This is a genomic window from Ruegeria sp. CDSA021, assembly GCF_059612325.1.
Genome location: NZ_JBXWQJ010000001.1, coordinates 1 through 56672 on the forward strand (window position 1 = coordinate 1; position 56672 = coordinate 56672).

General features: G+C 56.7%; 53 protein-coding genes and 1 tRNA gene (1 of these 54 running past the window's edge). 33 read left to right on the forward strand and 21 right to left on the reverse strand.

Features of this window, described 5'->3' with window-relative positions; all coding sequences use genetic code 11:
- Both AC2FLD_RS00005 and uvrA read left to right on the forward strand, forming a co-directional pair.
- Positions 1-77 (forward strand) — tRNA-Asp (locus AC2FLD_RS00005).
- Positions 78-254: 177 nt separating this feature from the next.
- Positions 255-3113 (forward strand): excinuclease ABC subunit UvrA, encoded by a 2859-nt coding sequence (gene uvrA / locus AC2FLD_RS00010; protein ID WP_496671409.1) that lies wholly within the window; start codon positions 255-257, stop codon positions 3111-3113.
- A gap of 16 nt (positions 3114-3129) precedes the next feature.
- Here the strand turns inward: uvrA and AC2FLD_RS00015 are convergent, their stop codons facing one another.
- The 5 genes from AC2FLD_RS00015 to AC2FLD_RS00035 all read right to left on the reverse strand — a co-directional run bounded on the left by AC2FLD_RS00015 (position 3130) and on the right by AC2FLD_RS00035 (position 7843).
- A complete protein-coding gene (locus tag AC2FLD_RS00015) occupies positions 3130-3453 on the reverse strand; it encodes a hypothetical protein (RefSeq protein ID WP_083445230.1) in 324 nt (107 codons plus the stop codon).
- A gap of 105 nt (positions 3454-3558) precedes the next feature.
- Entirely contained in the window at positions 3559-4431 is an 873-nt protein-coding gene (gene mmsB / locus AC2FLD_RS00020) for a 3-hydroxyisobutyrate dehydrogenase (protein ID WP_496671407.1), read from the reverse strand.
- 3 nt (positions 4432-4434) lie between these two features.
- Positions 4435-5475 (reverse strand): enoyl-CoA hydratase/isomerase family protein, encoded by a 1041-nt coding sequence (locus tag AC2FLD_RS00025; protein ID WP_496671404.1) that lies wholly within the window; start codon positions 5473-5475, stop codon positions 4435-4437.
- A 7-nt stretch (positions 5476-5482) separates the two neighbouring features.
- Positions 5483-6625: an acyl-CoA dehydrogenase family protein gene (locus AC2FLD_RS00030; protein ID WP_496671401.1), complete on the reverse strand. Its 1143-nt coding sequence runs from the start codon at positions 6623-6625 to the stop codon at positions 5483-5485.
- Positions 6626-6727: 102 nt separating this feature from the next.
- Positions 6728-7843: a carboxylate-amine ligase gene (locus AC2FLD_RS00035; RefSeq protein WP_050603488.1), complete on the reverse strand. Its 1116-nt coding sequence runs from the start codon at positions 7841-7843 to the stop codon at positions 6728-6730.
- Between the two features lie 137 nt (positions 7844-7980).
- Here AC2FLD_RS00035 and AC2FLD_RS00040 point away from each other — a divergent pair, with 137 nt between their 5' ends.
- Positions 7981-8832, forward strand: a complete 852-nt coding sequence (locus tag AC2FLD_RS00040; protein WP_496671398.1) for a class I SAM-dependent methyltransferase — start codon at positions 7981-7983, stop codon at positions 8830-8832.
- Between the two features lie 71 nt (positions 8833-8903).
- On the forward strand, positions 8904-9380 hold the full coding sequence (locus tag AC2FLD_RS00045) for a fasciclin domain-containing protein (RefSeq protein WP_496671395.1): 477 nt from the start codon (positions 8904-8906) through the stop codon (positions 9378-9380).
- Between the two features lie 65 nt (positions 9381-9445).
- Here AC2FLD_RS00045 and AC2FLD_RS00050 read toward each other — a convergent pair whose 3' ends face one another.
- A complete protein-coding gene (locus AC2FLD_RS00050; protein WP_172677875.1) occupies positions 9446-10030 on the reverse strand; it encodes a L,D-transpeptidase in 585 nt (194 codons plus the stop codon).
- A gap of 201 nt (positions 10031-10231) precedes the next feature.
- Positions 10232-11731, reverse strand: coding sequence for a CoA-acylating methylmalonate-semialdehyde dehydrogenase (locus AC2FLD_RS00055; RefSeq protein ID WP_050603484.1), 1500 nt, complete (start codon positions 11729-11731; stop codon positions 10232-10234).
- A 103-nt stretch (positions 11732-11834) separates the two neighbouring features.
- Between AC2FLD_RS00055 and AC2FLD_RS00060 the strand changes: the two genes are divergently transcribed.
- The 3 genes from AC2FLD_RS00060 to coaD all read left to right on the forward strand — a co-directional run bounded on the left by AC2FLD_RS00060 (position 11835) and on the right by coaD (position 13813).
- Positions 11835-12737: a LysR family transcriptional regulator gene (locus AC2FLD_RS00060; RefSeq protein ID WP_496671392.1), complete on the forward strand. Its 903-nt coding sequence runs from the start codon at positions 11835-11837 to the stop codon at positions 12735-12737.
- Positions 12738-12798: 61 nt separating this feature from the next.
- Positions 12799-13236 carry a CBS domain-containing protein gene (locus AC2FLD_RS00065; RefSeq protein WP_050603482.1) on the forward strand — a complete coding sequence of 146 codons (438 nt, stop codon included), beginning with the start codon at positions 12799-12801 and terminating at the stop codon, positions 13234-13236.
- Positions 13237-13321: 85 nt separating this feature from the next.
- Positions 13322-13813: a pantetheine-phosphate adenylyltransferase gene (gene coaD / locus AC2FLD_RS00070; protein WP_050603665.1), complete on the forward strand. Its 492-nt coding sequence runs from the start codon at positions 13322-13324 to the stop codon at positions 13811-13813.
- Here coaD and gap (AC2FLD_RS00075) read toward each other — a convergent pair.
- The 3 genes from gap (AC2FLD_RS00075) to gap (AC2FLD_RS00085) all read right to left on the reverse strand — a co-directional run bounded on the left by gap (AC2FLD_RS00075) (position 13805) and on the right by gap (AC2FLD_RS00085) (position 16108).
- Positions 13805-14809: a type I glyceraldehyde-3-phosphate dehydrogenase gene (gene gap, locus AC2FLD_RS00075; protein ID WP_496671389.1), complete on the reverse strand. Its 1005-nt coding sequence runs from the start codon at positions 14807-14809 to the stop codon at positions 13805-13807. The genes coaD and gap (AC2FLD_RS00075) overlap by 9 nt on opposite strands.
- 82 nt (positions 14810-14891) lie before the next feature.
- The gene (locus AC2FLD_RS00080) at positions 14892-15035 is read right to left on the reverse strand and encodes a hypothetical protein (protein ID WP_496671386.1); all 144 of its coding nucleotides are present in this window, start codon (positions 15033-15035) and stop codon (positions 14892-14894) included.
- A 71-nt stretch (positions 15036-15106) separates the two neighbouring features.
- Positions 15107-16108, reverse strand: coding sequence for a type I glyceraldehyde-3-phosphate dehydrogenase (gene gap / locus AC2FLD_RS00085; RefSeq protein WP_496671383.1), 1002 nt, complete (start codon positions 16106-16108; stop codon positions 15107-15109).
- 181 nt (positions 16109-16289) lie between these two features.
- Here gap (AC2FLD_RS00085) and AC2FLD_RS00090 point away from each other — a divergent pair, with 181 nt between their 5' ends.
- The gene (locus AC2FLD_RS00090) at positions 16290-17252 is read left to right on the forward strand and encodes a DUF808 domain-containing protein (protein WP_496671381.1); all 963 of its coding nucleotides are present in this window, start codon (positions 16290-16292) and stop codon (positions 17250-17252) included.
- Between the two features lie 56 nt (positions 17253-17308).
- On the opposite strand, the gene tkt is transcribed toward AC2FLD_RS00090, so the two are convergent.
- Positions 17309-19333: a transketolase gene (gene tkt, locus AC2FLD_RS00095; protein ID WP_496671378.1), complete on the reverse strand. Its 2025-nt coding sequence runs from the start codon at positions 19331-19333 to the stop codon at positions 17309-17311.
- Positions 19334-19569: 236 nt separating this feature from the next.
- Between tkt and AC2FLD_RS00100 the strand changes: the two genes are divergently transcribed.
- Genes AC2FLD_RS00100 through AC2FLD_RS00110 form a run of 3 tightly spaced genes read left to right on the forward strand, consistent with a single transcriptional unit; the run spans position 19570 to position 21163 of the window.
- Positions 19570-20424 carry a hypothetical protein gene (locus AC2FLD_RS00100; protein ID WP_496671376.1) on the forward strand — a complete coding sequence of 285 codons (855 nt, stop codon included), beginning with the start codon at positions 19570-19572 and terminating at the stop codon, positions 20422-20424.
- Entirely contained in the window at positions 20424-20816 is a 393-nt protein-coding gene (locus AC2FLD_RS00105) for a cell division protein ZapA (protein ID WP_496671373.1), read from the forward strand. The genes AC2FLD_RS00100 and AC2FLD_RS00105 overlap by 1 nt, the downstream gene beginning before the upstream one ends.
- Before the next feature lie 5 nt (positions 20817-20821).
- Entirely contained in the window at positions 20822-21163 is a 342-nt protein-coding gene (locus AC2FLD_RS00110) for an MliC family protein (RefSeq protein WP_496671371.1), read from the forward strand.
- A 6-nt stretch (positions 21164-21169) separates the two neighbouring features.
- Here AC2FLD_RS00110 and grxD read toward each other — a convergent pair whose 3' ends face one another.
- The 6 genes from grxD to AC2FLD_RS00140 form a co-directional block, all read right to left on the reverse strand.
- On the reverse strand, positions 21170-21532 hold the full coding sequence (gene grxD / locus AC2FLD_RS00115; RefSeq protein WP_050603474.1) for a Grx4 family monothiol glutaredoxin: 363 nt from the start codon (positions 21530-21532) through the stop codon (positions 21170-21172).
- Positions 21519-21812: a hypothetical protein gene (locus tag AC2FLD_RS00120; protein ID WP_496671368.1), complete on the reverse strand. Its 294-nt coding sequence runs from the start codon at positions 21810-21812 to the stop codon at positions 21519-21521. The genes grxD and AC2FLD_RS00120 overlap by 14 nt, the downstream gene beginning before the upstream one ends.
- A 235-nt stretch (positions 21813-22047) precedes the next feature.
- Positions 22048-22284: a BolA/IbaG family iron-sulfur metabolism protein gene (locus AC2FLD_RS00125; RefSeq protein ID WP_050603471.1), complete on the reverse strand. Its 237-nt coding sequence runs from the start codon at positions 22282-22284 to the stop codon at positions 22048-22050.
- Positions 22285-22419: 135 nt separating this feature from the next.
- Entirely contained in the window at positions 22420-24579 is a 2160-nt protein-coding gene (gene purL, locus AC2FLD_RS00130; RefSeq protein WP_496671366.1) for a phosphoribosylformylglycinamidine synthase subunit PurL, read from the reverse strand.
- Between the two features lie 180 nt (positions 24580-24759).
- Positions 24760-27006 (reverse strand): mechanosensitive ion channel domain-containing protein, encoded by a 2247-nt coding sequence (locus AC2FLD_RS00135; RefSeq protein ID WP_496671364.1) that lies wholly within the window; start codon positions 27004-27006, stop codon positions 24760-24762.
- 270 nt (positions 27007-27276) lie between these two features.
- On the reverse strand, positions 27277-28185 hold the full coding sequence (locus AC2FLD_RS00140) for a LysR family transcriptional regulator (protein ID WP_050603469.1): 909 nt from the start codon (positions 28183-28185) through the stop codon (positions 27277-27279).
- 169 nt (positions 28186-28354) lie between these two features.
- On the opposite strand from AC2FLD_RS00140, the gene AC2FLD_RS00145 reads away from it, so the two are divergent.
- From AC2FLD_RS00145 to AC2FLD_RS00190, 10 genes are all read left to right on the forward strand, one after another.
- Entirely contained in the window at positions 28355-31774 is a 3420-nt protein-coding gene (locus AC2FLD_RS00145; protein ID WP_496671361.1) for an indolepyruvate ferredoxin oxidoreductase family protein, read from the forward strand.
- Between the two features lie 78 nt (positions 31775-31852).
- Positions 31853-32731 carry a lysophospholipid acyltransferase family protein gene (locus tag AC2FLD_RS00150; protein ID WP_496671358.1) on the forward strand — a complete coding sequence of 293 codons (879 nt, stop codon included), beginning with the start codon at positions 31853-31855 and terminating at the stop codon, positions 32729-32731.
- Between the two features lie 8 nt (positions 32732-32739).
- Positions 32740-33549: a glutamate racemase gene (locus AC2FLD_RS00155; protein ID WP_496671355.1), complete on the forward strand. Its 810-nt coding sequence runs from the start codon at positions 32740-32742 to the stop codon at positions 33547-33549.
- A gap of 94 nt (positions 33550-33643) precedes the next feature.
- Positions 33644-34672, forward strand: coding sequence for an N-acetyl-gamma-glutamyl-phosphate reductase (argC, locus tag AC2FLD_RS00160; protein ID WP_496671352.1), 1029 nt, complete (start codon positions 33644-33646; stop codon positions 34670-34672).
- A gap of 7 nt (positions 34673-34679) precedes the next feature.
- Positions 34680-35126, forward strand: a complete 447-nt coding sequence (ccmE, locus tag AC2FLD_RS00165; protein WP_496671350.1) for a cytochrome c maturation protein CcmE — start codon at positions 34680-34682, stop codon at positions 35124-35126.
- A gap of 150 nt (positions 35127-35276) precedes the next feature.
- A complete protein-coding gene (locus AC2FLD_RS00170) occupies positions 35277-35888 on the forward strand; it encodes a holin-associated N-acetylmuramidase (RefSeq protein ID WP_496671348.1) in 612 nt (203 codons plus the stop codon).
- Positions 35879-36457, forward strand: coding sequence for a holin family protein (locus AC2FLD_RS00175; RefSeq protein ID WP_496671345.1), 579 nt, complete (start codon positions 35879-35881; stop codon positions 36455-36457). Before AC2FLD_RS00170 ends, AC2FLD_RS00175 begins: the two co-directional genes overlap by 10 nt.
- Positions 36458-36532: 75 nt before the next feature.
- Positions 36533-38497, forward strand: a complete 1965-nt coding sequence (locus tag AC2FLD_RS00180; protein ID WP_496671342.1) for a heme lyase CcmF/NrfE family subunit — start codon at positions 36533-36535, stop codon at positions 38495-38497.
- On the forward strand, positions 38494-38949 hold the full coding sequence (locus AC2FLD_RS00185) for a cytochrome c-type biogenesis protein (RefSeq protein ID WP_050603460.1): 456 nt from the start codon (positions 38494-38496) through the stop codon (positions 38947-38949). Before AC2FLD_RS00180 ends, AC2FLD_RS00185 begins: the two co-directional genes overlap by 4 nt.
- A 75-nt stretch (positions 38950-39024) precedes the next feature.
- Positions 39025-39801, forward strand: a complete 777-nt coding sequence (locus tag AC2FLD_RS00190; protein ID WP_496671339.1) for an enoyl-CoA hydratase-related protein — start codon at positions 39025-39027, stop codon at positions 39799-39801.
- Positions 39802-39812: 11 nt separating this feature from the next.
- On the opposite strand, the gene bmt is transcribed toward AC2FLD_RS00190, so the two are convergent.
- Together bmt and AC2FLD_RS00200 are read right to left on the reverse strand one after the other, a co-directional pair.
- Positions 39813-40826 (reverse strand): betaine--homocysteine S-methyltransferase, encoded by a 1014-nt coding sequence (bmt, locus tag AC2FLD_RS00195; protein ID WP_496671336.1) that lies wholly within the window; start codon positions 40824-40826, stop codon positions 39813-39815.
- A 121-nt stretch (positions 40827-40947) separates the two neighbouring features.
- The gene (locus AC2FLD_RS00200) at positions 40948-41265 is read right to left on the reverse strand and encodes a DUF1476 domain-containing protein (protein ID WP_050603457.1); all 318 of its coding nucleotides are present in this window, start codon (positions 41263-41265) and stop codon (positions 40948-40950) included.
- A 188-nt stretch (positions 41266-41453) separates the two neighbouring features.
- On the opposite strand from AC2FLD_RS00200, the gene purC reads away from it, so the two are divergent.
- The 8 genes from purC (at position 41454) to AC2FLD_RS00240 (ending at position 51692) form a co-directional block, all read left to right on the forward strand.
- Complete coding sequence (gene purC, locus AC2FLD_RS00205) at positions 41454-42209, forward strand: phosphoribosylaminoimidazolesuccinocarboxamide synthase (protein WP_496671334.1); 756 nt, start codon at positions 41454-41456, stop codon at positions 42207-42209.
- Positions 42210-42351: 142 nt separating this feature from the next.
- On the forward strand, positions 42352-43017 hold the full coding sequence (locus tag AC2FLD_RS00210) for a MarC family protein (RefSeq protein WP_496671331.1): 666 nt from the start codon (positions 42352-42354) through the stop codon (positions 43015-43017).
- Positions 43018-43130: 113 nt separating this feature from the next.
- On the forward strand, positions 43131-43361 hold the full coding sequence (purS, locus tag AC2FLD_RS00215) for a phosphoribosylformylglycinamidine synthase subunit PurS (protein WP_050603662.1): 231 nt from the start codon (positions 43131-43133) through the stop codon (positions 43359-43361).
- Between the two features lie 3 nt (positions 43362-43364).
- Positions 43365-44408, forward strand: a complete 1044-nt coding sequence (locus AC2FLD_RS00220) for a zinc-dependent alcohol dehydrogenase family protein (RefSeq protein ID WP_496671328.1) — start codon at positions 43365-43367, stop codon at positions 44406-44408.
- An 11-nt stretch (positions 44409-44419) separates the two neighbouring features.
- On the forward strand, positions 44420-45088 hold the full coding sequence (gene purQ, locus AC2FLD_RS00225; protein ID WP_496671325.1) for a phosphoribosylformylglycinamidine synthase subunit PurQ: 669 nt from the start codon (positions 44420-44422) through the stop codon (positions 45086-45088).
- Between the two features lie 69 nt (positions 45089-45157).
- Positions 45158-46903 (forward strand): sensor histidine kinase, encoded by a 1746-nt coding sequence (locus AC2FLD_RS00230; RefSeq protein ID WP_050603661.1) that lies wholly within the window; start codon positions 45158-45160, stop codon positions 46901-46903.
- Positions 46904-46915: 12 nt separating this feature from the next.
- Positions 46916-48250, forward strand: a complete 1335-nt coding sequence (locus tag AC2FLD_RS00235) for a sigma-54-dependent transcriptional regulator (protein WP_496671412.1) — start codon at positions 46916-46918, stop codon at positions 48248-48250.
- A 505-nt stretch (positions 48251-48755) separates the two neighbouring features.
- Entirely contained in the window at positions 48756-51692 is a 2937-nt protein-coding gene (locus AC2FLD_RS00240) for an Rne/Rng family ribonuclease (RefSeq protein WP_496671323.1), read from the forward strand.
- Positions 51693-51740: 48 nt separating this feature from the next.
- Here the strand turns inward: AC2FLD_RS00240 and AC2FLD_RS00245 are convergent, their stop codons facing one another.
- Positions 51741-51974, reverse strand: coding sequence for a sulfurtransferase TusA family protein (locus AC2FLD_RS00245; RefSeq protein WP_496671320.1), 234 nt, complete (start codon positions 51972-51974; stop codon positions 51741-51743).
- A gap of 106 nt (positions 51975-52080) precedes the next feature.
- On the opposite strand from AC2FLD_RS00245, the gene AC2FLD_RS00250 reads away from it, so the two are divergent.
- From AC2FLD_RS00250 to AC2FLD_RS00265, 4 genes are all read left to right on the forward strand, one after another.
- Positions 52081-52833, forward strand: a complete 753-nt coding sequence (locus AC2FLD_RS00250) for a cytochrome c biogenesis CcdA family protein (protein ID WP_496671318.1) — start codon at positions 52081-52083, stop codon at positions 52831-52833.
- Positions 52834-52895: 62 nt separating this feature from the next.
- Positions 52896-54110 carry a hypothetical protein gene (locus tag AC2FLD_RS00255; protein WP_496671315.1) on the forward strand — a complete coding sequence of 405 codons (1215 nt, stop codon included), beginning with the start codon at positions 52896-52898 and terminating at the stop codon, positions 54108-54110.
- Positions 54107-55456 (forward strand): cytochrome P450, encoded by a 1350-nt coding sequence (locus AC2FLD_RS00260; RefSeq protein ID WP_496671313.1) that lies wholly within the window; start codon positions 54107-54109, stop codon positions 55454-55456. Before AC2FLD_RS00255 ends, AC2FLD_RS00260 begins: the two co-directional genes overlap by 4 nt.
- A 73-nt stretch (positions 55457-55529) precedes the next feature.
- Positions 55530-56411, forward strand: a complete 882-nt coding sequence (locus tag AC2FLD_RS00265; protein ID WP_496671310.1) for a fructose bisphosphate aldolase — start codon at positions 55530-55532, stop codon at positions 56409-56411.
- Between the two features lie 176 nt (positions 56412-56587).
- On the opposite strand, the gene AC2FLD_RS00270 is transcribed toward AC2FLD_RS00265, so the two are convergent.
- Positions 56588-56672 carry the 3' end of a hypothetical protein gene (locus AC2FLD_RS00270; RefSeq protein WP_496671307.1) on the reverse strand. 263 nt of this gene lie beyond the right edge of the window, so only the last 85 of its 348 coding nucleotides appear in the window; its start codon lies off the right edge, out of view; the stop codon is at positions 56588-56590.

Genomic DNA, 56672 nt, shown 5'->3' on the forward strand with positions numbered 1-56672 from the left:
GCGGTTGTAGCTCAGATGGTTAGAGTACCGGCCTGTCACGCCGGGGGTCGCGGGTTCGAGCCCCGTCAACCGCGCCATTTTTCTTTTAATTTCCCGATTTGGCCAAAAACGATCTCAACGGAATTGCCTATTGAGCAACCATGGTTTGATTTGGTCGGCGAAAACCTGTACGTTCACTAATTGTTCTAACTTTTCTGTTGGAGACTCAGGCAAGCTCGCCTATCTCTAAACCACTTGTTTGTTGGGGGCCGGAAATGGCTGAGCTGAAGAATATCGAGGTGCGTGGCGCGCGCGAGCATAACCTCAAAGGCATTGATGTCGATATCCCGCGGGATCAGCTGGTGGTGATCACCGGACTGTCCGGTTCGGGCAAGTCCTCGCTGGCGTTTGACACCATTTATGCCGAAGGTCAGCGCCGCTATGTTGAAAGCCTGTCAGCTTATGCGCGGCAGTTCCTAGACATGATGGAAAAACCCGATGTGGATCACATCAGCGGCCTGAGCCCGGCGATTTCCATCGAACAGAAAACGACGTCGAAAAACCCGCGTTCGACAGTTGGCACGGTTACAGAGATTTACGACTATTTGCGCCTGCTGTTCGCGCGCGCCGGAACCCCTTACAGCCCCGCCACCGGACAACCGATCGAAGCCCAACAGGTGCAGGACATGGTTGACCGGATCATGACGATGGAAGACGGCACGCGGGGTTATCTGTTGGCCCCCATCGTGCGCGACCGCAAGGGTGAATACAAAAAAGAGTTCCTGGAGCTGCGCAAGCAGGGGTTCCAGCGGGTCAAGGTGGACGGCTCATTCTATGAGCTGGATGAACCGCCGACACTGGACAAGAAATTCCGCCACGATATCGATGTGGTGGTTGATCGCCTGGTTGTGCGAGAGGGCTTGGAGACCCGCCTGGCCGACAGCCTGCGCACCGCATTGGATCTGGCGGACGGCATTGCAATTCTGGAAACCGCACCGCGTGAGGGCGACCCGGAGCGTATCACCTTCAGCGAGAATTTTGCCTGCCCGGTCAGCGGGTTTACCATCCCCGAGATTGAACCGCGCCTGTTTTCCTTCAATGCGCCATTTGGGGCTTGCCCGGATTGTGATGGGTTGGGGGTCGAGTTGTTCTTTGATGAGCGTCTCGTTGTGCCGGATCAGACGCTGAAGCTTTATGACGGGGCCTTGGCGCCTTGGCGCAAGGGCAAGTCGCCGTATTTCCTTCAGACCATCGAAGCCATCGCAAGGCACTTTGAGTTCGATAAGAACACGCCTTGGAAAGACTTGCCCAAGAACGTGCAGCAGGTGTTCCTGCGTGGCTCAGGCGATGAAGAAATTCAGTTCCGCTATGATGAAGGCGGGCGGGTGTATCAAGTGACTCGCAGTTTCGAAGGCGTGATCCCGAATATGGAACGTCGTTACCGCGAAACTGACAGCGCGTGGATTCGAGAAGAGTTCGAACGGTATCAGAACAATCGCTCATGCGGCACATGCGAGGGGTATCGTCTGCGGCCCGAGGCGCTTGCGGTCAAGATTGCCGGTCTGCATGTCGGGCAAGTGGTGCGGATGTCGATCCGTGAAGCTTTGGCCTGGATCGAAGATGCACCCAACCACCTGAGTGCGCAGAAAAATGAAATCGCGCGCGCCATTCTGAAAGAGATTCGCGAACGCCTTGGTTTCCTGAATAATGTTGGTTTGGAGTACCTTACGCTGTCCCGTTCAAGTGGAACGCTGTCCGGCGGTGAAAGCCAGCGTATTCGTTTGGCCAGCCAGATCGGTTCGGGTCTGACGGGGGTTCTGTATGTGTTGGACGAGCCCTCAATCGGCTTGCATCAGCGCGATAATGACCGGTTGCTTGACACGCTTAAGAACCTGCGGGATCAGGGCAATACCGTGATTGTTGTCGAACATGACGAGGAAGCGATCCGCGAAGCCGATTATGTGTTCGACATTGGCCCCGGTGCGGGCGTGCATGGGGGACAGGTTGTCAGTCATGGTACGCCTGCCGACATCACGGCGGATGCGGCCTCGATCACCGGGCAATACTTGGCGGGAACGCGTGAAATCGCGGTTCCGGCAGAGCGGCGCAAGGGCAAGAAACTGAAAGTGACCGTGGTGAAGGCCACCGGGAATAATCTGAAAAATGTCACAGCCGAATTTCCCTTAGGCAAATTCGTTTGTGTGACAGGGGTGTCTGGTGGCGGCAAATCCACACTGACCATTGAGACGCTGTTCAAAACCGCTTCGATGCGTTTGAACGGTGCCCGTCAAACTCCGGCGCCTTGTGAGACGATCAAGGGATTGGAGCATTTGGATAAGGTCATCGACATCGATCAACGCCCGATCGGGCGGACTCCGCGTTCGAATCCAGCAACTTACACCGGGGCTTTCACTCCGATTCGGGACTGGTTTGCCGGACTACCTGAGGCGAAGGCACGAGGGTACAAACCAGGGCGGTTCAGCTTTAACGTCAAGGGCGGCCGGTGCGAAGCATGTCAGGGTGACGGTGTCATCAAGATTGAAATGCACTTTCTGCCCGATGTCTATGTTACCTGCGAGACCTGCAAAGGCGCGCGCTACAACCGCGAGACGCTTGAGATCAAGTTCAAGGGCAAGTCCATCGCCGATGTGCTTGATATGACTGTGGAAGATGCCCAAGAGTTCTTCAAGGCCGTGCCGTCGATCCGGGACAAGATGGATGCTTTGGCCCGCGTTGGGCTGGGTTACATCAAGGTTGGTCAGCAGGCTACCACGCTTTCTGGCGGCGAAGCACAACGTGTGAAGCTGTCCAAGGAATTGTCGAAACGTTCAACGGGACGGACGCTCTACATCCTGGACGAGCCAACCACGGGTCTGCATTTTGAAGACGTGCGCAAACTGTTGGAAGTGCTGCATGAACTGGTCGATCAGGGGAACACGGTTGTTGTGATCGAGCACAATCTGGACGTGGTGAAAACTGCGGATCATATTATCGACATTGGTCCCGAGGGCGGCGATGGCGGCGGTGAGATTGTGGCCACGGGGACGCCCGAAGATGTTGCCACCGCCGAGCGCAGCCATACCGGTCGTTATCTGAAATCGATGTTGGAAAACGCGCGCGTCGCGGCAGAATAACTGCTGCGACGCCAGTTCAGTTCAGAATATCGGCAACCGCACCAATCAGATTCAGGACTTTGCGTGTGTCAGGGTCAACCCGGTATACGTAGTCACCCGCCCGGATGTAGGAATAGTTCCGGTTCAGCCCATAGTGATACGGGTTGTCGACCCAGCGATAATCGTTGCGGATGAAATCACCATTCCGATAGATCTTTTTCGCTTGTCCCGGTGGCACGCAAGGAATGGACTTTTTGGCCAAACCCGGTGGGCAATGCCCGTTTTTGTTCTTGGCTACGGCTGAAACAGGTGCAATCGCCATGGCCGCAAGCATTGCAGTGGTCACCAGGTATTTTGTCATGCCGCTTTCCTTTGCGAAAAGGCTAAAGACGCCTCGGAACATGACGGTTAGATGGCCCCTTACCGATCGTCTGTCAAACGACTGGGCAAAAGGCTGCCGAATTGCCTATTCACGCCCGCGTTTTTCGAAGCGTGGCAGCATCGCGCTAAAGTCACGGCCCAATCCGTCTTCTTTTTCAACAAATTGCTCATACAGAGAAGTCGCGACCTGACCCATCGGTGTATCCGCATCAGCGCTGTCTGCAGCTTGCTGGCTGAGACGCAGGTCTTTTAGCATAAGCTCAGCAGCAAACCCGGGCGTGTAGTCATTGTCGGCAGGGCTTTGCGGGCCAACGCCGGGGGCAGGGCAATAGGCGTTCATCGTCCAGCTATAGCCTGACGATGTGCTGACGACGTCGAACATCTTTTGACGGTCCAGTCCCAGCTTGTCCGCCAGTGCAAAAGCTTCACAGGTGGCAATCATCGTGACGCCGAGGATCATGTTGTTGCAGATTTTGGCGGCTTGGCCAGCTCCGGCCTCGCCACAATGAACCGCTTTTTGCCCCATGATATCGAACAGGGGTGCGGCTTTGGCGAATGCGTCTTCTGATCCGCCAGCCATGAACGTTAGCGTGCCTGCCGACGCACCGCCGATACCGCCTGAAACAGGCGCGTCCACAGACAGGAGCCCGGAACCGATGGCCTGTTCGGCCACAGCGCGCGCGCTGTCCACGTCAACTGTCGAGCAGTCGATCAGCACAGCCCCTTTCGACATGGCAGGAATGACCTGATCTGCAACGGCCATCAAGATAGCGCCGTTTGGCAGCATAGTTATGACCGCATCAGCACCCGCGACGGCGTCAGTTGCCGTTTCGACCTGTGTTACACCCTCCACGGTGACGCCTGCCGTATCAAATCCCAGAACCTGATGCCCGGCCTTTGCCAGGTTGGCCGCCATGGGCGCGCCCATATTTCCCAGCCCTATGAAACCGATCTGCATCTCTTAGTCCTCCTTGAAAGTCAGGGTATCCGCGTCCAGCGGCTGAAGCATTTTCGATACGGCCGCCAACGGGACGTCCATATCGGGAAACTGCCAGTTTGGGCTGCGGTCTTTATCGATAATCTGTGCGCGAATGCCTTCCAGAAAATCACCGTGTTCCATCGCCCGATGGGTGAAACGGTATTCCAATTCCAGAGCACGCCGTATGGTCAATGCGGGGCCGCGCAGACGGTGCAACATCTCAATTGTACTGGCCGTGGAAAGGGGGGCGTTTTTTCCCAGCGTCGCCAGGGTTTTCTTCGAAAACTCCTGGTCAATGTTGCGCAGGCTTGTCACGATGTCGCCCAGCGTTTCGCCCGAGAAATGCCGATCGATGTCGGCCTGCAACCCGGCCAATTCTCCGACGGGTGGGGTTTCAGCGTGCTGGGAAATCAGGTCCGCTTTGCCGGAGGCTTCAAGCATCTCGATCAGATCAGACCAGTGCGATTGCGGGATGTAATGGTCTGCAAACCCTGCCAGAATCGCATCTGCAGGACCCATTCGGAACCCTGTCGTTCCCAGAAACTCGCCCAACCGACCGGGGGCGAGCGCCAGCATCAGTGAGCCGCCCACATCCGGCACCAGACCGATCGAGCATTCGGGCATGGCGATTTTGGAACTTTCCCCGACCACGCGGTGGCTGCCGTGGCACCCGATGCCTACACCGCCGCCCATGGTAAAGCCCTGAAGAAAGCTGATGACTGGTTTGGGGTACTCGAAGATCATCGCATTCAGGCGGTATTCGTCGCGCCAGAATGTCTGTCCGTAGGCATAGTCGCCCTTGGTGCCGGTTTCATAGAGTTCGGCGATATCACCGCCTGCGCAGAAGGCTTTTTCCCCTTCGGCGTCCAGAATGATCAGGTCAACGGCATCGTCTTCGCGCCAGTTACGCACCACCGTGTCGATAGCCATGCACATCTCGTAACTCATCGCGTTCAGAGCATGTGGGCGGGTAAGGGTGATGCGTCCGGCTCGACCCGTGGTGCGGATTTCGATGTCTGACATGGGGCCCTCAGCGGTTGGCAAGCATCTGGCGCGCTACGATCACGCGCATAATCTCATTCGTGCCTTCTAATATCTGATGTACCCGAAGATCGCGCACAAGCTTTTCGATGCCGTAATCAGCAAGATAGCCATACCCCCCATGCAGTTGCAGGCATTGATCCACCACTTTCGAACCGGTTTCGGTCACGAATTTTTTTGCCATGGCGCAGAACTTCGTGGCATCGGGTGCGCCCTGATCCAGTTTCCACGCCGCCTGACGCAAGAATGTGCGCGCGGCCTGCAATTCGATTTCCATGTCTGCCAGACGGAACTGCAGGGCTTGAAACTGATCAATGGATTGGCCAAATGCCTTGCGCTCGGACATGTATTGCAATGTCATATCCAGCCCGGCCTGAGCAGCCCCGAGCGAACAGGCCGAAATGTTGAGCCGCCCGCCGTCCAGCCCCATCATGGCATATTTGAACCCGTCGCCTTCGGTGCCGACAAGATTTCCCGCCGGAATTTTGCAGTCATCGAACTGCACCTGCGCGGTGGGCTGACTTTTCCAGCCCATTTTCTGTTCCAGCGCTCCAAAGCTCAGACCCGGGGTGCCGTCCTCGACATAAACGGTTGAGATGCCCTTGGGGCCATCCTGACCGGTGCGCACCATGCAGACATAGGCGTCGGAATACCCGCCGCCCGAGATGAATGCCTTGGTGCCGTTCAGCGTGTAGCCTTCATTCGTGCGTTCGGCGCGTGTCTTCAAAGCCGCTGCGTCAGAACCGGAACCGGGCTCGGTCAGGCAATAGCTCAGAACCGTGTTCAGGCTCAGAACATCGGGCATGATGCGCGCTTTGAGGTCGTCATCCGCGAAATTGTCTAACATTTTGGCGCACATGTTGTGGATCGACAAGAACGCGGCAACCGAAGGGCAGGCCATCGAAAGGGCCTCAAAAACCAGAGTGGCGTCGAGGCGGGTCAGGTTCGAACCGCCGCTGTCCTCGGATACATACAAAGCTCCAAAACCAAGCTCGCCGATCTGTGGCCATAAGGTTTTGGGAATGGTGCCATCGGTTTCCCACTGCCGCGCAAAGGGCGCAATGTTTTCCTGCCCAAATGCGTGCGCCATGTCGAATATGGCTGTTTGTTCCTCGCTGAGTGCGAAATCCATGGCGCTCCCTCCCGTCGGCAATGAATTGAACGGTTGTTTATTTCTGAATTCTTACAGAAATTTTGCAGGCTCAACAATGGGTCGCAAAACGGGTGGCTCAGTCTATAGATCCGCGTGAAATTCTTCAATCAAGTGGCGCACGACTGCTTGCCCCGGATCATCGCCTCGCGCGACGGCCTCGGCGTGGACACGGCGCTGACGCGTGGCTGAGGTGCCGTTCTCGGCGATCTGCCGCAACCGTGCAAGTTCAGTCATCGTGCCGAGCGCCTCGGTGTCTTCCGCCAATAGCCCCATAAGGTCGCCAATCAGCTCGGACATGGGTTTAACCGAGCGGTCGCCGAAATCAATCAGGCCTTCGCCTACGCCATAGCGCTGCGCACGCCAACGGTTTTCTCCGATGAGGAAACGATCATATTGCCTCCAACGAAGGTTGCGGTCTTTCAGCCGGCACAGCATGCGGGTCAGCGCCTGAACGAGGGCAGCCAGGGACAATGTGTGCTCTAGCCGAGGCTGTACGTCCATGATCCGTGTTTCAAGCGTGGGGAAGCGATGCGACGGGCGCAGGTCCCACCAGATTTTGGTCGTGTCCTCGATCACGCCCAATTCGACAAGAATACCGGTGGTGCGTTCATACTCAGCCCAACTGCCGAAAACGGGAGGAAGGCCGGTGCGTGGCAGGTTGTCGAACACTGTCAGGCGATAAGAGGACAGGCCAGTATCTTCGCCGCTCCAAAAGGGTGAGGATGTTGACAGCGCCAGCAGATGGGGCAAGAAGTAAGACAGCTGCGGCATCAGATCGGCGCGCAAGGCAGGATCCTCGACCCCCACATGCACATGCATCCCGCAGATCAACATCCGTCTCGCCACGCCCCCCAAGGCGTGTTGCAACGCGTCATACCGTTCCTTGCGGGTGTAATGTTGATCCTTCCAGTTGGCAAAGGGATGGCAGGACACAGCGATCGGGGACAGGTTGTATTCGGCAGCCCGTTTTGACACGCAGGATCGCAGGCGTCTCAGGTCTTCCCGCGCCGAGGCGATGGTTGTGTGCGGGCGTGTGCCGACTTCAATCTGACATTGCAGAAACTCGGGGCTGACCTGACCTTCGAAATCATTCTGACAGGCGGTCATCAGCGCTTCAGGCGCTTCGGATAATTGCAGGCTGTCGCGATCTACCAGAAGATATTCTTCTTCAATGCCCAGTGTGAATTCCTGCTGCATAGCGCCCTCTTTGTCTGACGTGGGCCTCAGTGAATACGGAAATTTTCATTTTGCCAAGGGTTTGCCGGGCTTGTCCTTGCACTGGTGCGGGGCGCAATTGTAAGGAACGGGACAGCACAGAACGTGGAGCCAACGCCGTGAAACCCAGAAAATTCCCGAAGATCAACGCTGCTCTGGATGAGTTGGGTGTGAAACTGGTCGATACGGTCACGGAACAGGATGAGCGCGCGCGGCTTGAGGCGTTTGAGGCCTCAGGGGGCCTGACGCGCCCCGTTTATGCTTTGTCGCCGGGGATGGAGGGGTTCGATATCTCGCAACTGGTGGCGGGATATGATCGTCTCAAAGGGGATTTGCAGGCGTTGAAAGACCCCGGGCGCAATCAGACCGGCTATTGCTCAGGCAACGGCTATTATGACAGCCCGGACGCGGATGCTTTGTATCTGATGATCCGCCGCTTTCAGCCCAAGCGCGTGATCGAGGTAGGTTGCGGGAACTCAACCCGTGTGACACGGCAAGCGATTATTGACGGTGGGTTGGACACAACGATTACCGCCATTGATCCATACCCCCGCGCGGATATTGCCCATGTCGTGGATCGCTTCGAACAAAAACGTCTTGAAGAGGCCGACCCATCGCTCTTTGCTGAGCTTGAAGCCGGAGACGTTCTGTTCATCGATTCAAGCCATGTCGTACGGATGAGTAACGACGTCGCCCATCTGTTCTGCCGCATCATTCCGGCGTTGAGACCCGGCGTGGTCATCCATGTGCACGATGTTTTTCTACCCTACGAATATCCCAAGCGGTTCTTCTATGACTGCCCGGGCTGGGGCGAGCAGTACATGCTGCATGCATTGCTGCAATCTGGCGCGTATTCAATGCTTTGGCCGGGATACTACCTGCAACAGGACCGCCCGGATGCAGTAAAGGCATTGCCGTTTCTCGCCGACGGGCGCGCGCAAAGCATCTGGGTTCAGCTCAAAGAAAATTGATCTCAGAATGATCCGGTCCAGCCGAAGTCCCGTACCCCTTTCCATAACAAGCTGGAGAGGAGAAGACAGCCATGTTCCGTCGTACATTTATGGGTGCCGCCGCCGCAATTGCGTTTGCCATACCACTCAAGGCCCAGGCCGCAGATATTGTTGACACTGCAGTTGCAGCGGGTTCATTCAACACTTTGGTCGCCGCCGTTCAGGCCGCAGGTCTGGTTGACACCCTTAAAGGAGATGGGCCTTTCACCGTATTTGCTCCTACCGATGAAGCTTTTGCTGCATTGCCCGAGGGCACGGTGGAATCTCTTTTGAAGCCCGAAAACAAGGATCAACTGGTATCGATCCTTACCTATCACGTGGTTCCGGCCAAGGTTATGTCTGGTGACATCGCTGGCAAGCGCGCCAAGGTTCTGACCGTTCAGGGCGACCGGTTGAGCGTCAATGCGAAAAACGGTGTAAAAGTGAACGATGCCAAGGTTGTGCAGGCCGATATTGAAGCCAGCAACGGTGTGATTCACGTGGTCGACGCGGTTATCCTGCCAGAATAAACCCCCCTTCAAAAACACCAAAGCCCCGGCCAGTGACCGGGGCTTTTGCATTTTCAACCAGCAAGTCAGACCAGACGAACCTGTGTTCCAACCTGAACAAGTGGATACAGTTCTTCGACATGTTGGTTGTACAGGCCGATGCACCCGGACGAACTCTGGCGACCAATCTTACGCGTGTCTTGTGTACCGTGCACCAGGTAAGCTGGCCAACCCAGGTACATAGCGCGGGTTCCCAGCGGGTTGCCCGGATCACCGCCCTCCATCCGGAGTGGCAGCGAAGGATCCCGTTCGCGCATCGATGCCGTAGGCGTCCAGCTTGGGAATTCAGTTTTACGCACGACTTTCGTGTAACCGCGTTTCGTGAGCTCTTCGCTCATTGGGACTGAGCTTGGGTACAGTTTGTAAGTGCCGTCGGGGGCCCAAAAGTGCACAGCACGGCTGGTGATATCGGCCAACAAACAACCGACACCCAGTTCGTCAAAATGATCCTGCCAGTTTTGTTGCGAGAATGACGATACATTGCGCCGTACCGGCAGCTGCGTGCTGATTGCGTCTTCCGTTTCCGGGAAGGCATCCACGCTTTGAGCCCGAACAAGGGCAGGGGTCGTCATCAAGGATGCAACGCCCAGCAGGGCGGAACGGCGGGTCATACGGGATTGGGACAAAACTGCCTCCGGTAAATTGAATGCTCGATACGTACTTTAGGGCAAAAATATTGCCGATGATCCCATTTTTCCAGAGTGCCCGATCTGAATTTCTTGTGAACAGAGGCTTTGTTAGTGAAATCGGCGGAAAAGCGCATAAACCCGGCCCAATTAGAGGCCGGGTTTCAATACTAAGGGCTAAAAAGATCAGTCCATGGCTTTGAAGTTGAACTCGCCACCTTCTTTGATGCCCGACGGCCAGCGCGAGGTCACGGTCTTGGTGCGGGTATAGAACTTGAAGCTGTCCGGGCCGTGCTGGTTCAGATCGCCGAACATCGATTTCTTCCAGCCGCCAAATGTGTGATAGGCCAGCGGAACCGGGATCGGAACGTTGATGCCAACCATGCCGATATTGATCCGGCTGGCAAAGTCACGGGCGGTGTCACCGTCACGGGTGAAGATCGCGGTGCCGTTGCCATATTCATGATCCATCGCCAGCTTCAGCGCTTCTTCGTACGAACCCGCGCGGACCGTTGACAGGACCGGGCCGAAGATTTCCTGTTTGTAGATATCCATATCCGGGGTCACGTTGTCGAACAGGTGCGGGCCGACAAAGAAGCCGTCTTCGTAGCCTTGCAAGCTGAAATCACGGTTATCAACGACCAGCTTGGCGCCTTGTTCGACGCCCGAGTTGATCAGGCCCAAGATACGTTCTTTCGCGGCGGCGGTCACAACCGGGCCCATATCGACATCGTCGCCCGCTGTGTAGGGGCCAACTTTCAGCTTTTCGACACGTGGGATCAGCTTTTCTATCAGCTTGTCTGCTGTTTCTTCACCAACAGGAACCGCGACAGAGATAGCCATGCAACGTTCGCCTGCCGCTCCGAAACCGGCACCAACCAGAGCGTCGGCCGCCTGATCCAGGTCAGCGTCGGGCATGACGATCATGTGGTTCTTGGCACCACCGAAACACTGTGCTCGCTTACCATTCGCGGTTGCGCGGCTATAGATGTATTGCGCGATCGGTGTAGACCCCACAAAGCTGACGCCCTGAATGATCTCGCTGTCGAGGATAGTGTCGACTGCTTCCTTGTCGCCGTTCACAACCTGAAACACGCCCTTGGGAAGGCCGGCTTCGACAAACAGTTCGGCCAGCATCAGCGGCACCGAGGGGTCACGTTCGGACGGCTTCAGGATCACGGCGTTACCGCAGGCCAACGCCGGGCCAACGTGCCACAGTGGCATCATGGCGGGGAAGTTGAACGGCATGATCGAACCGACAACGCCCAGAGGCTGACGCATCGAGTACATATCGATACCCGGGCCTGCGCTGTCGGTGAACTCACCTTTCAGCATCTGTGGCGCACCAATGCAGTACTCGATCACTTCCAGACCACGCTGCAGGTCACCTTTGGCGTCGGGGATGGTTTTGCCGTGCTCGCGGCTCAGCGCCTCGGCCAGCTTGTCCATGTCGCGGTTCATCAGGCCGACCATGGCCATCATGACGCGCGCGCGCTTTTGAGGGTTGGTCGCGCCCCATGCAGGCTGGGCCGCGGCCGCGGCTTCAATGGCGGCTGTGGTTTCTGCTGCGCTGGCCATCGGGCATTTGTACTGAACTTCGCCCGTTGCCGGGTTGTAAATGTCGTCGAAACGACCGGATGTACCGGCGACCATTTCGCCGTTCAGGAAATGGGTCAGGTCTTGCATCAATAGTTCCTCCGATAGATTTGCCCGCAGAATAGGCTTGCAGAAATCCCACGAACAGAGGCAATGTCTCAAAGGAGCTTTGCAAAAATGCAAAAGGAAAGAAATGACCCCAAACTGGGACGATATGCGAATCTTTCTGGCCGTCGCGCGGGAAGAAAGCCTGTCTTCTGCCGGTCGTGTCCTGAAAATCGATCCCGCCACTGTTGGGCGTCGCGTGGCCCGGCTGGAATCCACTTTGGATTCGATTCTGTTCACCAAATCGCAGCAGGGCTATGTTTTGACTCCAGCGGGGCAACGGCTTTTGGAACATGGGCTGCACGCCGAAGAGGCGATACGCGCCGCTGCCGGGGCCGTGGCCGGGTCGACAAGATCGCTGAGTGGGCAAATCAGGATCGGCGCACCGGATGGCAGCGCCAATTACCTTTTGCCGCAGGTCTGTGCGAAAATCAGCGATGCGAACCCTGATCTGGACATTCAGATTCTTGCGCTGCCTCGGGTGATCAACCTGTCCCGGCGTGAGGCGGATATGGCGTTGACGGTCAGTGCGCCGACAGCAGGGCGACTGCTGGTCAAGAAAGTCAGCGATTACAAATTGCACATGGTTGCAACCGAAGACTATCTGAGACGGCATGGACCGATCCAATCTGTCATAGACCTGAAGGGGCACAGGTGGATCGGCTACATCCCAGACATGATCTTCGACCGAGAACTGGATTACCTGAACGACATTGGTATTGACCGTGTCGCGCTTGCATCGAACTCGGTCTCGGTTCAATTGCGCCAGGTTACGCTGGGAACGGGCGTTTGTGTCGCCCATGATTTCACGTTGCCGTTTCATCCGGGGCTTCAGAAAATCCTGACGGATCAAGTGAGTTTGACGCGTAGTTTCTATCTTGTTCGGCATGAGGGAGATCAGCGCAACGAACGGTTGAACCGCTTTGCGGATGCCCTGACACGCGGCATTCGCGAGGAAGTGCTTCGTTTGGAAGCAGGGACCGACGCTTGACAGGTCGCAGCAATCGCGCAACGCTTTGGAATAAGTGTCATTATTTCCGGAGGTATTCTTCATGCTTGTACAGGCCATCCTGAAGTCCAAAGCGACAGACGGTGTTGTGACGGTTGCGCCAACGGCGACGGTCTCGGAGGTATCGAAGATTCTTGCGGAGAAGCGGATCGGAACAGTCGTGATTTCCGAAGACGGTGGGGAAACCGCATCGGGCATCCTGTCCGAGCGTGACATTGTCCGCGAACTGGCGGGCAGTGGCAGTGGCTGCCTGAACCAGCCAGTTAAGTCTTACATGACGCAGGAACTTGTCACGACGACCCGTCAGGCGACGGTCGAAGACATCATGTCCCGGATGACCGAAGGGCGGTTTCGCCATATGCCAGTGGTGGAAGACGGTAAGCTTGTCGGCATTGTCACACTTGGCGATGTCGTGAAGGCACAGTTGGCCGAACTGGCCATGGAAAAAGATGCTTTGGAAGGCATGATAATGGGGCACTAACGGCAAGGGTTGCCACAGCAATCACTTGCACCTGCAGCAAAGTTATGTTTGCTTGCGCAGAAATTTTGTTGCGCAGGAGGGCGCGATGCGGGTTGGTTTGTATCCTGGAACCTTTGATCCCATCACAATGGGACATATCGATATCATCCGTCGAGCGGCAGCTTTGGTGGATAAATTGGTCATTGGCGTCGCCATCAACCGGGACAAGGGCCCTCTGTTTTCGTTGGAAGAGCGCGTGGCCATGATCGAAGCCGAATGCGCCCAACTTTCGGAGCAGACTGGAACCGAGATCATCGCACATCCCTTTGAAAACCTGCTGATTGATTGTGCACGCGACGTTGGGGCGCAGATCATTGTGCGTGGTTTGCGTGCGGTCGCTGATTTCGAATACGAATTTCAGATGGTCGGCATGAACCGTGCTTTGGACGATTCGATTGAAACCGTCTTTTTGATGGCGGAGGCCCGGCATCAGGCGATTGCCTCGAAGCTGGTCAAGGAAATTGCCCGATTGAACGGGGACGTGTCGAAATTCGTCACGCCCCGCGTCAACACCGCATTGAAAGAACGGCTAGGCTAGGCCGCCCATCGCGGCGGCTGTGTCCAGCATCCGGTTCGAGAAGCCCCATTCATTGTCATACCAGGCCAGCACGCGTACCAGCGTGCCATCAGTGACTTTAGTTTCGGCCAACGACACAGTCGAACTGTGCGGGTCGTGGTTGAAATCTATGGACACCAACGGGCGGCTTTCCGCGGCCAACACGCCGGGTATTTTGGCAGCGGCATCGATGAACAACTGGTTTACTTCTTCTTCAGTGGTAGGGCGCGAAACTTCGGCCACCAAATCGACGACCGAGACATTCGGGGTCGGGACCCGGATCGCCTGACCCGTCAGCTTGCCTTGCAATTGCGGCAGAACCAGACCGACGGCTGCGGCCGCGCCAGTTGTGGTGGGGATCATCGACAACGCAGCAGCGCGCGACAGGTAAGGGTCTTTTCCGACCAGATCCTGTACCGGCTGGCTGGCGGTATAGGCGTGAACTGTGGTCATGTTGCCGTGCTTGATGCCAAGCCCAGCATCCAGGGCGGCCGCGACTGGCGAAAGACAGTTGGTGGTGCAGGATGCGTTCGATACAACCAGATCTTCGGCGGTCAGTTCATGATCGTTTACGCCAAACACGACGGTTTTCACGTTACCGTCGCCACGGGCCGGGGCCGAGATCAGAACCTTATTTGATCCGTTCTTGAAGTGACGCTCAGCGGCTTCACGGGTGCGGAACACACCGGTGCATTCCAGAACGACATCAATATCCGACCAAGGCAGATCCTCGGGGTTACGTTCACTGGTCAGTCGGATCGGTCCGCGGCCCACATCCAGACCTGCATCGCTGAGTGTTACCGGGTTGGGATAACGGCCATGCACGCTGTCGAACTCGAACAGATGTGCGTTCATGTCCGGCTTGCCCAGATCGTTGATGGCCACGATCTCTACGTCCGTGCGGCCACTTTCCATCACAGCGCGCAGAACCCCGCGCCCAATCCGTCCAAATCCGTTGATCGCGAGTTTCAAGGTCATGGTCTGCTCCGTCGAAATATCTCTATAAGATGAGTTAGCGCTAACAACTCCAGATCAACAAAAGAGTCAAGAAAAACCTCAATCAGCGCCAGAAGGCGAGCCAGTCCAAAAATTCGTAAAGCTTCTTGGCAAGGAACAGCAGGTGATCGCCATTATACAGGGTCATGTCCAGTATCACGCCCCCAAGCAGAAGGATGCCGAGCCAGATGGCGATTTGATTGGTCATGATCGTTCCGAACAAAAATGCCCGCCCAGATAACCTGAGCGGGCATTAAGGTACAAGCGAAGTCCGAAGGGTCAGTTAAGACGGCCCATCGCAACAGCAACGTCAGCCATGCGGACCGAGAAGCCCCATTCATTGTCGTACCAGGCCAGAACGCGGACCATGCGGTCGTCGACCACGCGGGTCTGATCCGGTGCGAATATCGAGCTTTCTTCGGTATGATTAAAGTCGGTCGACACCAGCGGCGCGGGCTCATATCCCAGAACGCGCTGCATCGGGCCCTTGGCGGCCTCTTCAACGATGGCGTTAATTTCTGCTGTCGACGTGTCACGCGAGGCGCGGAAGGTCAGATCCACAGCCGAGACATTCGGGGTAGGGACGCGGATTGCGGAACCGTCCAGACGGCCCTTCAGATTCGGCAGAACCTCACCCAGTGCTTTGGCCGCACCGGTCGAGGTCGGGATCATCGACATCGCTGCAGCGCGTGCGCGGTAAAGGTCGCTGTGGCGACGATCCAGCGTGGGCTGATCTCCGGTATAGGCGTGGATGGTAGTCATGATGCCGTGTTCGATACCGACACCTTCGTCCAGCACCTTGGCCAGCGGGGCCAGGCAGTTGGTGGTGCAAGAGCCGTTCGACACCATGTTGTTATTGGCAGTCAGAGTGTTGTGGTTCACGCCGAAGACGATGGTCTTGTCGACATTCTTACCAGGGGCCGACAGCAAAACCTTGCCTGCGCCGCGCTCAAGATGGGTTTTCGCCTTGGTCCCGTCATTGAATTTACCAGTGCATTCCAGAACGACGTCGCAGCCTTCCCAGTCCAGCTCGGTCATGTCGTAGGTTGAGAACATCTGCATCGGGCCACGGCCCAGATCCATGGTGTTGCCATCAACGGAAACTTCGCGAGGGAAACGCCCGTGAACACTGTCATACTTCAACAGGTGCGCCGAGGTTTCCAATGGGCCGGTGGCGTTGACTTTGATCACTTCGATGTCGTTGCGCCCCGAAGCGGCGATGTGCGACAAGGTGCAGCGGCCAATGCGGCCAAAACCATTGATACCGACCTTGATGGTCATTTGATGTCTCCTGATGCGCTTGCGTTGAGGGCCATATAGCGGCGAAACGAGAATCTCAAAAGGGCAAAAGAGGTATATTTTTAAGGTGTTAGCGCAAACCTCACGCGATTGCGCTAACGCTTGCGCTAGCTGAGAGATCAGGTAGGGTCCGGGTGCGACAGGTGACGGGAAAGGACACGCGATGAGCGGACTGTTGGCCCTATTGGACGATGTGGCTGGGATCGCAAAGGTGGCGGCAGCCTCGGTCGACGATGTGGTTGCGGCGGCGGGCAAGGCCGGGGCGAAAACAGCGGGTGTTATCATTGATGACGCAGCGGTCACTCCGAAATACGTTCAGGGATTTGCGCCCGCGCGGGAATTGCCGATCATTTGGCGCATCGCGCGAGGGTCGGTGTTCAACAAGATCGTGTTGCTGCTGCCGGTGGCTCTGTTGCTGGCCAATTTCGCGCCATGGCTGATCACCCCTTTGCTGATGCTTGGTGGGTCATATCTTTGCTTTGAAGGGGCTGAGAAGATATTTCATGTCTTATTCCCGCACGGCAGTCACGCCATTGAACAAGACATGGACGTCCGGGATCCCGGACACCTCGAGGAACAAAAGGTCAAGGGTGCGATCAAAACGGACTTTATTCTATCGGCTGAGATCATGACGATTGCCTTAGCCGCGATTGAGGCCCCCAATTTGTGGATGCAGGCCGCGACGCTGGCCGTCGTCGGAATCGGGGTTACGGTGGCCGTTTATGGTTCGGTTGCACTGATCGTGAAAATGGATGACGTGGGGCTGTATCTTGCACAGAACGCGCCAACACCGATTGGTCGCGGCCTTGGCCGTGGTCTGGTCAAGGCGATGCCCGGCGTAATGAAAACGCTGTCAATTGTCGGAACCGCAGCGATGCTGTGGGTGGGTGGATCGATCATCATCCACGGGTTGGAAGTGCTGGGCTTTGGATGGCTGGGCCATCATATCTACGACTGGGCTAACGCAATTGGGCATTCGTTGTCCGAGCAATGGGCCGGGGCGGTTAAATGGATGTCCAAGGCCACCATGGATGGCTTGTTTGGTCTGGCCTGGGGGCTGGTGTTGATCCCGGTGGCGACCAAGGTGATCGGGCCTTTGATTTCAAAGGAATCGAAAACACATTGAAACCCAAATGCAAAGGGCGGCCATGGCCGCCCTTTGCTCGATCAACTGGGTCTGTATTACAGAACCAGCAGGTCTTTTACCTTGGCAACAGTTGCCTCGGCGGTGATGCCGAAATGCTTGTAAAGCTCGCCTGCCGGGGCAGAAGCGCCAAAGCTTGACATGCCGATAAACCCAGCCTTGGCCTCACGCCCGCGTTCGCCCAGCAACCAGCGATCCCAGCCTCCGGCTCGGACAGCGGCTTCGATTCCAACGCGGACAGGACCGGCGGGCAGAACGCGCTTACGATAAGCTTCGTCCTGCTGCGCGAACAGTTCCATGCAGGGCATGGAAACGACGCGGGTTCCGATGCCTTCCGCCTCAAGCGTTGCTTTGGCTTCTATGGCCAAAGACACCTCGGACCCGGTGGCGATCAGGATGGCCTGACGCTTGCCTTCAGCTTCGGCCAGAACATACGCACCCTGAGCGACAAGGTTCTTGGTTTTGTGCTGGGTCCGTACGGTCGGCACGCCCTGACGGGTCAGCGACAGAACCGATGGGCTGTCTTTGAAGGTCAAAGCCAGTTCCCACGCTTCGGCGGTTTCAATCGTGTCGGCGGGGCGGAACACAAAGGTGTTCGGCGTCGCGCGTGAAATTGCCAGGTGTTCGACCGGCTGGTGGGTCGGGCCGTCTTCGCCCAGACCGATAGAGTCATGGGTCATCACAAAGACAGAAGGCACTTTCATCAGCGCCGCCAGACGCATCGACGGGCGGGCATAGTCGGTAAAGGCCATGAATGTACCGCCATAGGGGCGGATGCCGCCATGCAGCGCCATGCCGTTCATCGCAGCAGCCATGCCGTGTTCGCGGATCCCATAGTGGATGTAACGGCCCTTGCGGTTTTCCGGTAGAAACACGCCCATATCGGCTGATTTGGTGTTGTTCGATCCGGTCAGGTCAGCAGAACCGCCTACGGTTTCGGTCATGATCGGGTTGACGACGTTCAGAACCTTTTCAGACGAGGCGCGGGTGGCCAGCTTCGGCTGGTCTTCCGACATCTGCTTTTTGAACGCACGAATGGCACCGGCCAGTTTCTTGGGGACTTCAAACGCATAAGCGCGGTTGAACTCGGCCTGCTTGCGTTCAGACAATTGTGCGAAACGCTCTTCCCACGCGGCACGCTCGGCAGCACCGCGGGCGCCGATGGCTTCCCAAGCGGATTTCACGCTGGCAGGCACTTCGAACGCGTCATGAGGCCAGTCATAGGCTTCTTTTGCCGCCTTCAGTTGATCCTGATCTGTCAGCGCGCCATGGCCCTTCGACGTATCTTGCGCTGCGTGACCCAGTGCAATGTGGCTTTCACACGCGATCATGGTCGGCTTGCTGGATTTCTTCGCGTCGATAATGGCCGCGTCAATGGCTTTTGGATCGTGGCCGTCAACCTCAATCACATGCCAGCCCGAGGCCGCAAAACGGCGGACCTGATCGGTGCGGTCTGCAATATCAACGGTGCCGTCGATGGTGATATTGTTGTTGTCCCAAAAGACGATCAGTTTGCTCAACTCGTGACGACCGGCAAGCGTGATCGCCTCTTGGCTGACGCCTTCCATCAGGCAGCCGTCGCCTGCGATGACGTAGGTATAGTGATCGACAACTTTCTTGCCGTAATGCGCGCGTTGGACTTCCTCGGCCATGGCAAAGCCCACAGCGTTCGAGATACCTTGGCCCAGCGGGCCGGTGGTGGTTTCAACACCGTTGATCAGGAAGTTTTCCGGGTGGCCCGCAGTTTTTGCGCCCAACTGACGGAAATTCTTGATCTCGTTTAGGGTCACGTCAGCGTGGCCGGTGAGATACAGCAGCGAATAGACCAACATCGAGCCGTGACCAGCGGACAGTATGAAGCGATCGCGGTCGGGCCAGCTTGGGTTCGAGGCGTCGAATTTCAGGTGTTTTTCGAACAGCACAGTCGCGACATCGGCCATGCCCATCGGCATACCGGAATGGCCGGAATTTGCCGCCGCGACGGCATCAAGGGTCAGGGTGCGGATGGCCGCAGCTTTGTCCCAGTGTTCGGGGTTGGCTTTGCGCAGCGCAGTCAGGTCCACGGGCGTTGTTCCTTTGGGTTTGAAGCAGATTGCGGGCTCAATACCATCCAACACCCAAAGTGCAAGTAGAACTGGGGTGAATCAGGTCGCAATGCATGAAGAGCGGGGCTCAAGTGGTTGAAAGCAAACAGTGGGTATTTTCTGTCGCATTCCGTTAGACTGTCTGCAGGCGGGATTCGGTTTTGATTCGGATCGCATCGAAACAGAATGAACCTTGATAAAGAGGTGACAGGGGCATGAGCCAGATAGAAGAGTTACAGCACCGTATTATTTCCGCGATGGACCGCATTGGCGTGGGAGTCGAGGCATTGGGTGCTGCACCCGGGGACACCGGGCCGGATGAGGGGCTTCAGACTGCGCTTGAGGATGAACGCGTCGCCAACGCACAGCTTCAGGAACGGCTGAAATCCCTGAAACAGCAGCACGAACAGCAGATGGATGGCTTGCGTGCTGATCTTGAAGAGTTGCGAGCGGCTCCGTCTGACACCGAAGAAACTGACGCGCTACGCACCGAGCTAGAGGAAGCCCGTGTCAAGATCGCTTCGGTGGAAGCTGCACGTGCCGAGCTGGCCGAAGCCAAGGCGGCGTTGGACAACAGCACCGAGCTTGAAACTTTAAAGGCCGAAAACGAAAAGATGCGGGCGGACTTTGACGCGCTTGAAGATCCCGAACCGTTAAGGGCCGAACTGGAACAATTGCGCGGGATGCTGGATCAGGCGAAGGCCGTAGAAGCAGAAAACAACCGCCTCAAGGCCGAGTTGGAAGACACCGTGCGGGTCGACGACCTGAGCGCCGAGCTGGAGATGCTGCGGGCCGAACGCGCCAGCCATGGCGCTGCGATGTCGCGTCTGGATGACGATCTGCAACGTATGCGCAAGGCAAACGAACAGTTGCGCAATGCGGTTGACGAATTACGGGCGGCGGCAACTGACGGGGTGACAGATGCGGAACTTCTGAACCGGGCCACAGTCGCCGAGCTTGAGGCCACACGGGCCGCGCAAGCCTCGGACGCGGCCGAAGCGCAGGCCGTTCTTGCGCGTCTTGAGCCGCTGCTGTCGCAAGCGAAACTTGTAGAAGGTGAGGTGGAGTAATGCCCGAAGTGACCATTAATATCGGCGGTCGCGGCTTTGACGTCTCGTGTCAGGACGGTGAGGAGCCTTTTCTGCATTCCGCAGCCAAAATGCTGGACGATGAAGCCCAGGTGTTGTCCGATCAGATCGGTCGGATGCCTGAATCCCGTATGCTATTGATGGCCGGCCTCATGCTGGCCGACAGGACGGCTGCAACAGAAGACAAAGTGAAATCGCTGGAGGCGAAGTTGGCCGAGGTTGAGGCGACACTACAGAGCCTTAGGAACGCTCCGACACCGGAACCTGAACGGGTCGAAGTGGCGGTGGTGCCGCCCTCTGTCACAGATACATTGGCGGAACTGGCGGCGCGGGCAGAAGCCCTGGCCGCAGTTGTTGAAGAAAAGAAGGCGTAACAACGATGGTGCGAAAGATCTTGTTTGCGGCCGCGCTGGCATTGCCTGCATCGTCCGCCTTGGCAGAGATCGACATATTGTCGGTCACGTTCACCTGTGAAAACGGAGTTCCATTGCCTGTGAGCTATTTCAATGCAACCGATGGCTCAGGCGCGGCGGCGACAATGGTGGACAACACTCTGGTCGCCATGCGCCAGGTGGAAAGCGGATCAGGTATCCGCTATGAATCCACCGGCGGTGAGGGAACGTATATCCTGCGTTCAAAAGGCTGGAACGCGTCGATCAGCTACTCGGCGGAAGGTGCCGCGAATGAGCAGGTGATCTATCAGAACTGTTCCAGCCGATAGGTTAGCTTAGGCGTTTGCTTCACGGATTTTGTCGGCTGCGTCTTTGTTGTAGCCGACACCGTTCTCGTCAAACAGAGTGTCCAGTTCACCCGACAGAGTCATCTCGGTGATGATGTCGCAACCACCGACGAACTCTCCTTTGACATAAAGCTGCGGCACGGTTGGCCAGTCAGAATAATCCTTGATGCCCTGACGGATGTCTTCGTCAGCGAGAACGTTCACATCGGCATATTCAACACCCATGTAGTTCAGCACGCCGGCCACGCGCGACGAGAACCCGCACTGTGGCATCTCTTTGGTGCCTTTCATGTACAGTACCACGTCGTTGGCTTTGACGGTTTCGTCGATCTGAGTTTTAACGTCGCTCATCTTGCTTTTCCTCTTCACCCGCATTCGGGGCGGTCGTTTCGTTCCTTGATGGGTCGGGCACCCATCCTTCTTCTTCTTCCAGCCGCCGATGCTCAGCCTGCGCCAAGGCCAGCGGATCAAGTCCATAGCGTTCGATACCGCCGACTTTGCTGAGTTTGTCTGGGTCGGGATGCATGTCGGCGAGTTTACGACTTCTGTTGCGCTTCACATAGGCTTCGATCAGAGCGGCGGCAACTATCAATGTTGCTATTCCGCCTACCCAGATGAGCCAGTTGTTCATTTCTTCGGTGCCATTGCTTTGGCGTATTCTTGTGGGTCTCGCGTGACCCTTGAGACGGTTACATGGCCGCCTCCGCCACCAAGCACAGTTCCATGATCTATTAACTGATCGCCCTGACCGGGTTTCACACCGCGTATTTTGTCAGTGTGTCTTGGATTTATTGCGAACTTAATTATGGCGAAGCAGCCAATCAGGGTTATCAACCCGCAAGTGCCATATATCCAGAAAGTTGCGTTCATTCAGGCACTTTTGTTGTTAACGCCAATGCGTGCAGCTCTCCATCCGGGCCATCCATCTTGCCCTTTAACGCTGCATAAACCGCGCGTTGCTGTTGCACCCGGTTTTTGCCGCGAAAGCTCTCGTCCACCACCATGGCAGACATATGAACACCGTCCTGACCGCCGACCTGAATCTCGGCATCAGGAAAGGCTTCGCGCAGCAGGTGTTCGATTTCGTGGGTGCTCATCGGCATGTATGTAACTCCAGAAGGTCTTTCCCAAGATGTAGAGCGCATGAACCGGGCGCGCAAGAGCACGAGCACATTCAAAAACAACGAAACCCGCGTCGGAACAAGACGCGGGTTTCGATTGGCTTTTGTGTCGCGTTGTTAGGCGACGGCCTCGGCAAAGCTGCTGCGGAAAACCGCCGTCAGTTCATCCAGCGAAGCTTCCGAGCCGCCGATTTTCACCGCATCACCGGTGAAGCGACCAACCGAAAACAGCGGCACACCGGTCTGACCGGCGGCAATCATAAGTGCCTCTGCCTGATCAAAGTTGCAGGCGACCAGATAACGCGCCTGATCTTCGCCAAACAGGAATTCGGTCGGCGCCTCGTCGAGATGAACGCCAACGCCAGCCGCTTCGGCCAATTCAAAGGCGGCCAATGCAAGACCACCATCGCCAAGGTCGGTGCAGGCTTTGATCATCTCGCGATTGGCGCGAATGAAGTCGCCGTTGCGCTGTTCCGCGCTCAGATCGACATGCGGCGCATCACCGTCTTCGCGGTTGAACACCTCGGCCAATAGGGCGGATTGACCCAGATGGCCCTTGGTTTCGCCGATGACCAGAGCCACGTGGCCCTCGCGGACTTCATTTCCGATAATCTCGTCCGAATGGTTCAGCAGGCCGACCGCGCCGATGGTCGGCGTGGGCAGGATCGCCTGACCATCCGTTTCATTATAAAGTGAGACGTTGCCCGATACGATGGGCATATCCAACGCGCCGACCGCCGCGCCGATGCCTTGAACGGCACCAACGAACTGGCCCATGATTTCGGGCTTTTCGGGGTTGCCGAAATTCAGGTTGTCAGTGGTGGCCAGCGGCTTGGCCCCAACAGCGGTCAGGTTGCGATAGGCTTCGGCCACGGCTTGTTTACCACCTTCGACCGGGTTGGCGCGCACATAGCGTGGTGTCACGTCTGACGTGAAAGCCAGCACCTTGTCGGTGCCGTGGACGCGCACCATGCCAGCGCCCAGACCGGGCGTGCGGGCGCTGTCGGCCATCACCATGGTATCATACTGCTCGTACACCCACTGCTTGCCTGCGTAGTTGGGAGAAGAGAGCAGGGCGCGCAGCCCGTCGATCGGGTCGATTTGAGGCACCTCGGACAGCTCTTCCGCCGCGGGCGTCGGTTCCCACGGGCGGTCATATTCCGGCGCGGTTGAGGAGAGCTTGGACAGGACGAGGTCCGCTTTCACCTCTCCATTGTGCATGATCAGAAAGCGGTCTTCGGCAATCGTCTCACCAACGATGGCAAAGTCCAGATCCCATTTTTCAAAAACAGCGCGGGCCTCGGTTTCAAGTTCGGGCTTGAGGACCATCAGCATCCGTTCCTGAGATTCCGACAGCATCATCTCATAGGCTGTCATGTTTTCTTCGCGCTGAGGCACGTTTTCCAGATCGAGGCGCACGCCCAGACCACCCTTGTCGCCCATTTCTACGGCAGAACAGGTCAGGCCCGCCGCGCCCATGTCCTGGATCGAGATCACGGCGCCGGTCTGCATAAGCTCCAGCGTTGCTTCCATCAGTCGTTTTTCAGTGAAGGGGTCGCCAACCTGAACGGTTGGGCGCTTTTCTTCGATGGTGTCGTCGAACTCGGCAGACGCCATGGTTGCGCCGCCCACGCCGTCACGGCCGGTTTTGGCGCCCAGATAGACCACGGGCATCCCGACGCCGGACGCTGCCGAATAGAAAATCTTGTCACTGTCAGCCAGACCCGCTGCAAAAGCATTCACCAGGCAGTTGCCGTTATAGGCCGGATGGAACCGGACTTCGCCGCCAACGCACGGCACGCCAAAGCAGTTGCCGTAACCGCCGATGCCTTCGACCACACCGTTCACCAGCTGGCGGGTTTTGTGGTGACCGGGTTCACCGAAAGACAGCGCGTTCATGGACGCGATTGGGCGTGCGCCCATGGTGAAAACATCGCGAAGGATGCCGCCTACGCCGGTCGCCGCACCCTGATAAGGTTCGATGTAAGACGGGTGGTTGTGGCTTTCCATTTTGAAAACAACCGCTTGCCCGTCGCCAATGTCAACAACGCCTGCGTTTTCGCCGGGGCCACAAATCACCTGAGGGCCGGATGTTGGCAGAGTGCGCAGCCATTTCTTGGACGACTTGTACGAGCAATGCTCGTTCCACATGGCCGAGAAGATGCCCAGTTCAGTGAAGGTCGGTTCACGCCCGATGATCTCGAGGATCATGTCGTATTCCGCGGGCTTGAGCCCATGTGCAGCAATCAGATCGGGTGTGATGGCGGGCTCTTGCATCTTCTGTCCTGTGTCCAAGTGGGCCGAGATTGCGCGCGTTGTAGGGCAAGGGCGCGCCCGTGGAAAGGGTCAAGACGGCGCAGGTTGCTTCTTTCAAAGAAAAACGGAACCGGCATCACTGCCGGTTCCGAAGGAATGCACCGCAGTACTGGCGCAAATTGAAGGCGTAAACCGCGTAGGTTACGCTGACCCCTGGTCTTTGTTGAGTTGAGCTGCGGCTGCGGCACCTACAGCGGCCTTCTGTTCCGGGCTCAGGTTTTCGGCTTCTTCCTGCCCCGGCATCGCAACACGCACCTCACGGCGGGCAAAGTCGATGCCGTTTTCCTTGAAGGCTGCCTTGACCCGGTTGAAGATTTCCTTGCGCAGTGTGAATTGCTTTCCGGGCTTGGCCATGAACTTGCCGCGGATGATCATGCCGACATCGTCGAAGTCGAATACGCCCTGCGATTTGAAGGGTTGCAGAAAGCCATCCTTGTGGGTCTCGTCGGCCATCATCTCGGCACCGATCTTCTTGAAGATCTTCTTGACCTTGTTAGGGTCGGTATCAAACGGCACGGTGAATTTCAGCTTCATGATAACCCAGTCACGGCTGAAGTTTGTCAGCTTCTGAATCTCACCATACGGGATCGTATGCACAGCACCTCGATGGTGACGCAGCTGCATCGAGCGAACCGAGATCTTCTCGACCGTTCCCATCGTGCCGCCGACGTCGACATATTCTCCAACGCGGAAGGCATCGTCGATCAGGAAGAATACCCCGCCCACGATATCAGCGACCAGCTTCTGCGCGCCAAAGCCGATAGCCAGACCCAGAACACCGGCACCGGCCAGCAGCGGCGTGATGTTGATGCCTAATGCACCCAGTGCCAGCAGGCCAAAAATCACGGCAATTGTGATCTGGGCCGTTATCCGCATCAGGGGCAAAACAGTCGCCAGACGAGACCCACCGGCACCGCCGCCTTCACCGCCTGCTTCTTCGTCCAGCTCCTCGGCCGCAGTTTGTTCCCTTGCCAATCGACGGTTGATCCACAACGAGACGACCTCGTTCAGGATATAGCCAACGGCGATGATCAGCAGGAATTCGATGACAGCACCGCCAACTTCGGCACTGACACCAGCCGAAGCAACGTTGCGCAGATCAAGTTGCCAGGTGCGCGCGATCATGAACACCACGATCAGACCCGCGATAACGCGGCCAATCCGGATGTAACTGCGTTTCGCAGAACGGTAGGCGCGTTCAGCCAGAGGGCCTTCGCCAGACATAGGGGGCTGCAAATGGCGCACCAATCCACGGATCAGTGTGTCGAGCGCGGGGGCTATCAACAACCAGAACATGGTTGTGAAATGCGCACCACTTGTTAGCAACCTCAATGTCGATGGATCGCGCTGTGCAACCAGAAACTCGACCAGAAGCCAGATTGCCACCGAAACGCCGATGGCAAAATAGGGGTAATAGTGCGCGACTTCCTTGTCGAACTTCGTATGATCCGGGTCCGTACCCAGCATCATCTGAGACAGTCCTTCGCGGGCGGTCCATGCGATAACCGCGATGTAGATGTGGATTGCTGCGTTCAGCCAGAAGCCAATGCGGGTATCATCACCCGTGACACCATTGAGCGCGTTGAAGCGAACGACAAACAGCGTGAAGCCGATCAGTATCAACAGACCGATGAGGTTGCGGTACAGGTATTTCGCCCAATGGTCGTCAATGTTGACCAACCGGAGTTGCGGTTTCTCCGGTGCCAAAACAAAGCGTGACGCTGCAGCTCCCAGGCGCGGAATCCAGATCAGGTAGAACACAAACGGAGCGGCATAGGTGATTTGTTCAGGCGTCAGCAAACCACGGCCAACTGCCCTTATGACAACATAGAACACGATCAACCCGGCGATTTCGCGGCAAAACCGGCGGAATAAATAACTGACTGCGCCCCAAAGGTCGCCCTCATCCGAGACTTCCGTCGCTTCATGCCAACGACGGGTCAGGAATATGAACAGCTTTTCAGCTATGAAACCCACAATCAGCACCGAGAGGATAAGCCCGAACAGTGTAAATACGCCGGTCGTTCCGAACGTGTCACTAAAGTTGCTGAACGCGGTAATCTGCGCTGTGACGATGTTGGGAAGCGTGGTCAGAACATGTGTCCAGGACGAGACCATCTCGGCCCAGATCTCGCTTATTTCGGTCAGTGGGTCTTCCACGTCCGCTTTTTCGGCAGCTTGTTTTTCTGCAACTGCATCCAGCCGTTCCAAAAGAATCGCGCGCACCTGGTCATCGGACATGCGCGCAACCAGATCGTCGACCTGTTCGGGTGACAGGTCTTCTGGAATGGTCACTGTAGACGTTGTGCCGGCGTTTTGCGCATACAGCGGTACCGCTAAAAATAAAGCGGAGACAATTGCCAACACGAGGCGGAGTGGTTGGAGCATGGATATTCCCTCGAACACGAAGTTGTTTCGTTTTTTTGGGATCATATGCTTATGCGTGTATTTTTCCCAGAACTTTCGCTGACTTAATGCGGAGCTTTGGGCAAAAAAAAGGCCGAGCAATAAGCTCGGCCGTAGTCCAACAGGGAGGTATGAAGATGATGAGCGTTTCGGCATCATCGCCTTCGATTGCTCATTTAGGGGGCGGTTTGTGTACGTTCAAGGAATTTAACGCTGCTAAGACCTCATGCCCGATATGCTATGGGTGCATAGCTAAAGTTTTCCCATTTTTTTCAATTGTTTACGTTGGGCAATGATTTCGTCCTGAACGAAGTCACGGAAGGCGCCAACGCGTTTTGAATGTCGCAGCTCTTCGGGATAAGCCAAATAGACCGGTACGTCTGCGGTTTCGATGTCTGAAAGTATGGGTACGAGGTGCGGAAAGTCTTGTGTGACGTAATCCGGCAAAACCCCAATGCCCAGATTGTGCAGGACGCCTTGGAGCACACCAAAATAGTTGTTCACTGTCAGCAGTGACCCGGGATTGTAGGTCATCAAATGACGTACCATGGCCGCACTGGCGCCAACCTGCGGTGCAGCGGGGGTTTGGCAGATCAGGCGGTGGTCCTTAATCTCGTCCAAAGATTGCAGCATTCCGCCATGCGTTTCGATGTAATCCTGTGTCGCATACAGCATCATATGAACAGTCATCAGGCGTTTGCGTACCAGATCCGCTTGGCTGGGTTCTTTCATCCGAATGGCGACATCGGCTTCGCGCATCGGAAGGTCCAGAACACGCTCTTCCAGCATCAGGTCGATGTTCAGATCGGGGTATTGCTCGTACAGTTTAGGCAGGCGCGGGGCCAGCCAAAGCGTGCCGAAGCCAAATGTCGTCGTAACCCGCAGGACGCCAAAGACCTCTTCTTCGCTGTCCCGAATGCGCGCGGCTGCAGCGTCCAGTCGTTTCGACATGGCGGATGTGGCGTCGAACAACAGTTCACCTTGTTCGGTGAGAATCAGCCCCCGCGCATGACGATGAAAAAGGGTGGCATCCAGCGATTCTTCCAACGCTCGAATCTGTCGGCTCACGGCGGATTGAGACAAGTTGAGCTTGTCCCCGGCGTGTGTGAGGCTGCCTGCATCGGCCACTGCGTGAAATATTCTAAGCTTGTCCCAATCCATCGCCGCAACTTTCGTTATCCATTTGAACGCCTATATGAAAGAGGTGACAAGTTCTACATTCAAAGGGTGAAATCGTTACTTATCAGTGGATAAATCCTATACAGGTCAGAAATTATGACCTAAAATGAATTGAGATGAAGCACACTGACCTGACGAGGGGAGACGTCTGATGAGTCAGGCACAGATAACGCTAAACGACCGGTTCGATCTTGAGAAAAACCCCGTTCTTTTGAACGGAACTCAGGCGCTGGTCCGGTTAATGCTGATGCAAAAGGCCAGAGACCGACAGGCGGGCCTGAACACAGCAGGCCTTGTTACCGGGTATCGGGGATCACCCCTTGGGGCTGTTGACCAGCAGATGATGCGGGCCCAAAAACCACTTGCCGAAAACGATGTCACGTTTCAGTTCGGATTGAACGAAGATCTGGCTGCCACTGCGCTTTGGGGCAGTCAGCAGGCAGGTTTGCGCGGGGATGGCAAGTTCGACGGGGTTTTCGGGCTTTGGTACGGTAAAGGTCCAGGGGTTGACCGGTCCGGCGACGTCATGCGCCACGCGAACATGGCGGGTACGGCCCAGCATGGCGGCGTTCTTATGGCAATGGGCGATGACCATACTGGTGAAAGCTCTACCGTTCTGCATCAATCCGAATGGTCGCTGGTCGACATGTATATGCCTATCGTCAGCCCTGCTGGCGTTCAGGAAATCCTCGACTATGGAATTTATGGATTTGCACTCAGCCGTTTCGCGGGTGTCTGGGTCGGCCTGAAGACGATGAAGGACACGATCGAGGTTACTTCGGTCGTGGATGGCAGCCCGGACCGGATGCGCGTTGTTGTGCCTGAATTTGATATGCCGGAAGGCGGATTGAACATTCGTTTAGGCGATACACCACATCTGCAAGAAACGCGCGTCATCGACTACAAACGGTTCGCGGCTGAGACGTTTTCACATGCCAATAAGCTCGACAAACGGATGTGGGGTAAATCCGGTGCCAAGATCGGCTTTGTCGCAGCAGGCAAGAACTGGCTGGATCTGACACATGGTCTGTCCCTTCTGAACATCGATGAATCCGAGGCCGAACGGCTGGGGATCACCACATACAAGGTAGGGCAGACTTTCCCCTTGGATATGGCGGGGTTCCACGACTGGGCCGAGGGGCTGGACCTGATCGTGATCGTCGAGGAAAAGCGCAAGTTGATCGAGGTTCAGGTTAAGGAGGCAATCTTTGACGACCGGCGCGGCCGTCGGGTCTATGGTTGGTACAAGGGTGGGGCCGGGACTTTGCACAGGGAAGAACTGTTCCCGACGCGCGGCGCGCTGGATCCGATCATGATCGCCGAAAAGCTCGGCGAGATCCTGATTGAAGAGGGGCGCGAAACCGAAGGTATTCGGGCCGGGCTGGTATCATTGTCCGAGGCACGCAGGGCCGACAACGCACAGGAAATCGCAACGCGACTTCCGTATTTCTGCTCGGGCTGTCCACATAACAGCTCGACCAAGGTGCCGGAAGGCAGCCGCGCCTATGCCGGTATCGGCTGTCACTACATGGTTCAATGGATGGATCGCGAGACAACCGGCTTCACTCAAATGGGTGGTGAAGGCGCGAACTGGATCGGTGAGGCTCCGTTTTCGACCACCAAGCACGTGTTCCAAAACCTGGGCGATGGCACCTATAACCATTCGGGCGTTCAGGCGATCCGGGCTGCCTTGTCCGCAGGGACAAATATTACCTTCAAAATCCTGTTCAACGACGCGGTCGCCATGACCGGCGGGCAGGATAACGAAGGCGACCTGACTGCCGAACGGATCGTTGCCGAGGTGAAGGCGATGGGTGTCCCTGAGGTCGCACTGGTCTATGACGAAAAGGAAGACGTAAATTTCAAGGCACTGCCTGCAAGCGTTCAGACATATGAACGGGCAGATCTCATGAAGGTGCAGGAGAAATTCCGCGAGATTGAGGGCGTTTCGGTCATCGTCTATGTTCAAACCTGCGCAGCCGAAAAGCGTCGTCGGCGCAAGCGGGGCACATTCCCGGACCCGGACAAGCGCGTGTTCATCAACACTGATGTCTGCGAAGGCTGTGGCGATTGCGGTGTGCAGTCCAACTGTGTGTCGATCGTGCCGAAACAAACCGAGCTGGGCCGTAAGCGGGCCATCGATCAGTCAAGCTGCAACAAGGATTTTTCGTGCCTGAACGGCTTTTGCCCTTCTTTTGTAACCCTTGAGGGCGCGAAAATCCGTAAAGAGGCGACGACCGAAATCGACCTGCCTGATCTGCCAATGCCCGATCTGCCCGAGATCCGTGGAACCCATAACGTCGTGATTACGGGTGTAGGTGGTACGGGTGTTGTAACCCTGGGTGCAATCCTTGCGCAGGCCGCCCAGATTGACGGCAAAGGCGCGGGCATGATGGAAATGGCGGGCTTGGCGCAGAAGGGTGGAGCAGTGCATATCCACTGCCGTCTGGCCAACAGCCCCGATGATATCAGTGCCATCCGTGTTGCGACTGGTGAAGCCCATGCGCTGATCGGCGGTGATCTGGTGGTTTCAGCCGGAGCCAAGACCTTGGGTTTGACGCGCAGCGGACGTACCGGCGCCGTCGTGAACAGCCATGAAACGGTCACCGGTGATTTCACGCGTGATACTGAATTCCGCATTCCTGCCGATCAGTTGGAACTGGCGTTGCAGGCGCGAATGAAAGAAGGCGTCTCTTTGTTCGATGCCACCGATCTGGCGCGCGCTGTGATGGGGGATTCGATCTATTCCAACATGATGATCTTTGGCGCGACCTGGCAGCGCGGGTTGTTGCCTGTCAGCTATCAGGCGATCTTTGATGCCATCGAGTTGAACGGAACCGCTGTCGAACGAAACAAGCGTGCGTTTGATATCGGTCGTTGGGCGATACTGCATCCAGAAGAAGTACAGTCCATTCTGTCCCCAGCCGTGGCAGAGATGCCCAAAACGCTGGACCAGATTATCGATTTCCGTGCTCAGCATCTGACCGAATACCAAAGCGCCCGGCTGGCTAAGCGCTATCGCAAACTGGTGGACAGTATTGAGGATGCAGAGGTGCGCGAAGCGGTGGCAAAGGGCTATCACAAGTTGTTGTCCTACAAGGATGAATACGAAGTTGCGCGCCTTCTGCTGACAAGTCGGGAAAAGACGGCTGCCGAGTTTGATGGCGACTTCAAGATGACTTTCCACCTTGCCCCGCCGGTTTTCGGAGGATCGGCCAGTAATGGCAGGCCCCAAAAGCGCGCGTTCGGCGAATCCGTCTTGGGCCCGTTGAAGCTGCTGGCAAAATTGAAGGCGCTTCGAGGCACCCCGCTGGACATCTTCGGGTATTCATCTGAACGCAGGATGGAGCGTGCTTTGATCCGGCAGTATGAAAAGGACATGCGCGACGTGTTGCCCATGGTGTCGCAGGACACACGTGACGCGATTTCGGCCTTGGCCCGTTTGCCGCTGGACATCCGCGGGTTTGGCCCAGTTTTGCAGGAAAACGAAGCCAAAGCCGCGAAAAGGCGCGAAGAATTGCTGGCGACTATCCGTAGCGGCGGGCCTGAAATGCAGGCCGCGGCAGAGTAAATCGTCACAAGGGTGTCACGATAGCTAGGCAAAATTGTTACTTACACCTATTTTGCAGGCAGAAAACCGGAGACCCAAATGCCTTCTCGCCGTCATGTCGTTCGTGACATCTCGTATGCTCATTCCGCCGAAACCAAAAGCGGGCGGATGGTCATCAAGTTGATGGAGAATACCACAGGCCGCATGCGCCTGATCAAACGCGCGGATGGGTACGAAAGAGAAGTCGCCAATGGGCGAGACTTTTGGACCGTTATGGTCGAACGCTACGGGCTGACGCTGGATGTGGTGGGAGGATCGCTGTCGAACATCCCGAAAGACGGTCCCTTGATCCTGATTGCCAACCATCCTTACGGGATTCTGGATGGCATGATGATGGGTCACATGCTGTCGCAGACCCGGGGCGATTTCCGCATTCTGGCGCATCGGGTGTTCCGCAAGGCTGAGGAGTTGAACCGGATCATCTTGCCCATTTCGTTTGATGAGACGAAAGAGGCGATGAAACTGAACCTTGAGACGCGCAAAACCGCGTTAAACTATCTCGACAACGGTGGTTCGATCGGGATTTTTCCGGGAGGAACAGTCAGCACCGCCGTCAAGCCGTTTTCGCATCCAATGGACCCGGGCTGGCGCGGCTTTACCGCCCGGATGGTGGCCAAATCAAATGCCACGGTCGTGCCGGTTTTCTTCGACGGGCACACTTCGCGCCTGTTCCAGATCGCAAGCCATCTGCATAATACGCTGCGTATGGGCCTGCTGATTAAAGAGTTCAAGAAACGGGTGGATACGACTGTCAAAGTGGTGATTGGCGAGCCGATCGGCCGCGACATTCTGGACCCTTTGGGCAAGGATACGCGCAAGATGATGGATTTCTTGCGCAAAGCCACGTATGAGCTGTCTCCGACACCGCTGAAGTCTTATGACTACGGCTATGAATTTGAGGAACGGCATCGCGCCTGAAGGGGCAAATGGCAGTAGGCATCTTTGATTCCGGTTTGGGCGGTCTGACCGTCCTCAACGCCGCGCAGCAACGGCTGCCCGACGTGGATTTCCTGTATTATGCGGACAGTACACATGCACCTTACGGTGTGCGCGATGCCGAGGATATCTATCAGCTGACCCGCAATGCGGTGCACGATCTTTGGGGCCGGGGCTGCAATCTGGTGATTCTGGCCTGCAATACAGCCAGCGCTGCCGCGTTGCGGCGGATGCAGGAAGAAGGCGTGCCCGAGGGCAAGCGGGTGCTGGGCGTCTTTGTTCCCTTGATCGAAGCACTGACTGAGCGGCAGTGGGGCGATAATTCGCCGCCGCGCGAAGTGGCCGTCAAGCATGTGGCCTTGTTCGCGACACCTGCCACCGTGTCCAGCCGGGCGTTTCAGCGGGAACTGGCATTCCGGGCAATCGGCGTGGATGTCGAGGCTCAGGCCTGTGGCGGTGTGGTCGATGCCATTGAAGATGGTGACATGATCCTGGCCGAGGCGCTGGTGCGCAGCCATGTGGATGCTTTGAAACGCAAAATGCCAGAACCCCAGGCGGCTATTCTGGGCTGCACGCATTACCCGTTGATGGCAGAGGCCTTTCAGGCGGCGTTGGGACCGGATGTTCAGGTTTTCAGCCAGGGCGATCTGGTTGCTGAAAGCCTTGCTGATTATCTACAGCGTCATCCGAACATGCAGGGCGAAGGCGCGGGTGGGCACCTGACCACGGGCAAGCCGGGTTTTGTCAGCGATCGGGCAACGCAGTTCCTCCGACGACAGATTTCGTTCGAGGCGGCCTGATTTAGGTCAAGGACGCACCCCTTCCGATTTTCTAATTCAAAGACCGTCACATCGGCGGTCGTGATATGTGACACACGTAAAGAAGAGGTCTGACATGACCCATAATATCGCAATTCTGGGCGCTTCCGGCTATACCGGCGCGGAACTGGTGCGGCTGATCGCCGAGCACCCGAATATGGACATCGTTGCTTTGGCTGCCGAGCGGAAGGCCGGCATGAGCATGGCACAGGTCTTCCCGCATCTGCGCCACATGAACTTGCCGGATCTGTGCAAGATTTCCGAGATCGACTTTTCCAATGTTGATTTATGTTTCTGTGCTTTGCCGCACAAGACCAGTCAGGAAGTCATTCGGGCGCTGCCGAAAGATCTTAAAATTATCGACCTGTCAGCGGATTTCCGTCTGCAGGACGCGGATGAATACGAGAAGTGGTATGGAAACCCACACAGCGCGCTGGATCAGCAGGACGAAGCCGTCTATGGCCTGACTGAGTTTTATCGTGACGAGATCCGCTCGGCGCGCCTTGTGGCGGGGACCGGATGTAACGCAGCAACCGGGCAATACGTTCTGCGGCCGTTGATCTCGGCCGGGGTCATCGATCTGGACGATATTATTCTGGACTTGAAATGTGCAGTGTCCGGGGCCGGGCGGTCGCTCAAGGAAAATCTGCTGCACGCTGAACTGAGTGAAGGATACAATGCCTACGCGGTCGGCGGCACGCACCGACATCTGGGCGAGTTCGATCAGGAGTTTTCGAAGCTGGCCGGTCGGACAGTACATGTGCAGTTCACACCGCATCTGATCCCTGCGAATCGGGGCATTCTGGCGACCACCTATGTGAAAGGCGACCCGCAGAGCGTCTATGAAACACTGGCAAAGGCCTATGTGGACGAGCCTTTCATACAGATGCTGCCGATGGGTGAAGCGCCTTCGACACATCATGTGCGGGGGTCGAATTTCTGCCATATCGGCGTGGTCGCAGACCGGATCGAGCGGCGCGTGATTGTGGTTGCTGCGCTGGATAACCTGACAAAAGGTAGCAGTGGCCAAGCCTTGCAGAACGCCAACTTGATGTTAGGTGAGGATGAAACCCGGGGTCTGATGATGGCCCCACTTTTCCCGTGAGGACGGTATGAAAACGCTCAAGAAACGTCGTCGAGTACAAGTCATTCTGGTAGCGGCCGTTGCCTTGGTGGCATCGACGGCTTTGATTGGGTGGGCCTTGCAAGATGGCATCAACTTCTTCCGCTCGCCCAGTGAAGTGATTGCAGAGCCGCCGAAATCGACCGAGGTGTTCCGCATTGGTGGACTGGTTGAAGAAGGCTCGATCATTCGCGGCCAGGGTGAAACTGTGCATTTTGTGGTCACGGATGGGGGCGAGAGTGTTCCGGTATCATTCACGGGTGTTCTGCCAGATTTGTTTACCGAGAACCAAGGTATGGTTGGCACTGGAAGTTACGTGAACGGCGTGTTTGAAGCCACGGAAATCCTTGCAAAACATGACGAGACGTACATGCCGAAAGAGGTCGTTGACGCACTCAAGGAGCAAGGCGTTTATCAAGAAGCAGAGGGAAGCTGAACGCAGCTGCGCTGCGTGCCTCTGGCAGAGGTATTTTTGAGCATAAGAAGTGGGGCGTTGCGCGTGTAAGGCGGGCAGCGCCCTTTGTTTTTTGCTAACTTTAATGAATTTGCAGGACCGTTTCCCCAATCGGTGAATTAGGGGGACGTCATGCAGTTGGTTCAACAGATCGCAGAAGAAATCGTGGCGCGGGAGGGCGGGTTCGTGGATGATCCGGATGATCCCGGTGGCGCTACAAAACATGGCGTGACCATTCACACCCTGCGACGCCTGGGGTTGGACCTCAACGGTGATGGTGTGGTCGATGTAAGCGATGTAAGGGATTTATCCCGGCGGCAAGCAGTCGATATTTTTTTGCGTCACTACTATGAGAAACCGGGGATTGCGCGCCTGCCCGATGCCCTGCAGGCGTCGGTCTTTGACATGCATGTCAATGCCGGGACGCAGGCGGTCAAAATTTTGCAGCGACTTTTGAATGATATGGGGTTCGATGTGGTGACAGACAGCGTGATCGGCCCGAAGACGGCAGCGGCCTGCGCAAGCGCTGCGCAACCGGATCCGACTTCTTTGCGAGATGCCTATGGGGTTGCGCGGCGAAACTATTACTTCCGCCTTGCAGATCGGCGGCCTGCCTCCAGAAGATACGCGCGTTCCCGGTCTGGTGGCAAAGGCGGCTGGATCAATCGCGCCGAAGAATTTCTGTCAGAGCGGTACCATCTGACGGACGCAGAGTTTCAAAGAAGGGTTGCGGCATGGGATTGATCTCGGGTGTTTTGGCGCTGTTGTTTGGGAATGGGCGGAATGCGGTGCAGGAAACCGTCGAGCTATATCGTGAAAATACGGAGGCGCGGGCGCGACGAAGCACTGAGCTGCAAACCCAGGCCATGGCGCAATTTGGCGGGGAATTTCAAATCCCCCAAAAGGGGGCGTTCGATCGCTTCATGGATGGTGTGAATCGATTGCCCCGCCCGGCTTTGGCGTTGGGAACGCTCGGGCTGTTCATTGCGGCCATGGTAGACCCGCTGTGGTTTGCCGCACGGATGCAAGGAATCGCTTTGGTTCCTGAGCCTTTGTGGTGGTTGTTGGGTGTGGTCGTATCCTTCTATTTTGGTGCGCGACATCAGATGAAAATGCAGGAATTTCAGCGCGATATCGGCGCGACACTGCTGCGCTTGCCGACAGTTCTGAACAACATCGATCAAGTGCGCGCGATGCGAGGTGACAGCCCGGGTGGTGCGGATCCCGGTCCGGATTCTGCTTTGTTTCTGGATGTCACACACCCGGATTCCAACCCGGCGCTTGAGGATTGGCGCAAGCGTCGCGGGACCTGACCCGCGACACTATGTGCCCCCGGATCGGGCGAAAGTTATTGGCCCCCGGTTTAGCCTCGGAGTATATTCCGGGGTATGATTACAGAACTCGGCCACTTCGCCCTTATCCTCGCCTTCTTTGTCGCCATCGTACAAAGTGTAGTGCCCCTGATCGGGGCTTCGAAACGCTGGGCCGGATGGATGGCGTTTGCGGAACCTTCAGCCATCGTTCAGTTTCTGCTGACGGCTTTTTCCTTCGGTGCTTTGATCTGGGCTTTCGTCGTATCCGACTTTTCCCTGAGGATCGTGGTTGAGAACAGCCATTCTGCCAAGCCGATGATCTACAAGATCAGTGGAACATGGGGCAACCACGAAGGATCCATGTTGCTTTGGGTGTTGATCGTCACCTTGTTTGGCGCATTGGCTGCGTTCTTTGGGGGCGGGTTGCCGCCGTCGCTCAAGGCGCGTGTGCTGGCAGTGCAGTCGGCAATTGCTGTCGCGTTCTTCGCCTTCATTTTGTTCACCTCGAACCCGTTCGACCGGCTTGCAATTGCACCGTTTGACGGGCGCGATCTGAACCCGTTGCTGCAAGACCCCGGGTTGGCCTTTCATCCGCCATTTCTGTATCTGGGTTACGTGGGGCTGAGCATGGCGTTCAGCTTTGCCATTGCGGCCCTGATCGAAGGGCGCGTTGATGCGGCCTGGGGGCGCTGGGTGCGCCCATGGACATTGGCGGCCTGGATCTTTCTGACCATAGGTATCGCGCTGGGGTCGTGGTGGGCCTATTACGAATTGGGTTGGGGGGGATTCTGGTTCTGGGATCCGGTCGAGAATGCCTCGTTCATGCCTTGGCTTCTGGCGGCAGCCCTTTTGCACTCTGCCATTGTTGTGGAAAAGCGCGAGGCGCTAAAAAGCTGGACCATTCTACTGGCGATCATCGCGTTCGGATTTTCACTGATCGGCACGTTCATTGTGCGGTCTGGCCTTCTGACGTCAGTTCATGCCTTTGCAACCGATCCTGAACGGGGCGTGTTTATTCTGCTGATCTTGGTGTTCTTTATCGGTGGTGCGCTGACCCTGTTTGCCGCGCGTGCGCAAACGATGGAGGCAAAGGGCGTCTTTGGCATGGTCAGCCGGGAAAGCGCTTTGATTGTAAACAACGTCCTGCTGGCGGTCAGCTGTTTCGTCGTGTTCGTTGGAACCATGTGGCCGATGGTGGCCGAGATGATGTTCGACCGAAAGCTCTCGGTCGGGGCTCCGTTTTTCAATGCAGCGTTTTCTCCGTTCATGGTGCTGCTTGGGCTGGTTCTGCCGATTGGGGCGATGTTACCCTGGAAGCGGGGACGGATTGGCAAGACGGCGTGGTCGTTGCGCTATGCCTTTGGGCTTGCGTTGGCGATCGCCCTGCTGGTCTGGGCGATGCAAACCGGACGCAGCGCGCTGGGGCCGGTGGGTCTTTTCCTTGGGGCCTGGATCACCTTTGGGGCGGCAATCGATTTGTGGAGCCGCACGGGCCGCAATGGTAGTCTGAAACGCCTTTTCCGCCTGCCGGGTGCGGATTGGGGGAAGGCGGTTGCCCATACGGGTCTGGGTGTCACCATTTTCGCCGTGGCTGGCCTGACTGCGTGGGAGGACGAGGATATCCGCGTGGCGCAACCCAACCAACCGTTCGAAGTGGGGCAGTTCACGCTGACGCTGAAAGATGTGCGGCAGGTCGAGGGGCCGAACTATTTCTCGACCACGGCAGATGTTCTGGTTGAAAAGAACGGGCGCCTGATGGGAACATTGCACCCTGAAAAACGCGACTATCCGGTGGCGCGTATGCCCACGACTGAAGCTGCGATAGACTATCGTTTCCTGGGTGACCTTTACGTCGTGATCGGTGATCAGCAGGCAGATGGGGGGTGGGTCATGCGCACCTATATCAAGCCGCTCGCAAACTGGATCTGGGGCGGCTGCATTCTGATGGCGCTTGGCGGTATCCTAAGCCTGTGCGACAGGCGGTTCCGTGTCGCCGCAGGGGCCAGAAAAACCCCGGTTGGTGGAGTGCCGGCAGAATGAAACGTCTTGTACTGATCCTGATGCTGCTGGCATCGCCCGTGTTTTCGGTGCAGCCGGATGAGGTGCTGGATGATCCGGTGCTTGAACAAAGGGCCCGCGATCTCAGCACCGGGTTGCGTTGCCTTGTTTGCCGGAACGAGAGCATCGACGAAAGCAACGCTGATCTGGCGCGAGACTTGCGTCTATTGCTGCGTGAGCGTCTGGTGGCAGGTGACAGCGATGAAGAGGCGATTGCCTTTATCGTGGATCGTTATGGCGAATATGTTCTTCTGAAGCCGACCACCAGCGGTTCAAACCTGTTTCTTTGGCTCGCCGGGCCGATCATGTTGTTGATTGCGGCGGGCGTTGGCCTCAATTTCCTACGCAATCGCTCGAAAGCCCATGCATCGGTTGCGGACACTTCGCTGAGTGAGGATGAAAAAGAACGTCTGCGCCGAATTCTTGAAGACTGACGTATGGTTCTGCTTTTCCCATCTCGCTTGGGCCAGTAAGTGTGCAGAAAAGCGAGGCGCGACGGGAGGGTTTTCATGAAGTACGAAACGGTTGTTCTGGACATTACGGACGGTCTGGCGGTTCTGACATTGAACAGACCAGACAAGATGAACGCTCTGACAACTCAGATGCGCGCTGAAATCACCCATGCAATGAAAGATGCGGCAACCAGAGCCCGGTGCATCGTGATCACCGGTGCTGGTCCTGCCTTTTGTTCCGGTCAGGATCTCGGCGATGCATCGTCAACCGGCAAGATTGATCTGGAGCGGTCGCTGCGGGACGAATATGAACCGATGCTGGAGATGATCCACAGCTGTCCGGTGCCGACCATTGCAGCCGTAAATGGACCCGCGGCCGGGGCAGGGGCCAACCTTGCCCTTTGCGCGGACGTGGTGATTGCAGCTGAAAGTGCCTACTTCCTGCAAGCCTTTGCGCGGATCGGGTTGTTGCCCGATGCCGGAGGAACCTGGTTCATGCCGCGTCAGATGGGGCTGGCCAAGGCGATGGGGGCCGCTCTGTTTGCCGATAAGATCACCGCGCGGCAAGCGGATGAATGGGGCATGATCTGGGAAGCCGTACCCGATGAAGACTTCGCTGCGCATTGGCGTAAACGGGCGGAATATCTGGCCAATGGTCCTACGGCAGCTTATGGCGCGATCAAGCAGGCCATTCGTGGAACATACGAAAACACCCTGCCACAACAGCTAGCAAAAGAGGCGCATCTGCAAGGTGAATGTGGTCGTTCGCGCGATTTCGCCGAAGGTGTGGTGGCTTTCATGGAAAAACGCCCCCCGAAATTCGAAGGGCGCTGATTGAGGCTGTTTTAGGCGCGGCGACGGCGGCGCGTGCGGCGCTCGGGTGTGGCATCGTCGCCTGTTCCGTCAGAGGCCGACGTGAACGGCCCCAACGCATCGGTGATCTGGTCCAGGGTCGGACGTTCGCCACGCGACGTGGTATCCAGCGCTTCACGCATACTGCGCAGGTGATCGGGCATGGTACCGCAGCACCCGCCAATGATCGTGGCACCGGCATCGCGTGCCATTGCCGCATATTGGCCCATCAACGCGGGTGTGCCGTCATAATGGATGTGACCATCCACATATTTCGGAATGCCCGCATTGCCCTTTGAAATCAAAGGGCGCTCAGTGCCCTGCGCGGCAAAGCCCAGAACAGTGCGCAGAATATCCGACGCGCCGGTTCCGCAGTTTGCGCCAAAGGCGATGGGCGGGTTGGCCAGTGTTTCAACCAGTTGCGCCAGATCGGCCGAGGTCACGCCCATCATCGTGCGCCCAGCGGTGTCAAAGCTCATTGTGCCACACCAGGGCATGTCAACCAGGGCAAAGGCTTCGGCTGCTGCGCGGAATTCTTCGGGTGCGCTTATGGTCTCAACCCAGAGAACATCCACACCGCCTTCTTTCAGTGCGGCAGCTTGTTCGTGGAACATTTCCACGGCCTCGGAATGTGACAGGCTTCCCACAGGTTTCATGATCTCGCCGGTCGGGCCAACGGATCCAGCGACCACAACGGGGCGCCCGGCCTTGTCGGCGACTTCGCGTCCCAGTTCTGCACCGATGCGGTTCAGTTCGCCCACACGGTTTTGGGCGTCATGCAGCTTGAGCCGCGCCGACGTGCCGCCAAACGTGTTGGTCAGGAACAGGTCGCTGCCCGCATCTACCGAACCTTGATACAGGGCTTTGATCTTTTCGGGTGCGTCAACGTTCCAAAGTTCGGGGGCGTCACCAGATTGCAGGCCCATGTTAAACAGGTTGGTCCCGGTCGCACCATCCGCCAGAATTGCGTCATTGTTGTCCAGAAGTTTGCTCAGAGCATTTGTCATTGGGTCAATCCAGGAAAAGGTGCAAGTCGCCGTTAAAAATAGAGACGCCCCATCTCACATGACCGGGGCGTCAAATCAAATTCATAAAACTCATGAAGATCATGAGTCGTCTAGGAGTGCTTTAGTCGGATTCACTCATGACCTGAGCTTTGGCTTCAGGCAGAATCTCAGCCATCTTGGCGCGAATTTCTTCGGCCGATGACAGATTACCCAGATCACCGGCGACCTTGCGTATTACGTCTTCGTGCCCGGCCTCTTCGAAATCAGCGACTACAACGGTTTTGGCGTATTCTTCGGCTTCTTGACCTGATTTGCCCAGCTTTTCTGCGGCCCACAAGCCCAGCAGTTTGTTGCAGCGGGCCTGCGCCTTGAACTGCATTTCTTCATCATGGGCAAATTTGGCTTCAAATGCGTTTTCGCGTTCGTCGAACGTGGTCATTGGGTGAGGACCTCTTGGGTTACATCTTCTTTCCTGATGATATGACCATACGATGTCCGGTGCGCAAGGTATTTGCGCTGCGTCAAACCCTCTCGGGCACATGAACTTGCGGGAAAAGGGGGCTTGCACTATGAGGACGCCTAACGAGAGGGGACTCAATCCCTCTGCTCTGATCGGAAAGGTCGCTTATGGCGCGTCGCAAGAAAATCTACGAAGGCAAAGCCAAGATTTTGTATGAAGGCCCAGAACCGGGCACCATCGTGCAGTATTTCAAGGATGACGCCACCGCGTTTAACGCGGAAAAGAAGGATGTGATTGACGGCAAGGGCGTGCTGAACAATCGCCTGTCCGAGTTCTTCATGACCGGCCTGACCCAGATTGGCATCCCGAACCACTTCATCCGCCGCTTGAACATGCGTGAGCAACTTGTTCGCAACTGTGAAATCGTGCCCCTGGAAGTGATCGTGCGCAACTATGCCGCCGGATCGATGTCGAAACGTCTGGGTATTGCCGAAGGTACCCAACTGCCACGTCCGATTGTCGAGTATTGCTACAAAGACGACTCTCTGGGTGATCCGCTTGTCACGGAAGAGCACATCGCTGCCTTTGGCTGGGCCAGCCAGCAGGACATGGAAGATATTCTCAGCCTGGCGCTGCGTGTGAACGATTTCATGAGCGGTGTCATGCTGGCGGTGGGTATCCGACTGGTTGACTTCAAGATTGAGATCGGACGCGTGTTCGAAGGTGATTATCAGCGCCTGATCGTTGCTGATGAAATCAGCCCCGACAGCTGCCGTTTGTGGGATATCGAAACTGGCCAGAAACTGGACAAAGACGTGTTCCGTCGTGATCTGGGCAGCCTGACCGATGCGTATTCCGAGGTCGCGCGGCGACTGGGTGTTCTGCCCAGTAACAACGTGACCAAACCGACTTTAATCAACTGATCAAGTTTGCCTCTGAGTTTAAAAAAGGCGCCGCTCATTCAGTAGCGGCGCTTTTTCGTTCTTGTTGAATTTGACAGCTCCTCGTTTCCTGAGCATGTTTGCCTCGTGCAGCCGTGAAGGGCGCGATAAGGATGGTTTTCGAATGGCTGAACTGTTTGATCAGACGATATTTCTGAAGTTTCTGGCAGCCGTGCTTGCGATCTTCAATCCGCTCTACAACATCCCGATCTTTCTGAGCATGACCAAGAACTGTTCGGCGGCTGAACGCCGCCACGTTGCGATCGTCGTGATGATTTCGGTTACCGTTATCGCCTTGATTGCCGTTGTGATCGGCGAAGAAGTGCTTGGGATTTTCGGCATAGACGTCTCGTCCTTTCGAATAGCCGGCGGCATCATCATTTTCGGAATTGGCATGTCTATGTTGAATGCCGAAGACCGCCCTCCGGGTGATCAGGCCGCGGTGGCGGACGGACATGAACGCAAACTGAATTTCGCAGTTGTTCCCTTGGCCATTCCTCTGACCATCGGGCCGGGCACGATTGCCGTCACCGTTGTCTTTTCCCACCAGCTGTCGGACGGGGCAGAAATCGTGACACTGGGTTCAGCGATCCTGATTGCCTGCGCAATCGTGGGGGTGGGGCTTTTGTTTGCAGATCAGATCTCGCGCTTTTTGGGCGAGACAATGATCAACGTACTGACCCGGATCATGGCGATTCTGTTGGTTGCCGTCGCTGTCGAGATGGTTTTGACCGGAACATTCGATGCAATAGATGCGCATTACCCGGGATTATCCAAGGAGGCAGGTTAGGCCGCACACTGCGTCAAACTGCGTAGCAAACAGGGTTGTCCAAAAGCATTTGGCACGTTATCCCCCGCGCAACGAAAATGGCCCGGATGTGGCCCTCAGGTGGAGTTGCCAAGATGAAAGCACGGGTTCACGTGATGCTCAAAAACGGGGTGCTGGACCCGCAGGGCGAAGCAGTTCGACACGCATTGGGCGCAATGGGATTTGATCAGGTCGAAGGTGTCCGTCAGGGCAAAGTGATCGACCTTGAGCTGGCCGACGGTGCGACCGAAGCGGATGTCACGAAGATGTGCGAAAAGCTGTTGGCCAACACAGTCATCGAACGCTACGAGATCGAACTGGTCTAATTGATGCGGGCCGCGCGTCTGATCACCTATCGTCAACCGCTTGAAGTTATGACGGTACCGGATCCCGAACCCGCCGAAGACGGTGTTGTGGTGCGGGTATTGGCCTGTGGTGTGTGTCGGTCCGACTGGCACGCGTGGGGGGGCGCAGACCCGGACGTTGTTTTGCCGATCACACCCGGCCACGAATATTGTGGCGAAGTTGTCTCGGTTGGCGCCCGCGTCACGCGTTGGCGTGTTGGCGACAAGGTGATCGCACCCTTCATTCTGGCCTGCGGACATTGCACGGACTGTTCCCAGGGTCATCAGACAATCTGCAGCGACCAGATTGTGCCCGGGTTCACCTGTGATGGCGCTTTTGCGGAATACATTGCTGTTTCCCATGCGGACGCGAACCTTACATCGTTGCCCGAAAGCATCGCGCCCGAAGTGGCAGCCGCCCTGGGGTGCCGAGTTACGACGGCCTGGCAGGCTTTGGTCGGACGGGCGCACGTTCAGGGTGGTGAATGGATCGCCGTCTTTGGCGGCGGTGGAGTTGGGATCTCGACCCTGTTGTTGGGCAAGGCGCTTGGCGCGCGGGTTGTTGTTGTCGATGTTGTGGATGACAAACTGCGCTATGCCACGTCTTTGGGGGCGGATGCGGTGGTCAATGCGGCCACCTGTGATGCTCCGCTGGCAGTGAAGGACATCACCGGCGGCGGCGCGCATGTGGCGATTGAAGCCCTGGGTATCGAAGTGACGACCGTGTCCGCGATGCGGTCCCTGCGCAAAATGGGGCGCATGGTGCAAATCGGGATGCCTGCTGGGGATCACACCCAGATGGCGTTGCCGATGGATGTGCTGTATTCCGGTCAACTTTCCGTCTTTGGAACGCGCGGGATGCCAAGCTGGCGCTATCCTTCACTCTTGTCGTTGATCGCGGGGGGCGGGATCGACCTGACGCCGCTGGTCACACGAAAAATTTCTCTCAACCAGGTGAGCGAAGAGCTTGCCGCCTTTGATCATCCAACCCCTCCGGGTGTTGCGGTGGTCACTGATTTTGTCTCGTAGGAGGGCCCGCCATGCGCGCAGCCGTAATCGTATTCCCCGGATCCAACTGTGACCGAGACCTCGCCGTCGCTTTCGAGCAGGCCGGTTTCAAGGTCGATATGGTTTGGCACAAAGACGCGGCACTGCCCGAAGGTGTTGATATCGTGGGCGTTCCGGGTGGTTTTTCTTATGGTGACTATCTGCGCTGCGGCGCAATTGCCGCGCAATCTCCGATCTGCAAGGCGGTCGTCGAGCATACCGAACGCGGTGGATATGCGGTGGGCATTTGCAACGGGTTTCAGGTTCTGACCGAAACCGGCATCCTGCCGGGCGCGCTGTTGCGCAATGCCGGGCTAAAATACATTTGCAAAACCGTGGGCCTGAAGGTCGAAACCAGCGATAGCGTGTTTACTGGGGGCTATAATGCGGGTGACGTGATCGGTATCCCGATTGCGCATCATGATGGCAACTACTTTGCGGATGACGAAACGCTGTCGGCGCTGAAAGATCAGGACCGGATCGCATTCACCTATGCCGAGAATCCGAACGGTTCGGTCGGTGACATTGCAGGCATTCTGTCGGAAAACCGTCGTGTGTTGGGGATGATGCCTCACCCCGAGCGGGCCGCTGACGAAGGTCATGGCGGCACCGACGGGGTGGCGCTGTTCCGCGCATTGTCAGGTGTGTTTGAAGTCGCGTGACTTGAGGTCATGCGCGCCCGCGCGTAACGTTTGGACATGAACTCGGACGTGCGATCAGCCTGGTCAGATATGTTGAAACCGCTTCGCGGCGCCCCGCTGGGCTGGCGTTTGCGTTTTGCTGTGCTTGTTCTGCTTGTCGCGACTATCGCGACAGTCTGGATCACCAACCGGCTGCTAACCGACAGATTCACGGAATCCACCCGAAATCGAGCCGAGCTGCGACTGGCCCTGTATTCCGGCAACCTACTGAGTGAGCTGCGTCGAAACTCGATCGTGCCGCAGTTGCTGGCGCGGGACCCGACCCTCATATCAGCGCTGCAATCCAGTGATTATACACTGTCGACGCAGCGCCTGATTTCCTTCGTTGAAGAAATTGGCGCGGCGTCACTGATGCTCTTGGACAGTGATGGGCGAACCGTCGCTGCAACAGATCGCAACAAGCTGGGCGAAGGGCATAGAAATACAGCTTATTTTGTGGATGCGATTCGGTCCAATGCGACGATCTTTTCGGTCATTCCCAAGGAATCCGGCGGATACAGCTTTGTTTATTCCCGGCGACTGGAAAGTGGATCGGAAATTCTGGGCGTCATCGTTGTTGAGGTCGATCTGCAGAAATTCGAACGCGCCTGGGCTGGTATCTCGGACGCGGTGATGGTCACGGACAGCACCGGAACGATCATCCTGTCCACCGAGCCCCGTTGGCGTGGGTTGGAAGAAAGCACGGCGATGCTGCGCCAGCCGCCGCAGGGCGCGATTCAGCGCGCTATAAGGGCCACAACCGATTGGACCGCTTTACCGCCGGATGCCTACCTGCAGGGCGAGGCGGTCATGCGGTTGGAAACGCGTATTCCGTTCCGGGGTTGGCAAATGACGTCGTTCACCACCTTTGCCTCGATCCGCGAAAAGGTGAACAGCGTTCTAGCGCTGGAAATCATGGGCTTTGCGATTCTTCTAGCGCTGACGTTTTATGCGCTCAGCCGCCGGGCCACCTTGCGCATGGCGCTGTTTCAGCGCGAGTCGGCAGAGCTTCGCGCATTGAACGCGCGGCTACAGCGAGAAATTGCTGAGCGGGAACGGGTTGAAAAGACGCTGGATTTGGCGGAACAGACCCTCGCGCAAAGCTCGAAACTTGCCGCCTTGGGCGAGATGTCCGCAGCAGTCAGTCACGAGCTTAATCAACCTCTGGCTGCAATGAAAACCTATCTCGCCGGGGCGCGTCTGTTGTTGCGGCGTAACCGTCCGGAAGAGGCACTTGCCAGCTTTGGACGCATCGATGGTCTCATCGAACGGATGGGGGCGATCACGCGTCAGCTCAAGTCTTATGCACGCAAGGGGGCGGATGCGCTTTCGCCAGTAAACCTTGGCGAAGCGCTGGCCTCGGCCTTGTCGATGATGGAACCGCAGCTGCGTCAACGCCATGTGAAGATCACTCAAATACTTCCCGAAGAACCCGTGATGGCCATGGGGGACCGGATGCGGATCGAGCAAGTGATGGTCAACCTCTTGCGGAATGCGTTGGATGCCACCAAATCAGTGGCAGAGCCGGATGTGGAAATCATCCTGGCGGCGGGCGATATGGCGGTTCTGACCGTACGTGACAACGGTCACGGTATCGAGGATATCGAGAACCTGTTCGAACCGTTTTATACCACCAAACAACCCGGTGACGGGGTCGGTCTGGGGCTTGCTATCTCGTCGGGGATCGTGAACGACCATGGGGGACGGCTGACTGCGCGCAACGGCCAATACGGTGGCGCGGTGTTTGAAATGCAGTTGCCAGCACTGGGAAGCGACGGCCTTGAGGCCGCGGAATAACGAGGAATGACTATGGCACAGGCCATGAAAATTGCCATTGTGGATGACGAACAGGACATGCGCCAGTCTATCAGCCAATGGCTAGCTTTGTCCGGATATGACACCGAGACCTTTGCCAGCGCGGAAGATGCGCTCAAGGTTCTGGGGCCGGATTATCCAGGGATCGTGATCTCGGACATCAAAATGCCGGGGATGGATGGCATTCAGCTTTTGAAAAAGCTGATGGGGGCTGACAGCACCTTGCCTGTGATCATGATCACCGGTCACGGCGATGTTCCTATGGCGGTCGAGGCGATGCGCGTTGGTGCGTTTGATTTCCTTGAAAAACCTTTCAATCCAGACCGCATGTCCGAATTGGCCAAACGCGCCAGCAATGCACGCCGCCTGACTTTGGACAACCGTGCGCTTAGGCGCGAACTGTCCGGCGGGACGCAGATCATGAACAAGCTGATCGGTGCCAGCCCGGTGATGGAGCGGCTGCGCGAAGATATTCTGGATCTTGGGCAAGCTGATGGCCATGTGCTGATCGACGGTGAAACCGGAACCGGTAAAACCCTGGTGGCTCATGCGCTGCACGCGGTGGGCAGCCGTGCCGGCAAGAAGTTTGTCCTTGTTTCCTGTGCGGCACTTGAAGAAGACGCCTTGGCCAAGCGTCTGTTTGGTCCGATGATGCCAGAAGATGCGCAACTGCCCGCCATCGAAGAAGCGCGCGGTGGCACGCTGGTGCTGGAAGACGTCGAGGCACTGGGCGATACGTTGCAGGCCAAGCTGTTGAGCGTGATGAACGAGCAGGGCACCCCTGCGGAAACGCGGATTGTTGCGATTTCGAACCTGCAGGAAGCGGGCAAAACATCCGAGGATGTTCTGCGCCCGGATCTGTTTTATCGATTGGCCGCGTTGCGTATTACCATGCCGCCTCTGCGCCAGCGCGGGGAGGATATCCTGACCCTGTTCACCCGTCTCAGCGAGCAATTTGCCGAGGAATACGGGTGTGACGCGCCTCAGGTCAGTGCGCAGGAGGCCGCGCAATTGTTGCAAGCCCCGTGGCCGGGCAACGTGCGCCAACTGATCAATATTGCCGAGCGTGCCGTGCTGCAGTCGCGCCGCGGGTCGGGCACAATTGCGTCGCTGTTGATGTCAGATCATGAAGAAATGCAGCCGGTGATGACCACCGAGGGTAAGCCGTTGAAAGAATATGTCGAGGCGTTCGAACGGATGCTGATCGACAACACGATGCGGCGTCACAAGGGCTCGATTGCATCCGTTATGGATGAGCTGTGCCTGCCGCGCCGGACGCTGAATGAAAAAATGGCCAAATATGGCCTCCAGCGTTCGGACTATCTGTAAGCTTTGCGGTTGGGGGCTCTGCCCCCGTCGCCAATGGCGACTCCCCTGAGATATTTTTGGCCAGATGAAGGGGATCCGTCGCGCGGGAAGACTGACGGAATGCAGTTTGCCCATTGTCTTTTCCACAGGGTTGCTTTTATTGTATCCGGACGGGCCGGGCGAATTCGACGCCCATAAGCCCCGAATCTTTGAGTTTCGCTGCTGATCCGTTGATGAGGATCAACCCCTCACGGTTCAGCAGACCGATTGTGCCCCGATAGGGGCAGTAGAATACCTGAGCCCAGGAAATCTGGGTGAAAGGAATAAATGGGCAGGCAGCGACCCGCGCCTGTCGGAGAAGAACCGCGATGACGCGCGCGCAACGATTGAGAGAACGGGCAGGGGGCCACAGCGCCAGACCCTGCCGCGCGCCGTCTGATATCGCCCTGACAAGACACCTCCCCAAAAGCGCCTGTCCGCCTGGACAGGTAAGGACAACGCGTTTGGCGCGGTGCACCAAGGAAACATGGCTAAGAAAATGCTTATCGATGCCACCCACGCGGAGGAAACTCGCGTTGTGGTGGTTGACGGAAATAAGGTCGAGGAGTTCGACTTTGAATCCGAAAACAAACGCCAGCTTGCTGGCAACATCTATCTTGCAAAAGTAACACGGGTTGAGCCGTCGCTGCAGGCGGCATTTGTCGACTACGGTGGGAACCGTCACGGTTTCCTCGCGTTTTCGGAAATTCATCCGGATTATTATCAGATCCCCGTCGCCGACCGTGAGGCGCTGATGGAAGAAGAGCGCGCCTATGCCGAGGCGATGAAGGCGCGTGACGAAGCTGAAGAAGCCAAGCCCAAAAAGCGGCGGTCCCGGACGCGATCCAAGGCCGCTGATGTGAAGTCGGACGATCCGGTTGAAACGATGGAGGTTTCAGCCGAGCCGACTGGTATGGAAACCATCGATCTGGCCGACGGCGAAGAAACGGATTCAGAGGTGCCTGAGGGGACCTCACCCATGGAGATTGTGGCTGATACGCCGGTGGAAGAGCCGGAAGCCAGTGATGCAACCCCATCGGAAGCTGGTTCTGAGGACGCTGAGCAGGCGACTGTTGTCGAGGGCGATGACACGTTTGATGCGGTCGAAGCAACCAGCGACGATGTGCGTGAAGCTGTTGAAGATGCCGGTGAAACCTCTGATGAGGCATCTGAAAACATTGCAGATGCACTCAGCGAACCTTCGGACGAGGCGAATGTGGTAGAGGCTGAAAAGTCAGCCGCTGACGACGCCGACGCCTTGGACGAAAACCCATCGGAGTCGGATGGCGACCAGGACGCGAATGGTGAAGGTGCTGAAAGCAAGGGAGCCGATGCGTCTTCGAAGGACGATTCGATTGAATCGGTGGCCGACGAGGATGACAGCGAAGACATCCGTCCGCCTCGCAAACCACGCCCGCGTCGCTACAAGATCCAGGAAGTCATCAAAGTACGTCAGGTTCTTCTGGTGCAGGTCGTCAAGGAAGAACGCGGCAACAAGGGTGCTGCGCTGACAACCTATCTGTCGCTGGCGGGTCGGTATTGCGTATTGATGCCGAACACCGCACGTGGCGGCGGCATCAGCCGCAAGATCACCAATGCGCCCGACCGCAAGAAACTGAAAGAAATTGCCTCGGACATTGATGTGCCGACCGGGGCGGGTTTGATCATCCGAACGGCAGGGGCCAAGCGAACAAAATCCGAAATCAAGCGCGATTATGAATATCTGCAACGGTTGTGGGAACAGATCCGCGCGCTGACGCTGGAGTCGATTGCGCCTGCAAAGATCTATGAGGAAGGCGACCTGATCAAACGGTCGATCCGGGATCTTTATAACCGCGAAATCGACGAAGTTCTGGTCGAAGGTGAGGGCGGCTATCGCATCGCCAAGGACTTCATGAAAATGATCATGCCGTCCCACGCCAAGAACGTGAAACGGTATGAAGATGCGCTGCCTCTGTTTGCGCGCTATCAGGTGGAAAGCTATCTGGCGGGCATGTTCAACCCGACAGTTCAGCTGAGATCCGGCGGTTATATCGTGATCGGTGTCACTGAGGCTCTGGTGGCGATCGACGTGAACTCAGGTCGAGCAACCAAGGAAGGATCGATCGAGGAAACCGCGCTGAAAACCAACCTGGAGGCCGCCGAAGAAGTGGCGCGTCAGTTGCGTCTGCGGGATTTGGCTGGTCTGATCGTTATCGATTTCATCGATATGGACGAGCGCAAGAACAATGCGGCGGTCGAAAAACGTCTGAAGGACAAGCTGAAAACCGACCGTGCGCGCATTCAAGTGGGCCGGATTTCGGGCTTTGGTCTGTTGGAGATGAGCCGCCAGCGTCTGCGCCCCGGTATGATCGAGGCCACCACGCAGCCATGCCCGGCCTGTCATGGAACCGGTCTGATCCGCTCGGACGACAATATGGCCCTGTCGATTCTGCGTCAGATCGAAGAGGAAGGCACCCGCCGTCGCTCGCGTGAGGTTCTGGTGCGCTGCCCGGTCAGCATCGCCAACTTCCTTATGAACCAGAAGCGGGAGCACATTGCGCAGATAGAAGCGCGCTATGGTCTGTCAGTGCGGATCGAAGGCGATATTCATTTGGTCAGCCCTGATTTTTCGATGGAAAAATTCAAGACCGCCAGCAGAATCGTACCTGAAGCCACAGCACCTGTTGTATCCGTCGATGCCTCATTGATGGATTTGGTGGATTCGTCCGATGAGGAAGAGGTCGAAGACGAAATTGCTCAGACCGAGGAAGAAACTAAACCCAAGCGCAAACGCCGCCGGCGTCGGCGCAAGAAGGGCGGGGTCAATGGTGACGCGACAGAGCAATCCAGCGATGGTACTGACGCCGAGACGCAGGAAAGCACGTCGATAGACAAAGCCGATGAAGAGGGTGCGGCTGAGGTTGTCGAAGAAGAAGTTACCGAAGAAGAAGTTGCTGACGAAGAAAAACCCGCCAAGCCCAAGCGCAAACGCGCACCGCGTCGTCGGAAGAAAGACGTAGTCGCGGAAGAAACGGCCGAACAGATTGAAACGGCAGTTGCCGAAGCTGAGGTCGTTACGGATACGCCTGCGGCAGATGAGGTTGTTGAGAGCCCACAGGTCGAAACACCAGAAGTTGCTGAAGACCATGGCGAGGGTGTTAAAGCGGAAGCTGAGACCGTTGAAACCACGCCTGAAGCACCCGCGATTGCCGAAGAGGCCACCGTTGAGGATTCACCAGCCGAAGAAACTTCTGCTGTTGTGGAAGTACTTGCAACGGAAGCGGCGGAAGCGGCGGAAGACTCCAGCTCAGATGATGTCGAGCCTGCCGCAGAATCCCCTGAGGAAAAGACGTCCGAACCTGTTCTGGAAACTGTGGCGGAAGAACCGGAACCTGGCCCTGCCAAGCCGAAGCGACGCGGGTGGTGGTCGCTGGGCAACTAAAGACAAGGCGGGCCGATGGGCCCGCCTTTTTCGTAAGCGGAGGGTTATTCAAACAGTTTTTTGGATCAGATACACCTGATGTGCCCCATCAAGATCTTGTGACAACAGCGTATGCCCGACCTCAGCGCAAAAATGCGGAACATCGACGATAGCGGCCGGATCATCGGCCAGCACGCGCAGGACGGCCCCTGCGGGCATGGATTTCAGCCGTTTACGGGCTTTGAGAACGGGCAGAGGGCACAACAGCCCCAGAGCGTCCAGCGTTTCTGTAATCTCGGTCATGCAAATCGGGATAGGGCCAAGTTGAAATATTGTCCAGATTCCAACCACGAGGATGTGACCGAATGGCCCCGTGACGGATCGCCAATCATCACTTATGTGCAGAGACATGTTCGGAATTGAAATCATAGACGCGGGACTGCTGCCCGCCATGTTCGTCGCCCTCCTGGGTGGTTTGATCAGCTTTCTGTCGCCTTGCGTGCTGCCCATCGTGCCACCCTATTTGGCGTATATGAGCGGTGTCACAATTAACGAGATGCAGGACGAGGCCCGCGCGCGGCGCAAGGCAACCCTGTCGGCTTTGTTCTTTGTGATGGGACTGTCGACCGTCTTTCTGCTTTTGGGCTTCACCGCGTCGGCCTTTGGGGTGTTTGTTCTGCAAAATCAGGTTCTTTTCGCCAAACTCTCGGGCGCTGTGGTGATCGTGTTTGGCCTGCATTTCCTGAACGTTTTCCGCATCCCGTTTCTGGACCGTGAAGCACGTATCGACACCAGCGAATCCGGCGGCTCGGTCTTTGGTGCGTATATCCTGGGTTTGGCGTTTGCTTTCGGCTGGACGCCCTGCATCGGCCCTCAACTGGGCGCGATCCTCTCGCTGGCGGCGAATGAGGCGTCTGTTGCGCGGGGAACAGTATTGCTGGGTGTCTATGCGGCAGGGCTTGGCATTCCATTCCTGCTGGCCGCAATGTTCCTGAACCGCTCGATGACCGTGATGAACCGCATCAAGCCCTATATGGGTACAATCGAAAAGGTTATGGGCGGCTTGTTGTTGTTTGTGGGGATCATGCTGATCACCGGCCTCTTTACCCGGTTCAGCTGGTGGTTGCTGGAAACCTTCCCGGCTTTGGCAAACTTCGGTTAAACCGCTGACCCCCTTACCTTGACCTCAAGCCTGCGTTAACCTGCACGGCAGAAGGTAAGGGCATGAGCAGTCAGATAAATAGGCCTCGGGTGCGCAAACGCAGGGTGTTCTACATACCCGGCTATGATCCGTTTCCGCCCAGACGATACCGCGAGTTGTATAGGTCCGAAGCACAGGCCCAAGCCGCGATTTCCGGCTACGAGATTTCTGTGTCAGCCAAGCCGCGGTCCGAGGTCTTTGGCTGGCACGTCACGTCGGTTCAAGATGATGACCGGGTACACACGGAGATCGACGTACTGGTCTGGTCGGATATCGTGCGCGACAGCATGACAGGGTCGATCTTGTCGACCTATCTGCAACTGGTTCGAACCGCTTGGATTTACATCTCAACAGGAACACTGCGCCGGTTGATGGGGCTACGTAAAGGGCCTGTAATTGCCGCGCTATATCCGGTTGGAATGCTGTTGTTGCAATTGCTGGTTGCGATCCTGGTTGCCTGGGCGATGACGAAACTGTTGAACCCGATGGTGGGGCTGTGGGCTTTGGTTCCGGCAGGTGTCCTGGCCTATTTCGTACTTCATTGGTTTCGCACAATCGATAACCGCTTGTTCGCGTATTACCTCATGTATGACTACGCATACTCTGCGCAATTGAATGGGGAAACACCGCCGCAGTTGCAGGCAAGACTGAACACGTTCCAAGACCTGATCAAACAGGCTTTGACCGAAGACGTGGATGAGGTTCTGGTGATCGGCCACAGCTCGGGCGCGCATCTTGGTGTGTCGGTGTTGGCTGATCTGATCCGCAACCAAGGAGGGCACGACGGTGGCCCGGTATTGTCGTTTCTGACTTTGGGGCAGGTGATTCCGATGGTGTCTTTTCTGCCAAGCGCGTACCGTTTGCGCGCGGATTTGCAGTTTTTGTCCACGCAACCCAATGTGGCATGGGTCGACGTTACCGCCCCCGGCGACGGCTGTGCTTTTGCGCTGTGCGACCCGGTTGCGGTCAGCGGAGTGGGCAGCCCTGACAAGAAGTGGCCATTGGTCCTGTCAGCAGCGTTCACTCAAACTCTGTCGCCTGAGCGCTGGAAGGCGGAGCGTTGGCGGTTCTTCAAACTGCATTTTCAGTATCTCTGCGCTTTTGACCGTCCGGGTGCATACGATTATTTTCGCATCACGGCGGGCCCGCAAACACTGGCCTCGCGATTTGCCGGACGCGCGCCTTCGCCGACATGTATTGATCGTCCCGTGTCAAAATACACCACGGTCCACACATGATCCCGCCAAAGCCAACCCCGCGTCCTGACAAGGTATCGCTTTGGCAGTATCTGAGGCTGTTTCGAAAGGATCTGCTTTCGGCACAACCGCAACGGCTCTATCGCGCCTGGATGGCCGAGTTTCGAACGCCGTTCTTTAGATCCTACATGATAAATCAGCCTGAACTTGTTGATCTTGTTTTAAAAAAAAGACCCGACGACTTCCCGAAATCCAACAGGATCAGTGAAGGTTTGCGACCTCTTCTGGGGGAATCGGTGTTTTTGACCAATGGCGAGGCTTGGAAACGGCAACGTCGCATCATTGATCCGGCATTCGAAGGCGGGCGGTTGAAGGACACGTTTCCAGCTATGCTTGCTGCCTCGCAGGCCTGCGCAAGTCGGCTGCGTGCCAGAGTTGGGGATGAGATCGAAGTAGAAGAAGTCACCAGCCATGTCGCTGCGGATGTCATTTTCAGGACGCTGTTCTCGGTGCCTATCGAACATGAAATCGCGGCGGAAGTGTTCCAGAAGTTTCGCGCCTATCAGCGGCAGCAACCGCTTTTGAACCTTGCTGCCTTTGTACCTCTTCCGCGTTGGGCCCCCCGGTTTCATTCTGATAACGCATGGAATAGTGCAAACGATATCAAGAAGTTGATCGAGCAACTTACAGTGAAACGTGCGGCGGGCATAGCCGAAGGGCGGGCACCTGACGATCTGGCGACCAAGATCATGACAACACCAGATCCGGAAACCGGGACGTGTTTTGAGACCAACGAGATGATCGACCAAGTGGCGATATTCTTTCTGGCTGGACATGAGACCAGCGCGTCTGCTCTGGCCTGGGCACTTTACCTTTTGGCGCTTCACCCCGACTGGCAGGATAAAGTCGCGCATGAGGCTCAGGCACTGCGCGATCCGTCCTTTTCGACCATGTCCAGACTAAAGATCAGCCGGGATGTGTTTCGCGAAGCTTTGCGGCTTTATCCACCTGTGCCGATGATGGTGCGCGAATCCCAGTGTCCTGAACGGTTCCGGGACAGGGACATTTCCAAAGGAGCACAAATCGTCATCAGCCCGTGGCACCTGCATCGACAGGAACGGTTATGGGACAATCCGGATGGGTTCGATCCTTCGCGTTGGAGTACCGCGAACGGCAAGGCGTGCCAGCGCAATGCCTACATTCCGTTCTCTGCCGGACCAAGGGTCTGTACCGGGGCCGGGTTTGCGATGGTTGAGGGGCCTTTGATCCTGTCGATGCTGTTGCGCCATTTCAAATTCGAAACAATCCCAAACAAAACGCCGGTTCCAGTGGCGCATCTGACCGTTCGATCCAAAGATGGGATATGGTTAAGGTTGGTTGAGCGCTAACAAACTACCATCGTCCATCACCGTGCTGTATGCGAGGGATGAAATCGGAATCATTCTTGAACGGGAAAGCATTATGTCCAAAGCAGAACAGCGCGCGCAGATGTCCAACGGAGCAGGCTTTATTGCTGCACTGGATCAAAGCGGCGGATCGACCCCCAAGGCGCTGGCGCTGTATGGGGTGGACGCGTCGGATTACGCCTCGGAAGAAGAGATGTTTGGCGAAATCCAGAACATGCGTGCGCGGATTATTCTGGCGGACGACTTCACCAAGGACAAAGTCATCGGCGCAATACTGTTCGAACGCACGCTGAGCGAACAAGTCGAAGGCCGCAAAGTCGCGGATTACCTTTGGTCGGTCAAAGGTATCGTTCCCTTCCTTAAAATCGATAAAGGTCTGGAAGAGACAGCCAATGGCGTTCAGATGATGAAACCGATTCCGGGTCTGGCAGAAACGCTTGCAAAGGCAGAGGGTTTGTTCGGCACCAAAGAGCGTTCGGTGATCCACGAAGCCAACGCAGAGGGCATTGCCGCCGTTGTGGCGCAGCAATTCGACGTCGCGCGCGAAGTTGTTGCCGCAGGGATGGTTCCGATTGTCGAGCCCGAGGTGAATATCAACTCGGAAACCAAAGCCGAAGCGGAAGAGATCCTGAAGGCTGAAATCCTGAAAAACCTCGACCAGCTGGGCGAGGGGCAGGATATCATGCTGAAACTGACGATCCCAAGCGCGGCAAACCTTTATGACGACTTGGCCGATCACCCCCGTGTGGTGCGTGTGGTCGCTTTGTCAGGTGGATATTCAACGGAACAAGCGTGTGATCTGCTGGCCCGGAACGGCAAGATGATCGCATCTTTTTCGCGCGCGCTGACCGAAGGTCTGTCGAAACAGCAATCGGATGCCGAGTTCAATGCAGCCCTGGGCGGAAACATCGACAAGATTTTCAAAGCGTCAGTTTGAGCTTTGAAACAAAATTAAAAAGCGGCGCAGTTGCGCCGCTTTTTTTGTTCTAACCGCGGGCCTGAAATCTACCGATTAAATTCCTTTAGACGTCAAAACAGCGCGTGAAGGATGAACACACTTGCGCCGTATCATGTCTTTCTCCATGCGGTGCAGAAGTTATCCTTGCGTGGTTCTCAGGATGCGGGGCAGGTGCCTCGATCAAACTTCTGGACCGCACCTTTGACCATCATATCGTATTTCAAGCTGTCGTAGTTCACC

Bases quoted from the DNA above. Each gene is read 5' to 3' on its own strand.
- uvrA (WP_496671409.1), top strand. From the start codon at position 255: ATGGCTGAGCTGAAGAATATCGAGGTGCGTGGCGCGCGCGAGCATAAC.
- AC2FLD_RS00015 (WP_083445230.1), bottom strand. From the start codon at position 3,453: ATGACAAAATACCTGGTGACCACTGCAATGCTTGCGGCCATGGCGATT.
- mmsB (WP_496671407.1), bottom strand. From the start codon at position 4,431: ATGCAGATCGGTTTCATAGGGCTGGGAAATATGGGCGCGCCCATGGCG.
- AC2FLD_RS00025 (WP_496671404.1), bottom strand. From the start codon at position 5,475: ATGTCAGACATCGAAATCCGCACCACGGGTCGAGCCGGACGCATCACC.
- AC2FLD_RS00030 (WP_496671401.1), bottom strand. From the start codon at position 6,625: ATGGATTTCGCACTCAGCGAGGAACAAACAGCCATATTCGACATGGCG.
- AC2FLD_RS00035 (WP_050603488.1), bottom strand. From the start codon at position 7,843: ATGCAGCAGGAATTCACACTGGGCATTGAAGAAGAATATCTTCTGGTA.
- AC2FLD_RS00045 (WP_496671395.1), top strand. From the start codon at position 8,904: ATGTTCCGTCGTACATTTATGGGTGCCGCCGCCGCAATTGCGTTTGCC.
- AC2FLD_RS00050 (WP_172677875.1), bottom strand. From the start codon at position 10,030: ATGACCCGCCGTTCCGCCCTGCTGGGCGTTGCATCCTTGATGACGACC.
- AC2FLD_RS00055 (WP_050603484.1), bottom strand. From the start codon at position 11,731: ATGCAAGACCTGACCCATTTCCTGAACGGCGAAATGGTCGCCGGTACA.
- AC2FLD_RS00060 (WP_496671392.1), top strand. From the start codon at position 11,835: ATGACCCCAAACTGGGACGATATGCGAATCTTTCTGGCCGTCGCGCGG.
- AC2FLD_RS00065 (WP_050603482.1), top strand. From the start codon at position 12,799: ATGCTTGTACAGGCCATCCTGAAGTCCAAAGCGACAGACGGTGTTGTG.
- coaD (WP_050603665.1), top strand. From the start codon at position 13,322: ATGCGGGTTGGTTTGTATCCTGGAACCTTTGATCCCATCACAATGGGA.
- gap (WP_496671389.1), bottom strand. From the start codon at position 14,809: ATGACCTTGAAACTCGCGATCAACGGATTTGGACGGATTGGGCGCGGG.
- AC2FLD_RS00080 (WP_496671386.1), bottom strand. From the start codon at position 15,035: ATGACCAATCAAATCGCCATCTGGCTCGGCATCCTTCTGCTTGGGGGC.
- gap (WP_496671383.1), bottom strand. From the start codon at position 16,108: ATGACCATCAAGGTCGGTATCAATGGTTTTGGCCGCATTGGCCGCTGC.
- AC2FLD_RS00090 (WP_496671381.1), top strand. From the start codon at position 16,290: ATGAGCGGACTGTTGGCCCTATTGGACGATGTGGCTGGGATCGCAAAG.
- AC2FLD_RS00100 (WP_496671376.1), top strand. From the start codon at position 19,570: ATGAGCCAGATAGAAGAGTTACAGCACCGTATTATTTCCGCGATGGAC.
- AC2FLD_RS00105 (WP_496671373.1), top strand. From the start codon at position 20,424: ATGCCCGAAGTGACCATTAATATCGGCGGTCGCGGCTTTGACGTCTCG.
- AC2FLD_RS00110 (WP_496671371.1), top strand. From the start codon at position 20,822: ATGGTGCGAAAGATCTTGTTTGCGGCCGCGCTGGCATTGCCTGCATCG.
- grxD (WP_050603474.1), bottom strand. From the start codon at position 21,532: ATGAGCGACGTTAAAACTCAGATCGACGAAACCGTCAAAGCCAACGAC.
- AC2FLD_RS00120 (WP_496671368.1), bottom strand. From the start codon at position 21,812: ATGAACAACTGGCTCATCTGGGTAGGCGGAATAGCAACATTGATAGTT.
- AC2FLD_RS00125 (WP_050603471.1), bottom strand. From the start codon at position 22,284: ATGCCGATGAGCACCCACGAAATCGAACACCTGCTGCGCGAAGCCTTT.
- purL (WP_496671366.1), bottom strand. From the start codon at position 24,579: ATGCAAGAGCCCGCCATCACACCCGATCTGATTGCTGCACATGGGCTC.
- AC2FLD_RS00135 (WP_496671364.1), bottom strand. From the start codon at position 27,006: ATGCTCCAACCACTCCGCCTCGTGTTGGCAATTGTCTCCGCTTTATTT.
- AC2FLD_RS00140 (WP_050603469.1), bottom strand. From the start codon at position 28,185: ATGGATTGGGACAAGCTTAGAATATTTCACGCAGTGGCCGATGCAGGC.
- AC2FLD_RS00145 (WP_496671361.1), top strand. From the start codon at position 28,355: ATGAGTCAGGCACAGATAACGCTAAACGACCGGTTCGATCTTGAGAAA.
- AC2FLD_RS00150 (WP_496671358.1), top strand. From the start codon at position 31,853: ATGCCTTCTCGCCGTCATGTCGTTCGTGACATCTCGTATGCTCATTCC.
- AC2FLD_RS00155 (WP_496671355.1), top strand. From the start codon at position 32,740: ATGGCAGTAGGCATCTTTGATTCCGGTTTGGGCGGTCTGACCGTCCTC.
- argC (WP_496671352.1), top strand. From the start codon at position 33,644: ATGACCCATAATATCGCAATTCTGGGCGCTTCCGGCTATACCGGCGCG.
- ccmE (WP_496671350.1), top strand. From the start codon at position 34,680: ATGAAAACGCTCAAGAAACGTCGTCGAGTACAAGTCATTCTGGTAGCG.
- AC2FLD_RS00170 (WP_496671348.1), top strand. From the start codon at position 35,277: ATGCAGTTGGTTCAACAGATCGCAGAAGAAATCGTGGCGCGGGAGGGC.
- AC2FLD_RS00175 (WP_496671345.1), top strand. From the start codon at position 35,879: ATGGGATTGATCTCGGGTGTTTTGGCGCTGTTGTTTGGGAATGGGCGG.
- AC2FLD_RS00180 (WP_496671342.1), top strand. From the start codon at position 36,533: ATGATTACAGAACTCGGCCACTTCGCCCTTATCCTCGCCTTCTTTGTC.
- AC2FLD_RS00185 (WP_050603460.1), top strand. From the start codon at position 38,494: ATGAAACGTCTTGTACTGATCCTGATGCTGCTGGCATCGCCCGTGTTT.
- AC2FLD_RS00190 (WP_496671339.1), top strand. From the start codon at position 39,025: ATGAAGTACGAAACGGTTGTTCTGGACATTACGGACGGTCTGGCGGTT.
- bmt (WP_496671336.1), bottom strand. From the start codon at position 40,826: ATGACAAATGCTCTGAGCAAACTTCTGGACAACAATGACGCAATTCTG.
- AC2FLD_RS00200 (WP_050603457.1), bottom strand. From the start codon at position 41,265: ATGACCACGTTCGACGAACGCGAAAACGCATTTGAAGCCAAATTTGCC.
- purC (WP_496671334.1), top strand. From the start codon at position 41,454: ATGGCGCGTCGCAAGAAAATCTACGAAGGCAAAGCCAAGATTTTGTAT.
- AC2FLD_RS00210 (WP_496671331.1), top strand. From the start codon at position 42,352: ATGGCTGAACTGTTTGATCAGACGATATTTCTGAAGTTTCTGGCAGCC.
- purS (WP_050603662.1), top strand. From the start codon at position 43,131: ATGAAAGCACGGGTTCACGTGATGCTCAAAAACGGGGTGCTGGACCCG.
- AC2FLD_RS00220 (WP_496671328.1), top strand. From the start codon at position 43,365: ATGCGGGCCGCGCGTCTGATCACCTATCGTCAACCGCTTGAAGTTATG.
- purQ (WP_496671325.1), top strand. From the start codon at position 44,420: ATGCGCGCAGCCGTAATCGTATTCCCCGGATCCAACTGTGACCGAGAC.
- AC2FLD_RS00230 (WP_050603661.1), top strand. From the start codon at position 45,158: ATGTTGAAACCGCTTCGCGGCGCCCCGCTGGGCTGGCGTTTGCGTTTT.
- AC2FLD_RS00235 (WP_496671412.1), top strand. From the start codon at position 46,916: ATGGCACAGGCCATGAAAATTGCCATTGTGGATGACGAACAGGACATG.
- AC2FLD_RS00240 (WP_496671323.1), top strand. From the start codon at position 48,756: ATGGCTAAGAAAATGCTTATCGATGCCACCCACGCGGAGGAAACTCGC.
- AC2FLD_RS00245 (WP_496671320.1), bottom strand. From the start codon at position 51,974: ATGACCGAGATTACAGAAACGCTGGACGCTCTGGGGCTGTTGTGCCCT.
- AC2FLD_RS00250 (WP_496671318.1), top strand. From the start codon at position 52,081: ATGTTCGGAATTGAAATCATAGACGCGGGACTGCTGCCCGCCATGTTC.
- AC2FLD_RS00255 (WP_496671315.1), top strand. From the start codon at position 52,896: ATGAGCAGTCAGATAAATAGGCCTCGGGTGCGCAAACGCAGGGTGTTC.
- AC2FLD_RS00260 (WP_496671313.1), top strand. From the start codon at position 54,107: ATGATCCCGCCAAAGCCAACCCCGCGTCCTGACAAGGTATCGCTTTGG.
- AC2FLD_RS00265 (WP_496671310.1), top strand. From the start codon at position 55,530: ATGTCCAAAGCAGAACAGCGCGCGCAGATGTCCAACGGAGCAGGCTTT.